Genomic DNA, 57,537 nt, shown 5'->3' on the forward strand with positions numbered 1-57,537 from the left:
CACACCGCACGCGCTACACACACCCCCACCGAACCGCAACAGGCCGCCGCAGGCATCCAGGGGCGCGGGGAACTGCGCACAACACCAGCCCCCACCGACCCGCAGACAACCAACAACCGAACCCCGCCCAACCGCCGGAGGCAACCCGCAGGCACCTCAGGGGCGCGGGGAACTGCGCAAAAACACCAGCCCCCACCGGCCCGCACCCAAAAGCCAACCCCACCCCGATGTGACAGAATCTGCCATCCGGTGGGGCACCCCGTGGTTCAGGTACGGGGTGACCCACCGTTCCGGTTTCCCGGGGCGGAAAAAGAGCCGGACCCCGGCGCCCGGGGGGAGGGGCGCCGAAGTCCGGCTTCGGAGAGTCCCGGCGCCGGGGGGGTGTGCGTCGGGACGTGGTTCAGGTGGGCCTGGAGGCAAGACCTCCGGGGCCCGAACACCTGGACCCTGAAGTCTTGTTCCCAGGGTCCAGGGGGTTGAAGCGACTTAGTACAGCCATGTTTACGCGGTCTTTCGCCACCCGGCGTACGCGGGCACACCCCGCCTACGCGGCCGCGTCGAACCCGGTGTCCCGCGCGAGCTTCTTCAGCTCCAGCAGGGCGTGCTTCTCTATCTGGCGGATCCGCTCGCGGGTGAGGCCGTGCTCCTTGCCGACCTCGGTCAGCGTGCGCTCGCGGCCGTCCTCGATGCCGTACCGCATCTTGATGATGGAGGCCGTGCGCTGGTCCAGCCTGCCGATGAGGTCGTCCAGTTCCTCACTGCGCAGGAGGGTCAGGACGGACTGCTCCGGGGAGACCGCCGAGGTGTCCTCCAGCAGGTCGCCGAACTGGGTGTCGCCGTCGTCGTCCACCGACATGTTCAGGGAGACCGGGTCGCGGGCCCAGTCCAGGACGTCGATCACGCGCTCCGCGTTGGAGCCGAGCTCGGCGGCGATCTCCGCGGGCTCCGGGTCGCGGCCGTGCTCGCGGTTGAACTCGCGCTGCACACGGCGGATACGGCCCAGCTCCTCCACGAGGTGGACGGGCAGCCGGATGGTGCGGGACTGGTCGGCGATGGAGCGGGTGATGGCCTGACGGATCCACCAGGTCGCGTACGTCGAGAACTTGAAGCCCTTGCGGTAGTCGAACTTCTCGACCGCGCGGACCAGTCCGGCGTTGCCCTCCTGGATCAGGTCCAGGAGCGGCAGACCGCTGCGCGGGTAGCGGCGGGCCACGGCGACGACCAGGCGGAGGTTGGAGCGGATGAACACGTCCTTGGCGCGCTCGCTCTCCTCCACCAGGGCCTCCAGCTCCTCGCGGGTGGCGTCAGCCTTGGCCTCCTCGAACCCGTCGAGGACCTGTCGGGCGAACACACCCGCCTCGATGATCTGGGACAGCTCGACTTCCTTGGCGGCGTCGAGCAGGGGTGTCCGCGCGATCTCGTCGAGATACATGCCGACCAGGTCGCGGTCGGCGATCTCGCCGCCATGGACGCGAACACTGCGTGCCGCGTCGGTAGACCCGCCGGTGGCGGACTTACGACGGGCGACGGCACGGGTTGCCATGCGTGCTCCCTTGCGATGTTTGGGTCAGCGGGTGGTCCTTCGGACGCTGGTACCCGGTTCCGGCTACTTCCGGACTCTCCTCGGGTGCCCTGCATCCGATGGAAACAACGACTGGAAACCGGACAGAATTCCCAACCCGCACCGCTATTTTTCTGATCTTGCAGTACCCTGTCCCGCCACAGGAGGAGGTCTGATGTCGTCGGAACGTACAGAGGTGCAGGTCAGGCCGGGAGCCGAGGGGGACCTCGCAGCCCTCACCGACCTCTACAACCACTACGTACGTGAGACGCCCATCACATTCGATACCGCTGTCTTCACTCCGGAAGAGCGCCGCCCTTGGCTGCTCTCCCACCCTGAAGACGGCCCGTACCGTCTGATGGTTGCCACCGACACGGACCCGACAGGAACCTCACAGCGGATCCTCGGGTACGCCACATCCAGCCCCTTCCGTGCGAAGCCCGCGTACGCGACCTCGGCGGAGGTCACGATCTACCTCGCCCCGGACGCGGGCGGCCGGGGCATCGGCACCCTTCTCTACAAGGCCCTCTTCGAGGCCCTGGCCGACGAGGACCTGCATCGCGCCTACGCCGGTATCGCCCAGCCGAACGAAGCGTCCACGCGGCTGCATGAACGCTTCGGGTTCCGGCACGTCGGCACATACCGGGAAGTGGGCCGGAAGTTCGGCCGCTACTGGGATGTCGCCTGGTACGAGAAGGACCTGTAGCCCCCCGCGAGACAGATCAGCCGAACTGCACCGACCGCTTGGCCATACCCAGCCAGAACCCGTCGATGACGGACTTCTGCGCGTCCAGCTCACCGGTCACGTCCGCCGCGCCCATGGTGACGAAGAGAGGTGCGAAGTGCTCGGTGCGCGGGTGGGCGTAGCGGCCGGCGGGGGCCTTGTTCAGGAAGTCGAGGAGGGAGTCCACATCGCGCGCCTCCAGGGCCCGGCGTCCCCAGTCGTCGAACTCCGAGGACCAGGTGGGCACTCCGGAGCCGGTGTGGCGCAGCGCGGCGAGGTTGTGGGTGAAGAAGCCGGAGCCGACGATCAGGACACCCTCGTCGCGCAGCGGGGCGAGCTTGCGGCCGATCTCCATGAGCTTGACGGGGTCGAGGGTCGGCATGGAGACCTGCAGGACCGGGATGTCGGCCTCGGGGAACATCTCGACGAGCGGGACGTAGGCGCCGTGGTCCAGCCCGCGGTCCGGGACGTCCTGCACGGGGATGCCGGGGGCGCGCAGCAACTTGCGTACGGACTCGGCGAGTTCGGGGGCGCCGGGAGCGTCGTACGTCACCTTGTAGTAGTGCTCGGGGAAACCCCAGAAGTCGTAGACGAGCGGGACGGGTTCCACCGCGCCGAGGGCGAGGGGGGCCTCCTCCCAGTGGGCGGAGACCATGAGGATCGCCTTGGGGCGGGGCAGGCCGGCGGACCAGGCGGCGAGTTCACCGGGCCAGATCGGGTCGTCGGCGAGCGGCGGGGCACCGTGGCTCAGATAGAGGGCGGGCATGCGCTCCAGCGTGTCGGCGGACATGGCGGGGACTCCTCCGGTACTTCCAATGCGTCCAGTGCTTCAAATTTAAAGCTTCTTCAGACATGACTGTACGCCTCATTTGTTTAAGCTTCAAGGAGAGAGCTCGTAGAGTGGAGTCCATGAACACGGCATCCGTCCCCGATGAGGAGCCCCAGTGGCTCAACGACGACGAGCAGCGCGTCTGGCGCTCCTACGTACACGCCACGACCCTTCTCGAGGATCACCTCGACCGCCAGCTCCAGCGGGACGCCGGCATGCCGCACGTGTACTACGGACTGCTCGTCGGACTCGCCGAGGCCCCGCGCCGGCGGCTGCGGATGACCGAGCTGGCCATGAAGGCGAAGATCACCCGGTCCCGGCTCTCGCACGCGATCGCCCGCCTGGAACGCAACGGCTGGGTGCGCCGGGAGGACTGCCCCGACGACAAGCGCGGACAGTTCGCGGTGCTCACCGACCCGGGCCTGGAGATGCTCCAGGGCGCCGCGCCGGGCCATGTGCGGGCCGTACGCAAGGCCGTCTTCGACCGGCTCACCCCGGAACAGCAGAAGTCCCTCGGCGAGATCATGGAGATCGTCGCCGAGGGGCTTCAGCCGAACGAGGCGGGCGCGGATCTGCCCTGGCTCCGCTGAGCCGCTCACTCAGCGGGGGCCAGGGCAGTTCCTGGGGTCGTGCGTACGGGGCGTCCCCTTCCCCGCACGCACGTGGTTCTCGAAGGGGTATCGCGGTGCGGTCGTCGTCAGTGGGCGATGACCGGCACCGCCAGCTCCTCCTCGGCGCCCTCGCCGGACCCGGTCACGGCGGCCATGTCCGGGCGGCCGGCGTTGACGAGGGTCACGACGATCACCGCGGCGAGCACCAGCATGCCGACGGCGAACCAGATCGCGTTGGTGTAGCCGTGCACCTGGCCCTCCAGCGCCACCAGCTGGGCCTGCGACTTGGAGGTCGCGGAGCCGATGTGGTCGGCGATGTAGGAGGTCGTGGCCGACGCGGCGATCGTGTTCAGCAGGGCCGTACCGATCGCACCGCCGACCTGCTGCGAGGTGTTGACCATCGCGGAGGCGACACCGGCGTCCCGGGGCTCGACACCCAGGGTGGCCAGGGACATGGCGGGCATGAAGGCCGTACCCATGCCGAGACCGAGCAGCAGCATGGCGGGCAGGATGATCGAGGCGTACGACGAGCCGATCTCCAGCTGCGTCATCAGCAGCATGCCGACCGCGGCGACCAGGAAGCCGGGACCCATCAGCATGCGGGCCGGCAGGCGGGTCATCAGACGGGTGCCGATCTGGGTCGAGCCGACCATCATGCCGACGATCATCGGCATGAAGGCGAAGCCGGTCTTGATCGGCGTGAAGCCCTTCACGATCTGCAGGTAGTAGGTGAGGAACAGGAAGGTGCCGAACATCGCGATGATCGCGATGCCGAGCGAGAGGTAGACGCCGCCGCGGTTGCGGTCGGTCACCACGCGCAGCGGCAGCAGCGGGGCCTTGACCTTCGCCTCGGTGACGACGAAGGCGATCAGCAGGACCGCGGAGGCGACGAACATGCCGACGGTCACGGAGTCGCCCCAGCCGTCGGACTCGGCGCGGGTGAAGCCGTAGACCAGCGCGACCAGGCCCAGCGTGGACAGCAGGACGCCGGGGATGTCGAGCGGGTTGCGGTTGCGGCCGCCCTCGGGCTCACGGATCACGAAGTACGCGCCGAGCGCGGCGACGATCGCGAACGGGATGTTCACGAAGAACGTCCAGCGCCAGTCCATGTACTCGGTCAGCACACCGCCGAGGATGAAGCCCACGGCGCCGCCACCACCGGCGATCGCACCGTAGATGCCGAAGGCCTTGGCACGCTCCTTGGCGTCCGTGAACATCACGGCGAGCAGGGAGAGCGCGGCGGGCGCGAGCAGCGCGCCGAAGACACCCTGGAGGGCGCGGGCGCCGAACATCATGGCCTCGTTGGTGGCGGCGCCACCGAGCGCGGAGGCACCGGCGAAGCCGATCAGGCCGACGACGAAGGCGTTCTTACGGCCCCACAGGTCGGCGATACGGCCGCCGAAGAGCAGGAGTCCACCGAAGGCGAGGGCGTAGGCCGTCACGACCCACTGGCGGTTGCCGTCGGATATGCCCAGGTCGGTCTGGGCGGAGGGCAGGGCGATGTTCACGATGGTCGCGTCGAGGACGACCATCAGCTGGGCGAGCGCGATGAAGACGAGCGCTTTCCAGCGGTTGGCGTCACCGGACGGGGCCGGTGCGCCGGGAGCCTTTGCGGCTGTTTCAGACATGGGGATACCCACTTCGGGACTTCGGAACGGAAAAAGAGTGTCGAAAGGGGACAGTCCGTCAGCACTGACGGCTGGTGGAAGTCGTATCTAGAGACTGCGGTCGTGCTCTGAACTCATCGGTCAGGCCTGGCGGAGGTCCTCCATGGTCAGTGCCGCGCCCGGCAGGTCGGAGCGGGCCGGCGCCCGCAGTCCGTCCAGGAACAGCTGAAGCATGCGGTGTACGAACCCGTCGAGGGTGAGGCAGCCGACGCCGGCCGGGGGCCGGGACAGCTGGGCCACGGCGATCATCAGGTCACCGACGCTCACGTCCGCGCGGAGCTGACCGGCCGTCCTGGCCCGGTCCATGAGCTGCTCGACGAGCTGCTCGATCCGTTCGCGCGAGGCCACCAGGTCGGGGTGGTACTGGTCGAAGGCGCCCTGGACCATCGGGCACAGCGCGGTGATCCGCTCGTCGGCGGAGGCGTGCACGAACCGCTCCAGTGCGCCGAAGGCGTCCCCGGTCTGTGCGAGTGCGAGCTCGGCCGCCTCGGCCGTCCGGTCCATGACGGAGCAGACGACCTCGCGGACCAGCGCGTCACGGTCGGGGAAGTTGCGGTACACCGTGGCGTTGCCGACGCCGGCCCGGCGGGCGATCTCGTCGAGCGGCACGTCGGGGCCGAACTCGGTGAACATCTCGCGGGCGGCGGTGACGATCCGCTCCCGGTTGCGCAGGGCGTCGGCGCGGGGCCGGGGCGCCTTGCGCTGCGCGGTCGTCGTGGCGGTCACGGTGTGCTCCTTGAGGTCTGTTTCTGCGATCCGGGGAAGTAGTCCCCGTTTCGCTCGGACACAGGTCTAAACGGGGAGACGCTCCCCGGTTATTTCGGGTTGAGGGGAAATTATGTTGTGACCTGAGTCACAGGTTTGGCGATACCCACGTTCGGTCTCCTCCAGCGCGCGTCCGCCCCTCCCGCGCCAGAGGGTGATCGAAAAGGTGCAGCCTTCCGACCAGCGGCTGCCGCGCTCCGAAGGGTGCCCGCATGCCGTGGACCAGACGTCACATACGCCCGCGCCGCATGGCCGCCCTCGCCTCCGTGACCGCCCTGACCCTCGCGGTCAGCACCTCGGCCGGCACCGGACGCCTCGCCCCGCGGACCCCCACCGCGGCCGGCCCGGTCTCCCTGGCCCGCTCCGACACCCACGACGCCTGTCTGATCAGCGGCGGCCCGACCGTCCAGATGTCCGAGGGCCTGCCCACCCCCGGCGGCTACTCCCGCTCCACCGGCACCGTCCGCGCCCTGACCCTGATGGTCGACTTCTCCGACGCGCCCGGCTCCGGGACCGCCCGGGGCCGGTTCCGTGAGTTCTTCCCGCAGACCCGGGAATGGTTCCGCACCAGTTCCTACGGCCGTCTCGACTACCGCCCCGAGACCCCGATCACCGACTGGCTGCGCATGCCGAGGTCGTTCCGGTCCTACGGCATAGAGCGCGGCGCCCCCTTCGATCCGGGCTACCGCCGACTGGTCCAGGACATCGTGGCCGCCGCCGACCCCAGGGTGGACTTCCGGTCGTACGACTTCCTCAATGTGCTGATCACCCCGAACGCCGGGCCCTCCGCCCTCGACACGGTCCTGTCGGTGACCTTCGCCGGCAACACCGACGCCCCGGTCGCCGACGGCGTGCCCGTGGCCAACGCGTCCTTCGTCTACTCCCGCCAGGACGACGGCTCCGGCTCCTACGCGCGGACCGGCTACCGGGTGCTGCCCCATGAGAACGGCCACGTCTTCGGGCTGCCCGACCTGTACACCCAGGCGGGCGGGGGCGCGGTCGGGCACTGGGACATCATGAGCGAGGACTGGGGCGCCGACAACGACCTCCTCGGCTGGCACAAGTGGAAGCTGGGCTGGCTGGACACGGCGCAGGTCGGCTGTGTGACGGCCCGCGGCACGTCGGAGTACACGCTGACCCCGCTGGCCCGCCCCGGCCTCGGCACCAAACTGCTCTTCGTCCCGCTGGGCATCCGCAGCGGCTACGCGATCGAGCTGCGCACCCGCGCGGGCAACGACGAGGCGGTGTGCCGGCCGGGGGTCCTCGTCTACAGGGTCGACGCGAACGTGGACACCGGTCGGGGGCCGGTCACGGTGTACGACGCACAGCGCGACAGCGGAGGCTGCACACGCAGCCCCAACGTCCACGCGGAACTCTCGGACGCGCCGTTCACGGCCGGGGAGGAGTTCCGGGACCTGGGCAGGGGCGTGCGGGTGCGGGTGATCGGGGCGGACTCGGAGGGCAACTGGCGGGTGTCGGTGACGCGGAGGTAGGGCGGGCCTGTCCGACGGGGGGTATCCGTTCTCACACCGGCGGCTCGGCTCTTTGCGCACCGTCGGCGGCTACAGCTCCCCAGGGGCGCGGGGCGGTGCTGAATCTGCGGCTACCGCCGCACGGGCGCGACCAGCCCCCACCGGCCCGCACCCGCCCGACCACCTGCCCCGGCACCCCCGCGACCACCCGACCGGCATGGGCATGGCGTCGCCGCGGCCGCCGTTCGGACTACCGTAGGCGTGCCGCAACCGCCGTACCGGAGAACCGATGCCCGCTGAGACGACCACCTTCCCGGTGGTGCCCAAGCCCGTCGTGCCGGACGAGGCGGTCGCGCCGCTGATCCGGGGGGTCAGGGTGCTGCGGGAACTGACCGAGGCGGGCGGGACGCTGAGCCTGAGCGGTCTGGAGCGGGCGACGGGCCTGGCGCGTTCCACGGTCGACCGCATCACCTCGACACTGGCACGCATGGGATACGTCCGTTTCGACGGCCGGGACGCGGTCATGACCCCCCGGCTCATGGAACTCGGCAACGCCTATCTCGCCGCCCTGCGGCTGCCCGCGCTGCTGTCCGGGCGGGCCGACGCCCTCGCCGACGCACTGGACGAGTCGGTTTCGCTGGCCGTCGCCGACCGTGACGGCATCCGCTTCATCCACCAGGCCACCCGCCGCCGCGCGATGTCCCTCAGCTTCCGCATCGGCGACCTGCTCCCCGCCGAACGCACCGCCCCTGGGCCCCTGTTCGCGTCCGAGTGGACCGACGAGGACTGGCGGACCTGGCGCGAGCGCCGGGCGGCGGACCCTGGGGACCGGGGCTTTCCGGCCATACCTCCTCGGGAACTCCCTTTCCCGGACGAGGAGTTCGAGCGGCAGGCGGAGCGGGCGGGCCGGGACGGCTGGGCGCTGGACGACCAGTTGATCGAGCCGGGCCTTGTCGCGGTCTCGGTGCCCGTACGGGATCCGCGCACCGGCCGGATCGCCTGTGTGGCGAACGTCGTGAGCCACACCAGCCGCCACACGGCCACGGATCTGCGCGACACCCTGCTGCCCCGGCTGCGGGCGACGGTGGCCGAGATGGAACGCGCGCTGGTGTCCGCCCCTGAGCCGGACCCGGGGCCTCCCGCCACGGACCTCGCCTCCTGGATCGGCGCCTCCAAGAGCGAACTGGGCCGCGACTTCATCGAGTCCCTGGCCCGCGGCCTCACCGTGCTGACGGCGTTCGGGGAGGGCCGGGCCGCGCTCACCCTGACGGACGTGGCGCGGGCGACGGGCCTCGCGCGGGCGACGGCCCGCCGGGCCCTGATCACCTACGAACACCTGGGCCTGGTCCGCCAGCAGCCGGAGTCCCGGACCTTCACCCTGACCCCGAGGGTGCTGTCCCTGGGCTTCCCGCCCCTCTCCCGTACCTCCCTCCCCCGCATCGCCACCCCGCACCTGACCGACCTGTCGGCGCGGGTGGGCGAGTCGACGGCACTGGCGGTCCTGGTGTCCTCGGGGCCGACCGCGGAGATCCAGTACACGGCACGGGCGATGTCCCCGCGGATCATGAGCGTGGACATCAGGGTGGGGACCCGGCTGCCGGCCGCGGCGACCTCACTGGGCCGGGTCCTGCTGTCGGACACCGAGGCGTACGCCCTGCTCGACGAGGACTGGGAGGACGGCCTGCGCACCCTGGCGGTGCCCCTCCACGACCGCACGGGCCGGGTGGTCGCCGCCGTGAACGTGGCCCTGCACGCGGCGGGCCGCACGCCCGAGGAATGCGTCGCCGAACTACTCCCCGAACTGCGCCTGACGGCGAGCCGCATCGAGACGGAACTCCGGGCGGCGGGCCACTTCACGAAGGTCGCGCTTCTCTGACCCCGGCGGCGTTCCTTTCCCTTTTTTCAGTGCCCGTGACGGGCTACTGACCAATTCCCCGCGGCCCGAGACTCGGTTCCGGCCGTCGGCATTCCCCCTAGTCGACGTGCCCGGGAACCATCCACCGACCCACGGGGAAGCGAGACCTCACCTTGCTGAACAAGCACAGCCGTACCGGCAGAAGTGCCGCGTACGGAATACCGGCCCTGCTCGCGGTCGCCGCGCTCACCGCCGGTGTCACCGTCACCCCCCCCACCGCCGACCCGTCCGACGCGGCACGGAGCGGTTCGCTCCGGGCCACCTCCCATGTGACGCTGCTGACCGGTGACACCGTCGGCGTCGACAGCCAGGGACACCTCACCGGCGTACGACCGGGCAGGGGCCGCGGCGGCATCGGCTACTCGGTGCGGAGCTTCGCCGGCCACACCTACGTCGTCCCCCTGGACGCGGTCCGGCTGCTGGCCCGCGGGAAGCTGGACCGCCGGCTGTTCGACGTCACGGAGCTGATCAAGGACAAGTACGACGACGCGCACCAAAAGCAGCTGCCGCTGATCGTCTCCTACAAGGGCAGCGGCACCACCCGGGCCGCCGCCCGGAGCGCTCTCGCGGCCGACACCGACTCCGTGCTCAGGCTGCCGGCCGTCCACGGTGAGGCGGTCACCGCCGCCAAGCCGGACACCGCGAAGGTGTGGCAGGCCCTGACCGAGCCCGCGGACCGGCGCGGTGCGGTGACGACCGCGCCCGGCATCGACCACGTCTGGCTGGACGGGCGGGTCCGTATGACCGCGGGGACCGCCGCCGGCGCCCCCGATCCCAAGGGCGGGGTCACTCAGATCGGCGCCCCCACCGCCTGGAAGGCCGGTTACGACGGCAAGGGCGTGAAGGTCGCCGTCCTGGACACCGGTGTCGACGCCACGCACCCGGACCTCAAGGGCCGCATCCTCAAGGCGAAGGACTTCTCCGACTCCGGCTCCACCGACGACAGGGTGGGACACGGCACCCACGTCGCCTCCACCATCGTCGGCTCGGGCGCGAAGAGCGGCGGCAAGTACGAGGGCGTGGCACCGGGCGCGCGGCTGCTCGTCGGCAAGGTCCTCGACGACACCGGCGCCGGAGGCGACTCGGCGATCATCGCCGGAATGCAGTGGGCCGTCGCGCAGGGCGCCAAGGTCGTCAACATGAGCCTTGGCTCCACCGACACCACCGGGACGGACCCGATGGAGAAGGCCGTGAACGACCTGTCGGCCTCCTCCCACGCCCTCTTCGTGATCGCCGCCGGGAACGAGGGCCCGTCCGACTCGACCCTCGGCTCCCCCGGCTCGGCCGCCGCCGCCCTGACCGTCGCCGCCGTGGACGGCGACGACAGGCTCGCCGACTTCTCCAGCCGCGGCCCTACCGCGAACGGCGCCCTGAAGCCGGACATCGCCGCGCCCGGCGTCGACACCGTCGCCGCGGCGGCCCTCCACGGCACCCTCGGCGAGGAGGTCGCCCCCGGGTACGTGACGATGTCGGGCACCTCCATGGCCACCCCGCACACCGCGGGCGCCGCCGCGATCCTCGCCCAGGAGCATCCCGACTGGACCGGTGACCGCATCAAGGCCGCGCTGACGGCCTCCGCGAAGCCGCTGACCGGCACCACCGCCTACGAGACCGGCGCGGGCCGCGTCGACCTGCCCCGGGCGACGGGTGCCGAGGTCACCACCGAGCCGTCCTCCGTCGACTTCGGCACGGCCGCCTGGCCGCACACCGACGACAAGCCGGTGCCCCGGACGCTCACCTACCGCAACACGGGTACCGAGCCCGTCACCCTCGACCTGACCACCGCGGCCACGGGGCCCGGCGGAAAGACCGCCCCCACCGGCATGTTCACCGTCTCACCGGCCCGGCTCACCGTCCCGGCCGGCGGCACCGCGCAGGCCACGGCCACCGCCGACCCACGGCTCGGCGGCGCCGACGGCGGCTGGTCCGGCGCGGTCACCGCGAGCGGGGACGGCCAGATCGCGCGGACCGCGCTGGGTGTCGTCCGTGCCGGGGAGTCGTACAAGCTGAAGCTGACGGTCACCCGGCGCGACGGCAAGCGCGACGACACGCCCGATGTCACGGTGGCGAACCTGGACACCGGCAAGCAGTACACGCCGTTCGACGACGGCAAGAACCACCCCGACGGCACGGCCACCGTGCGGCTGCCCAAGGGCCACTACGTGATCGACGCCCAGAGCAGCGACGACCAGGGGCGGACCGCCCTGATGGTGGCGCCCCGCCTGGTGCTCGACCACGACACCGACCTCGCCCTCGACGGGCGCAGGACCAAGCCGGTGAAGATCACCGCCCCCGACCGCGGGGCGAAGCTGCGCGACGCGCAGGTCCTCTTCGCGGCCCGTGGCGCCAAGTCGGCCTACGACTACGCGGGCGGCACCACCGTCGACAGCTCCACCTACCTCGGCCAGATCGGCTCCGCTGCCCCGGCCGGTTCCTTTGTCGCCCAGCTCGGCGGGATCTGGCAGCGCACCGCCACCTCACCGGCGTACGACCTGGTCACCACCCGCAAGGGCGGCTACTTCAACGGGCTGACCCGCAGGTTCGCCTCCACGAAGGGAATGGCCCGGGTGACCGCCTCCGTCGCCACCGCCCTTTCCCGGGCCGAGACCGCTCCCCAGGCGGACTGGTCCTACGCGGGCTGGCCGCAGCTGAGCCGGGCGTCCTTCGGGGTGGCGGGCGTGCTGCGTACGGCGCCGACCGCGTCGCTCGTGCAGTATCTGAGCGCCGATCCCGGTCTGAGCTGGTACCTGGGTGCCCGGGTGGTCAACGGCATGCACAACGAGGACGCGGTCTCCGCGCTCACCGCCCGCCGCTTCGCACCGAACCGCGCCTACCGGGTCACGTTCAACGGCGGTGTCGGCGGACCGGCCGTCGGGTCGGGCACCGGCGGCATACGGACCGGCGGCTACTACAACGTGTGCGTGCCGATGTTCGCGGACGGCGCGGGGAACTTCGGCTACTTCCCCAGGACCGCGATCACCACCAGGCTGACCACCGGCTCCCGGGTCATCGGCTCCTTCACCGAGGACACCTGCCCGCAGGTGTACGGCCGGCTGCTCGCCCAGAAGACCCGCTACCGGCTGTCCGTCAGCGCCGACCGCGGCTCGGACGTCAAGGTCAGCGACCGGGTCGACGCAGTGTGGACCTTCGTCTCCGTCGACGCGGGCGACAGCACGGCCGTCGCGTTCCCGCTCTCCGTGGTCCGCTTCCACCCGAAGCTGAGCCTGACCGCCACCGCGAAGGCGGGCGCCCGCTTCACCGTGCCGCTGTCCCTCCAGGGCCCGGCCGCGGCCAAGGGACACCTGAAGTCGCTGACCGTGAGCGTGTCGTACGACGGCGGCCGCACCTGGAAGCCGACGGCCGTGCACTCGGACCGCACCGGCAAGCGGTACCTGACTCTCACCCACCCGAAGAAGGCCGGCACGGTCACCCTCCGGTCGTCCCTGACCGACACGGACGGCAACACCTACACCGGCACCATCCACAACGCGTACCGCACGGTGCGCTGACCTCGCTGTCCGGAAAGTGAGCCGGAATTGCCTCGGATAGGAGGATAAACGTACGTTGGGCGCCCGTTCGATGGTGTGTGAGGGTCGAGAGGTACGCCCGGTGGGACGACGCGAGAAACCGGTGGACCCCGATGCCGGACCGGTGCAGCGGCTGGCGCACGACCTGCGCCTGCTGCGCGAGAAGGCGGGGAAGCCGCCCTACCGGGAGATGGCCGAGAAGGCGGGCTACTCGACGACCGCGCTCTCCCAGGCGGCCGCCGGCGACCAGCTGCCCTCGCTCGCCGTCGTCCGGGCCTATGCCGAGGTGCTCGGCGCCGACCCGGAGGAGTGGGAGGGGCGCTGGCGCGAGGCGGACGCGGAGGTCCGGGTGCCGTCCGCCGGAGAGCGGGCGCCCTACCCGGGCCTCGCGCGGTTCGAGCCCGGCGACAGCGACCTCTTCTTCGGCCGGGACAAGCAGGTCGGCGAGCTGCTGGGGCTGGTGCGCACGCACCGGTTCGCGGCCGTGTTCGGGGCGTCCGGCAGCGGCAAGTCGTCGTTGCTGCGGGCGGGGCTGATCCCGGCGCTGCGGACGGCGGAAGGGGGCGACCGCCCGGCGGTGATCCGTGTCCTCACCCCGGGCGACCGGCCCGCGCACACCCACGAGAACGCGCTCACGCCGCTGGACGGCGAACTGGACACCTGGGTGGTCGTCGACCAGTTCGAGGAGGTGTTCACCCTCTGCCACGACCGCGAGGAACGCGACCGCTTCCTCGACCTGCTGCTGTGCGCCCGCGACAAGTCGAGCCGACTGCGTGTGGCCATCGCCGTCCGCGGCGACTTCTACGGCCACTGCGCCGGCCATCCCGGGCTCGCCGAGGCGGTCAGCGGGGCGAACCTGCTGGTCGGACCGATGAGCCGGGACGAGCTGCGGGAGGCGATCACCGGTCCCGCGAGCGCCGAGGGGCTGAACGTCGAGCGGGTGCTGACCGCCCGGGTCATCGAGGAGGTCGCCGAGCAGCCGGGCGCCCTGCCGATGCTGTCGCACGCCCTCCTCGAGACCTGGCGCCGGCGCCGCGGCCGTACCCTCACCCTGGCCGCGTACGAGGAGACGGGCGGGGTGCGCGGGGCGATCGCCGCGAGCGCCGAACAGGTCTACGGCGCTCTCGCCCCGGAGCAGGCCCGCACCGCCCGTCGCATCCTGCTCAGACTGATCGCCCCCGGCGACGGCGCCGCCGACACCCGCCGCCCCGCGTCCCGGGCCGAACTGGGACCCGGCGCGCAGGACGTCCTGGAACGCCTCGCCGCCGCCCGCCTGGTCACCCTCGACGGCGACACCGTCGAGCTGGCCCACGAGGTCCTGATCACCGGCTGGCCCCGGCTGGCGGAGTGGATCGAGGCCGACCGGGAGCGGCTGCGCGCCCAACGCCACCTCGGCGAGTCGGCCCGCGCCTGGGAGGAACTGAACCGGGACGCGGGCGCGCTGTACCGGGGGACGCGGCTGGCGCGGGCGGAGGAGCTGTTCGGCGGGGAGACGCCGTCCGGACCCCGCGCTCACGAGGACGACCTCGCCCCGCTGGAGCGTTCCTTCCTCGTCGCCTCCCTCGCCGGCCGGGACGCCGAGCAGGTGGCCGGGGCGCGGGCCGCTCGGCGTACCCGGAATCTCAGCGTGGGGCTCGCGGTGTTCCTCGTGCTCGCGCTGGCCGCGGGGCTGCTCGCCTGGCAGCGGAACCAGGTGAGCGAGGAGGAGGCGGCGAAGGCGGCCGCCCGGCGCCTGGCCACGGTGTCCGAGAGCCTGCGGTCCACGGACCCCCGTACGGCCGCCCTGCTCTCCGTCGCCGCGTGGCGCCTGGCCCCGCTGACGGAGTCCCGTTCGGCCCTGCTGGAATCCCTGGCCCGGCCGGAACGGGACGCCTACACCGATCCCCGGACCGGCGAGAACGCCCGCCGTTTCCTCACCGGCCAGGGTCGCACCCTCGTCACCGTCACGGGCTCCCGGGTCACCGTGCGGAACACGGCCGACCACCGGGTCACCGCCACGTACCACCTGCCCAGCGCCTCGGAGGCCTCGCAGATGGGCCCCGACTCCCGCTTCCTCGTCCTCACCGGCGAGGGCGGCGACACCCTGTGGGACTTCACCGCCGGAGAGTCCGCCGCCGACCTGGCCGAGACGAGCTACTGGGGGGCGGCGGCCGACGGCAGCGCCTATGTCACCGGCCCCTCGGACGGGCCGGGCCCGCTACGGGTGCGCCGGACCGGCGACGGCAAGGTCCTGTTCACCAAGGACACGAGCGGCCTGACCGACGTCTCGGCCGGTCCGGGCGGCCGCCTCCTCGCCCTGTGCACGGCCGGAGGCGCACCGCAGGTGTGGGACACCGTCCACGGCAGGCGGCTGCCGGGCGCCTGGGAGAAGGCGGACGGCACGGTGTGCGGCACCGGTTCGGGCGCGGACGACGGCTCCCGGCTGCTGCGGCTGAGCGCGGACGGCCGGCGCCTGGCCTCCGTCCACGGCACCACGGCGACCGTCTGGGACATCTCCGCCGGACGGACCGTCGCCGACTTCACCAGCGGCGACGCCACCGGCTTCAGCGACGCCGTGCTCTCCCCGGACGGGCAGTTCCTGGCCACGGCGGACGGCCAGGAGGTCGCCGTATGGCAGATGGCGAACGGCGGCGGACTGGTCTTCCGCACGCCGACGGCCGGGGCCGAGGTGCGGGAGCTGACCTGGGACCCGGACCCGAGCAGCAGGACCCTGCACTATCTCGACGGCGCCACCGTCCACACGGACAACCTGAGCGACCGTCTGAACACCACCTGGCGGAGCACCCCGACGGACGCGACCGCCCTCAGCCCGGACGGCATGGTCCTGGCGACGGTCACCGATGCCGGCTCCGGTAGGGGCTTCCGTCTCGACCTGCGCGCCACCCGCAGTGGGGCGCTCCTCGCGCATGCCGCGCTCGGTCCGCTGCCCGGCGACGACGGCGACGGTGACAGCGACGGGATCCCGAAGCTCGCCTTCAGCCCGGACGGCAAGGCACTCGCCGTCGCCGACACGGTGTCCGCACACGGCTCCCTGCGGCAGCGCTTCACCGTCTGGGATCTCGGCGCCCACCGCGTCCGTACGAGGTTCGAGACGTCCGGCGCGGCCGACCGTGCCGTCTCCGGGCTGGCCCTCGGCCCCGGCGGCCGGACCCTGCTGGCCGTGCGCGGCACGAACGACAGCGGCACGGCCGAACTGTGGGACACCGCCGCCCACCGCCGTACGGCCGGCCCGAAGGGCGTCCTGTATCCGGGCACGCTCGCCCTGCGGCCCGACGGCGGGCTGCTCGCCGGCTCCTCCGACCAGTACGCCGAGCTGCCCTCCGGCCGGGTCACCGGGCGCTCGCTGGCCGACGGACGGCAGATCACCGCGCTGGCCTTCAGCCCCGACGGCACCCGGCTCGCCGTCGGCGACAGCACCGGGCACGTCACCCTGTGGGACGGCGAGCTGCGCACCCGCCTCGGCATCCTGACCGGCACCTCCGACACCGCCACCCAGGGCGACGCCGAGGCGGTGAACGCGCTCACCTTCTCCGCCGACGGCGCCACCCTGGCCGTCGGCGGCCAGAACGGCACCCTGCGGCTGTGGGACACCGCCGGGCAGCAGCAGCTCGGCACCGACCTGCCGACCGCGGGCGACGAGATCGGCGCCCTCGCCTTCACCCACGACGACTCGGTCCTCTACGCGAGCGGCCCGAACGTGCTGCTCCAACGGCACCCGGTGGCCCCGGCCGACGTCGTCCGCGTCCTGTGCGAGCGGTTCGGCGGCGGCCTCACCGAGGCGCAGTGGCGGACCTATGTGTCCGACGCGCCGTACCGGCGGGTGTGCCCGTGAGGTTTTTTGTTCAGGGTGACGCCGACAGTCGCTGAAAAAAGCCCCTGACCTGCACGATCGGGTTTCGGAAAACCCCTTCGACCCCAGGTTGCGGACCCATGCGCACTCATCGTCTTCTCCCCTCCCTCCTGCTCCTCGGCTCGCTCGCCCTGGCGACGGCCTGCTCGTCCGGATCCTCCGCAACGGCGAGCGGGACCGACACCGCGCGGCCCGGAGCGTCCGCCACCACCGCCCCGGCCCGGACGGTCGACCCCGCGAAGATCAAGGGTCTGCGGATCGTCAGCGACAACAGCGAGTCCACCTCGTGCGCCTGGGCGACCAGCTACCCGGACGTGCCCGGCGCGACCGCGATGACGGCCGCGATGAAGAAGGACGTCCAGGCGCGTCTGTCGACCTTCCGCGAGTCGTGCGACGACGGCTCCGCGATCGACGGCGGCGACGGCGGCGGCGAGCTCAACATCAGCCACCAGTTCCTGGTCGCCTCAGGGGACGTCCTCGGCGTCCGTCTCACCACCCTCGGCGGCGCCGGGGCGGGCAGCGGACTGGGCCGGCGCACCTACTGGTACGACGGCGGGGAGGGCGTGTCCCGCACCGCGCTGGACCTCGTCGACAGCGGCTCCCGGGACGCCCTCATCGCCGCGTTGAAGAGCGGGCTCGAGGGCCGCGAAGGCACCGACCCGGACACGCTGGCCCAGGCGTTCGACGACCGGTCGACCGGCGAGCTCGACGACATGGTCTTCACCGCGAACGGCGGACTGCGGGTGACCTTCGACCCCGGCGAGGTCGGTGCCGGGGCCGCCGGGTCCTACGTCGTGACCCTGTCCAAGGCCACGGTCACGCCCTGGCTGTCCGCGTTCGGCAAGCGCGTCCAGGAGCAGAGCGTCAACCCGTCCGGCTCGCTCGACCTCGGCGCGACGGCCACGCCCACGCCCGTGGTGCCCACCCACACCGCCTCCGGCGACGACGACACCGACTGCGCGAAGGTCAAGTGCGTCGCCCTGACCTTCGACGACGGCCCGTCGGCCACGTACACCGCGACCCTCCTCACCTATCTCGCCCGGTACGACGCCCGGGCCACCTTCTTCACGGTCGGCCAGAACGTCGTCGCGCACCCCGAGCTGGTGCGCGCCGAGGCCCGCGCGGGCAACGAGGTCGGCAACCACTCCTGGAGCCACCCCGACCTCACCAAGCTCACCGCCCAGGAGGTCGCCTACCAGCTGAACCGCACGAGCGCCGCGATCAAGGCGGCCACCGGCCAGGCGCCCACCCTGTTCCGCCCGCCCTACGGCGCCGTCAACAGCACCGTCCGCGGGGCCACCCGGCTCTCCGCGGTGATGTGGACCCTGGACACCGAGGACTGGAAGTACCCCGACGCCACGAAGGTCGCCCAGTCGGTCATCTCCAAGGTGAAGCGCAACGACGTCGTCCTCCTGCACGACATCCACCCCACGTCGGTCGCCGCCGTGCCACAGATCCTGCGCACCCTCTCGGCCCAGGGCTACCACTTCGTCACGGTCAGCCATCTGCGGGCGACGATGTGAGTACGGCCACCGGATTGCGGTCGGCCCGGTGACGGGGTGATGGGGTGATGGGACTGCGCGGGCGGCGGCACCCAGACCTTCACGCCACGCACACCTCGCGCGGAGGGCTGGTCGTCCACGGCGACACGTGCCTCGACGCCGACGGGGCCGACACCGCCACCAGCCAGAAGTGGCCCCGCAACCCCGACGGCACCGTCACCACAACCCCTCGCCTGCACCTGGACGATCACCTGCCCCAGCTCCCAACCGGGAAGAACACCGACGCCTCGATCGGCTACCCTGTCTGACGTCGGCTCGCCTTCGTAGCTCAGGGGATAGAGCACCGCTCTCCTAAAGCGGGTGTCGCAGGTTCGAATCCTGCCGGGGGCACAATGCATTACGGCGCCGACCTGGGTTTTTTCCAGGTCGGCGATCCATTCGGCCTCGGACTCCTCATCCGGGGCCGCTTGCGTGAGCGGCCTGATCGCCAAGCTTTGGCGCTTCAGAGTGTGCGGAGGGTCCAATCGATGCGCCGGGCGCGCGCCAGGGGTGCATACCAGATCGATGAGCGCCCATGCAGCAGCCTCGACCGCTGCGCCGATGCCGACGGACGGGGAGGGGCGTGAGCGGGACGAGCATGCCGGACGGATGGCGGACAGTACGCTGAGTCCAGCGGGATCGGGCCCGCAGCCCAGTGTCCGGGAGGTGCTTCATGACGGCCGAGATGGTGGCCCCGGCGTGGATGCACGAGCAGATCACGGCGGAGGAGTACGAGTCCTGGTCCGAGGAGCAGTGCGCCGGCATTGAGATCGTGGACGGGATGGTCGTCGTAAGTCCGAGTGCGTCCAAGCGGCCCAACCGGCTGGCGCGGATTCTGGCGAACGCCCTGGATGCCGCCGCGGGCCCGGAGTGGAACGCCGACACTGGCTTCGACGTCCGGCTTCAGGACGTCCCGCTCACCAATCGCCGCCCGGACGTCGTCGTGTACCGCGCAGACACGATCGACATCACCCCCACCCGCCCTGAGCACGTGCTGCTGGTCGCGGAGGTGGTGTCGCCGGGCTCGGAGACCACTGACCGGATCGTGAAGGCCGACCAGTACGCCAAGGCAGGCATCGGCTTCTACTGGCGGATCGAGCAGGCCGCGACAGGCGTCCCCCTCGTGTACACCTACGTTCTCGACCCCGCGACGAAGACCTACCGGGACGGCGACGTGTTCACCGGCGTCCTCAAGGTAGTGGCGCCCTTCCCGGTGGAGATCGACCTCGGGCAGGTCTGACCACGCGCTGCTCAGCAGTCGGCAGCGCGTGAGCGATGCGTGAGCGGACAGCCCGATACAGGGCCCGCATGAGCCGGATCAAGCGGCTCGCCGCGCGGTTCTGACCGGGGGAAACAGCACCGCTCGGCAGCGCCAGGCACCACCCGGCAAGGATTCGATCGCACTCCTGAAGCGGGTGTCGCAACCTTGACATCAACGAGGGCGATCACTCACGATCCGGGCGCCTCTTGAGCAACCGATCCATGTGACTGATGGCCTCCTGCTGGGTGTCCTGCACGACGTGCGTGTACACGTCGATGGTGATGCTGATCCGACTGTGGCCGAGGATCTCCATCACGACGCGGGGAGCCACCCCGGCAGCGGTGAGCAGCGTGGCGCGCCCGTGCCGAGATCGTGCCGGATCAGGCGGAGGCCGGCGGACTCGGCGACCCGCGTGAAAGAGCGGTACACGTTGCGCGGCTCGATCGGACAGCCGTTGCGGGTGACGAAGACGTAGCCACCGTCATCCCACGACTCCCCCGCACGCTGCTTGGCAGCCACCTGCTGCATCCGGTGCCGACGCAGCGGAGCGATGCACGGGACGCGCTTGTCCAGGTCCGCGTCGGTCCAGCGCAACCCAACGAGTTCACCGTGCCGCGGTCCGATGGCGATGGCGATGGCGATGGCGATGGCGATGGCGATGGCGAGAACGAACGCCGCGTACAACGGGTCCTTCCGGGAGGCGGCGAGGAAGTCCAGGGCTCAGCTCACGCGACGAGGCCCGGGGCGGCTCGAAACCACTGCGTCAAGCATCAACCGAGACAGGACAAGCTCCAGCAGACCGACTGAGTTAAGCCCCGCGCCTGCCTTCGGCGCGCTCTGCGCCGACGCGCGCCCATATGTGGATATTGGCTGGAGACCATGAGTCGATCACCGCAGAGCGCGGCCCACGGCCAGGTGCAATGCCTCCGGGGGATCGGCCGGCACCGGGTGGAGGGGGCGCCATTCCCGACCGCGGGGCCGTTGGGGCGTGCGCGGGGGTGGGAGCTGGGGAGGGTTGCTGTTGAGAAAGTGGGCGGCTAGGGCGTGCCGTTGCTCTCTCGATTACCGCCCGCGAGCTGGCCCACCGCCATTACGATGATGCCGACCACCAGAATCACGCTGCCGGTCAGGGTGCCCCAGAGCCGCGTATCCGAGTCGCTGATCACCAGCCCGAAGGCCGCCTGCCAGCACAGCGCGAAGGCCACCACCAGCTGGCCCCAGCCATAGACGTGAGGGCCGCGGACGTGGCGCCGGTTCATGGGGAGCACCCAGCCACGGGCAATCGCCGCCACGCCGGAGACGGCGACGAGCAACGCCAGCAGAACAAGAGGTATGGCGAGGTAGAGCTTCATGATCCCTCTCCTGCGCGCCAGGCCCACGCCGGACGCTAGCGTGATCATGGCACCCGCCGCGCCGCCCGTCCATAGGTCTCCCGCGCCCCTCATGACCGACCGGACAAGTCCCAGTACGCTGTGTTGGATTTGTCAAGAGCAGCCCTCTTCGCTGACACCATCTGATACCTCGACCGTGCCCCTCCCGCGCCAGAACGCACAGGGACTCACGGGGAACCGGGGTTCGCCAGGGCGATACCCAGTCCGCTCACCGAGTCCACACCCGCTGGAACTCCTCGGCCTGGATGGTCTCCAGCGGGTCCTCTTCAGGGTCGATCGCTTGGTCTGTCAGGCCGCCGTGCTCGTCCTCCAAGTGCTCCCAGCCATACCGGTGGAGTTGGCCGGCGGAGGTCAGCTCGGCTTGCTTGATGACGACCAAATCGCCGCGGTCGGGTACGGCCTCGATGTACCACAGACCACCCTCCTCGTCGGCGTGGCGGAAATGGTGTCGCAGGATGGCGTTCTCATCGAGCGCTCGGAAGTACGCCACGCTCTCTGCTTTGATGCGCTCCAGGTCAACCACGCGACCATCGTGCCCGCGAGCGAACGCACGCGGTGTCCCTGTTCTGACATCCACGAGTGACATCAACGACGCCGAGCGCCAGCGCTCCTGAGCGATCAGGCACGGCCAACGCGGCCAGACGGCTCCCCGGCAGCGCCTAGCAGCGATCGAACTCCTGAAGCAGGTGTCGCAGGTTCGAATCCTGCCGGGGGGCACAGGCTCAGGGATGCCGCATGGCGCGGACTCGCAGACCCCAGCGCTGACGGCGGGGCCGTAGCCCGGGAATCAGCTCGGATTCGGCTCCGGGTCCTTGCCGTTCCACGAATAGAGGTGCTCCGGGCGGCCGGCGGCGCCGTAACGCAGTTCGATGCGGATCGTGCCGTCCGCGGCCAGGTCGGCCAGGTAACGCTGGGCCGTGGGCCGGGAGATGCCCAGGCGTTCGGCGAGGGCGCTGGCGGTGATCGGGCCGTCGAGGGAGGCGACGGTCTCCGCCACGAGCTTTCCGGTGGGGGTGAGGCGCGGTCGGCGGGCGCGGCCGGAACGGCCCGTGCCGTGCAGGGCGCGCAGCGCGCGGTCCACCTGGTCCTGGGCGAGGGCGCTGCCGGTGGCCAGCTGGGCGCGGAAGCGGGCGTACGCGGTCAGGCGGTTTCTGAGCTCGCGCTCGTCGAACGGCTTGATCAGATAGCCGACGGCACCGCGACCCAGCGCCACCCGTACCTGCGCGGCCTCCGCGGCAGCCGTCACCATCAGCACGTCGCCGACCAGGAAGGGCAGCACCTCGGTGCCCGCGCGGTCAGGCAGATACAGGTCGAGCAGGATCAGGTCGGGCCGCATGGTACGGCTCAGCTCCACCGCCCTCGCCGCGGAGTGGGCGGTGCCCGCCACCGTGAAGCCGTCGACGGCGTTCACGTAGCGGGCGTGCAGTTCGGCGACGCGGTAGTCGTCGTCCACGACCAAGACCCGGATCACTGTTCACCTCCGTGTGTTCCAGCCCGTTCAGCCTCCGAGAAGGCCGGAGCGCACCGCTCCAGGACGCCGGGGAACCGTGCCAGGAAGACGGCGCCGTGCCCGTCACCGCCGGGCTGGCCCAGGCGTAGCTCGCCACCGTGCTTGGTCGCGAGCTGGCGGGCGAGCGAGAGACCGATACCGTGGCCCGACCGCTCCTCGGGACGCCGCGTGGTGAATCCCCGGCGGAACAGCCGCTCGGCGTCCTCGGCCCGGACCCCGTCCCCACTGTCGGCCACGGCCAGATGCAGCGTATCCCCCTCGGCCAGCACGCTCAGCTCCGCCCAGGCGGGACGCCGTCGTCCGCTCCGGGCCGCCTGGACCGCGTTGTCCAGCAGGTTGCCGACCACGCTGACCACGTCCAGCGGCTCGGTGAGCCTGCCTGGCAGATGGGAGTCCTCGTCAAGGCGCAGCTCCACGCCGTGTTCGGAGGCGGTCGCCGTCTTGGCGGCCAGCAGTCCGCGCAGGTAGGGGTCGCCGATACGGGCTCCGTCCCGGCCTTCGGTGGCCAGCGGGGCGGCGGCCAGTTCGCGGAGGTAGTCCTGTGCCTCCGCGACGCCGCCGGTGGCGAGCATGCCGGAGAGCGTGTGCAGCCGGTTGGTGTACTCGTGCGACTGGGCGCGCAGGGCGTCCGAGAGAGCGCGCAGCGCGGCTCGCTCGCGCTCCAGCTCGTCCACCTCGGTACGGTCCCGCAGCGTGACGACGTGGCCGAGGTCCTGCTCGCCGCGGCGGACCGCCTGCGCGCTCACCACGAGCAGCCGTCGGCCCACCACCGCCACGCTCTGCCACAGTTCCTGCCGTTCCGCCAGGGCGCGGTGCACCGGCCGGGGCAGGCCGGCGTCACCGAGCGGGGTGCCCGGCGGTACCGGGCCGTCGAGCAACCGGGCCGCCTCCTCGTTGCACACCGTGATCCGGTTCGCGGGGTCCACGGCGAGGACGCCGTCCCCTACGCCGTGCAGCACGGCCTGCTGTTCGCGCAGCAGGTCGGCGAGTTCGGCCGGTTCCAGGCCGAGGGTCTGCCGCTTGAGGCGGCGGGTCAGCACGGCCGCCGCGCCGATGCCGACGAGCAGGGCACCGGCCGAGAACGCACCCTGCTCACGGACCAGCGGCACGGCGGCCTCCAATGCCGTCGTGACCCGGGCACCCGTGCTGACCTCGCCGATCACCTTGCCGTCCGCGGAGCGCAGCGGGACCTTGGCGCGGGCGGAGACCCCGAGCGTGCCGCGCTGGACGGACACCGACTCGCGGCCGTCCAACGCGGTGGGCGGCGTACTGACCTCCTCGCCGACCTCGGCGGGGTCCGGGTGCGACCAGCGGATTCCGCGCCGGTCCGTCACGACCACGAAGAGCATGCCCGTGCGCCGCCGTACCGCCTCCGCGAGGTGTTCCACCTCGCCACCTGGATCCGAGCCGGCGCCGATCCGCCGGACCACGACCGGATTTTCGGCAACGGTGCGAGCCACTGCGAGCGCCCGCTGCTCGTACTGCTCCTCGGAGGAGTTCCGCAGCAGGGTCACGGTCAGCGTGAATCCGGCACCGAGGACGACGACGAGCGCCAAAACCTGGGCGAGCAGAGCCTGGGTGGCGATACGGGGGCCGCGGAACATGACGTCAGGGTATCCGGGCGAATGGCCGGTTCAGCCGCGCGCACAAAACGAACAGAATGCACGGAAAAATTTCCGGCTCCATCAATTAACGCAACCGTTACGCCTCTGGTGATGCGGCGCTGCCTGCGCATACGGTGCCCGGCAAGCACCAGCCGAAGAACACGTGAACAACGTGAGCTTCGGGAACTGGAAACCTCCGGCGATGACGGAACCCCGGATATTCCGATACGGGAGCTCCCGGAAATTAGGAAGCTGAATGCGCATGATGGCAGCGTTGGCATCACAGTCCGCGAAAGCGGCCCCCGTGGCCATGACCTGGTCCGGTCACGACACCTGGCTACTGGCTCTGGTGGGCATCTCCATCGCGGTGGTCGTCCTCCTCATCAGCTGGGCGAAGCTGCACGCCTTCCTGGCTCTGATGGTGGGCGCCCTCACCGTCTCGATACTGTCGGGGGCGGGCGTCGGAAAGGCGGCGGATTCCTTCACCACCGGCCTTGGCAACATCATGGGAAAGGTCGGCATCCTCATCGTCCTGGGTGCCGTACTCGGCCGTCTGATGGCGGATTCCGGCGGCATCGACCAGATCGTGTCGACGCTCAGCCGCGTCGCCGGGCCGGAACGGCTGCCGTGGGCCGTCACCGCGATCGCCTGCATCGTCGGCCTGCCGATGTTCTTCGAGGTCGGCTTCGTCATGCTGGTGCCGTTGGTCCTGCAGATCGCCAAGCGCGCGGACTACCCGGTGCTGCGGGTCGGCATCCCCGCCATGGCGGGCCTGGCCACGGTGCACGCACTGGTACCGCCGCACCCCGGGGTGCTGGTGGCGGTCAACGCGGTGCACGCCGACATCGGCCTCACCCTGGTCTACGGCCTGATCGTCGCGATCCCCTGCGCCATCGTCGTCGGACCGCTGTTCACCGCGTACATCTGGCCGCGGGTCCCGGCCCGCGTCCCCGAATCGGCGCTGGCGGCGTTCACCACCGTGGCCCCGCCGAGCGCCGCGGTCACCGCCGCGATCGATCACGCCCGGTCGCACACGCGGGCCGGTGCCCGCGTACCCGTACCCGCGTCGGCAGCCTCGGCGAGCGTCACCGTGACCGACCCTCCCCAGCCGCCGGTCGACAAACCGTCGGTCGACATCGTCCGCGGGGAGGGCGAGCCGCAGGACGGGCGGCGGATGCCGCGGTTCTCCGTGACGATCGGGACCATCCTGCTGCCGATCGTGCTGATGATGCTCAAGGCCGGCTGCGACACCTTCAACTGGGCACACGGCGTCCTCCTGACCACCATCGAGTTCCTCGGCACCCCGGTGATCTCCCTGCTCGCAGCGGTTCTGGTGGCGCTGTTCACCTTCGGCTGGGCCGTCGGCCACTCACGCCGTGAGGTGCAGGAGGCGCTGTCCCGGTCCTTCCCGCCCATCGCCGGCGTTCTGGTGATCGTCGGGGCCGGCGGCGGCTACTCCATGGCGCTGCAGGACTCCGGCATCAACGCCGCGATCGGCCAGGCCGCCCAGCATCTGCACATTCCGCTGATCCTGCTGGCCTGGCTGGTGGCCGCCCTCATGCGCACGGCGACCGGCTCCGGCACGGTGGCCACGGTGGCGGCGGCCGGCATCATCGGCCCGATGGCTCAGGGCCTGGACTCCCCGCACGCGGCCCTGCTCGCCCTGGCGCTCGGCTCCGGCGCGGCCTTCCTCGGGCATGTCAACGACGCCTCGTTCTGGATGTTCAAGGAGTACTTCGGGCTCTCCGTGGGCGGAACGCTCCGCACCTGGACCGTCTCCCACACGCTGCTGTCCCTGACGTCGCTGGGCGCCATCCTGCTGCTCCACGCCGTCGTGTGACGGGCCGCACGCAGGGCCCCGGCCGGGACCGTGCCGGTACGCGGGGGCGCGCTGCCGGACGGGGCGGCGTGCGAGGCCCGGCGTCGGCACCCGTAAGCACTGCGCGGTCTCCAGGAGGTCTGTCGGCGCCGGGTTACGCCGATCCGTTGGCGTCATGGCAACCGCGCGCGTAGGCAGTCGGCCACGGACGGAGGTCGCCCGTCACGCTGACGAGCCTGACGGGCGTGCGCTGATGACGGTCGGTGTCAGCGGCTGTCCCGCCCACGGGACGGATTCAGCACACATCAGGCCGGGAAACCCACGTGAACACCCCGTCACCATCGACCCGGGCAGAGGCGCCGTGGCCAGGCGGGTGGGCCGGCCCCCGGCCGCGGCACGCCGCGCCGATGCCACGCCGCGGCTCAGGGTCACGACCGCCCACCCCCGGAGTCAACCTCTGCTCGGCCCACTGATCAACACCGGTCAGCGGGTCACCTGCACCGGGTGAGGTCCAAAGGAGCGCGGAGGCGGACGATCGCAGGGAAGGGCGCCGTCCGCCTGTCCGAAGCGGTCCACGGAAGGACAGTTCGTGCGCTACGAGATCCGCATCGAGGGACACCTCTCGGAAACGCTGGCCAAAGCCTTTCCGGAGCTGGGCCACGTGGCGATGTCCGGCCAGACCATCCTGTTCGGCCCCGTCGTGGACGAAGCACACCTCTACGGACTGCTGGCACGCTGCCAGTCACTGGGACTGCGGGTCCTGGAGATGCGCCAACTGCCGGAGTGACGGGACACCGGCCGTGCGGTTGCGGAGGATGGTTCCCGAAGCGGCGCACTCGGCGCGCAGCACCCGGTCCTGTTCGTGTTCGCCAGGACCCGTCTTCGTGTTCCTGTCCTGGTGGATCGCCGTGTTCCCCGGCCATCGGCCGGTACGTCGCCTCCCCCGACCGGTACCGGACAGCCGCCGGCCCGCGGGTTCACCCGCGTCGGGTGAGGCGCCCGGCCCCGGCCGTGCCCACGCTGAAGACAGCACACAAGGGCGGTCGGGCGAGCGCCGGAACGGAGAAGAGACATGAGCGCACAGGCGTACCTGGCGTACACCTACCCCATGCTGGGGGCGTGTCCGGCTACGTGATCGCCCGCGTCAGGGAAGCCGCGGACGGCATGGGCCGGCCCAGCAGCGTCGACGAGCTCGCCCGGCTGTCCGGCATCCGCTCCCGCGGCGACAACACGGACGAGGAGGCGAAGTCCACCGCCCGCACCCCCGGTCGCTGAGCATCCACACACCACGAATCGAGGCGCAAGATGACCGCCACACACACTCGTCCGGAACACAAGGTGAGGCAGGAATGGGCGACAGGCCTGACCTCCTTCGCGGCCGTGATGCTCTTCCTCGTCGGCGTGCTCGACATCTTCCGGGGCATCATGGCCATCGCCGAGGACGACATCTTCGTCACGACGCGCCAGTACGTGTTCGAGTTCGACCTGACCAGCTGGGGCTGGATCCACCTCGCGCTGGGCGCGGTCGCCGTGCTCGTCAGCGTCGGACTGCTCATGACCTCGACCTGGGCGCGCGTCACCGGTGTGGCCATCGCCGGACTCGTCATCATCGCCAACTTCCTCTCCCTGCCGTACTACCCGGTGTGGTCGGTCGTGATGATCGCGCTCTCGGGCTTCATCATCTGGGCCCTGTGCGTGGTCGACCGCGGCAACCTGTTCGACCTGTCCGAGGAACGCCCGACGTACGAGGAGCGCCGCCCCTACGAACGGAGCACACAGCGCCCACCGGCCTAGAGCCCATCGCCCTCCGGCCGCTGTGCCGCCCGCTCGGCGTCAGCGGTGGCGCGGCCGGTGGCGGCGAGGAGGGCGAGCAGTGCGAGTACGGCAAGCAGGACGATGACCAGCAGCAGGATGGTCAGGGCCGTCGGATGGTTCCAGAGCGCGAAGAGCAGGGCCACGACGAGCAGGGCGGCCAAGGCGATCCACCGGCGGTGGGCCCGGGTCCAGGTCCCCACCCGGCCGGTGCGGACCTGGTGAGCGTAGGCCCACTGCGCTGCGGAGCCGGCAGCTCGCTCGGACGTGCCTCGGATCGCGCGCGGCAGCCGTCCGGGGCCGATCAGGTAGGCGCCGAGCGCGATGACCACACCGAGCACGATCGCCGTGCGCAAGCTGAGCCTGAGGAAGCGCAGCAGGGTGTCGAAGACGGCTGCCGCGGCGGCGTCCGACTGGACCTGGGGCGGGAGGTGGTCCAGGTAGTAGCGGCGGGCGACGACCAGGACGACGGCCACGACCAGGCAGGCGAAGGCCGCGCCGAGAGCCGTACGCGCCAGGGCGCGGCGGCGCCGGTGCGCCAGCAGCACCCCGGCCGCGCCGATCACCACCACGAGCACGGGAAGCCAGGTCCCGATGACGTCCAACAAGTGAGCGCCCTCGCGGATCTTCTCCAACTGGTCCGACTGGAGGAGGACCATCTGCTGGTCGACCTCGGGGATCTTGGCAGCCGGGGGACGGCTCGTGCGGGCTGGTCATGGATGCTCCAGGGCTCCTGGGGGATTACCTGCTTCCATTTCCACCGCTTCGCCGGCAGACAGCCCACCCAGGTGAGCCATACGGACGAGACGCGGTCGCCCCCGGAGCGGCGGCTCCGACCCCGGCGAGGTCGGCCGCGCCGACCAGGGCGTGGTGGTCGGCGCGAGTCCGCACGACTCAGCGCGTCTTGGCGGCGGACCGCTTCGCGCCCTTGGTCCTGCCGGTGGCCGTGCCGTTCCGAGCGGGCTTTGCGGCCGCGCTCTTGCGCCCCGGGGCCTTCTCCGTGCCCGTCACCGACCGCGACGGCGCTGCCGGGGTCGTTGCGGTCGGCCACTTGAACTCGATCTCCAGCTCGATCTCGCCGTCACCGATCTCGACCTCCACCTCACTGCGAAGGTCGTCGGGAATCCGCAGGCTCAGCGTTCCCGGGCCGAGTTCCAGTTCGGCTTCCCCGCCCTCCCGCAACGCGGCTGCGAGTGCCGTGAGCTGGTCAGCCGCCTCACGGCGGGAGAGCGAGCGCTTCTGCTCGAACTTGAGGTCCTTCATAGACTTCTCCGATCCGGCAAAAAGGGTAGATAGCGCCCATTTTGAAGGCATGCGCGGGATCGGACATCCTCACGACCGGCCGAAGGTGCCTGACCGCCAAACGGGTTCTACGGTTGAGGAGAACCCCCGAGCTCGCGGAACTCGGTTCCTTCCTCCTCGTACCTCCCGCGGGCCGGAAACTCACCAGGAGGACATGCGACATGTCCACTACACCCGAAACCCCTGTCCTGGACACCCTCGCCGCTATGACGGTCGACTCGATCGAACGGTGCGGGCTGCCCCCGGACATGCTCATCCTCACGCGCATCGCGGCACTCGCCGCCTCGGACGCCCCGCCCATCTCCTATGTGGCACATATCGACCCCGCCCTCAAGACCGGTCTGACCGCCGAGCAGTTGCAGGACGTCCTGGTCGCCATCGCCCCCATCGTGGGCACCGCCCGTGTCATGACGGCAGCGGGCAACATCGCCACGGCACTCGGCATCGCCATCGCCGTCGCCGACACCGAGATCGGGTCCCAGGGCTGAGAGCGGGCGCCCACCCGGCTTGGACGGTTCGCGCGGCCAGGTCCGTCAAAGGCCATGCCAGGCAGGAGGGTCTCCGATGTCCGAGACCGCGACCACGGCGATGCGCGCTGCGCCTCACACCAAGCCCGAGGAGCGTGCCGCGCTCGGCAAGGCGGCGCGCCGCCGCTCACCGCGGTCTGCCCACGCCGTGTACAAGCCGTCTCCTGACCGGCCGGATCCGCTGTCGATTCTGGAGGCGCAGTCCGCGTCGAGGGTGCCCGAACTCGTCCCGATCCGCTACAGCCGGATGACGGAGTCGCCCTTCCGGTTCTACCGGGGCGCCGCCGCGATCATGGCGTCCGACCTGGCCGGCAGCCCCCGCTCGGGGCTCACGGCCCAACTGTGCGGGGACGCGCACCTGCTGAACTTCCGTCTGCTCGCCTCGCCGGAACGGCAGTTGGTGTTCGACATCAACGACTTCGACGAGACGCTGCCGGGTCCCTGGGAGTGGGACGTCAAGCGGCTGTCGGCGAGTCTCGTCATCGCGGGCCGGGCGAACGGCTTCGACGACGCCGAGCGCGCCCGCATCGTGAGCGCCACGGTTCGTTCGTACCGCGAGGCGATGATCCGCTTCGCGAAGACGGGCAACCTCGACGTCTGGTACGCGAAGATCGGCGCGGACCTCCTCGAGTCCCTGGCCGCGGGCAAGCTCCACAAGCGTGGTCAGAAGAACCTGGCCCGTGCCCTGGCGAAGGCCCGTACCCGCGACAGCCTGGAGGCCTTCGACAAGCTCACAGAGACGGTCGACGGCCGGCCCCGGATCGCGGCCGACCCCCCGCTGCTCATCCCGGCCGGCGACCTGCTGCCGGACATCGAACGCGGTGCCCTCGAGCGCCAGTTCCGCGGCCTGATCGAGCGGTACGGCAGCACTCTGACTTCCGAGCGGCGCACGCTCCTGGCGGATTATGTGCTGGTCGACGTCGCCCGCAAGGTGGTCGGCGTCGGCAGTGTCGGCACGCGATGCTGGATCTTCCTCCTGCTCGGCCGGGACAGCCAGGATCCGCTCTTCCTCCAGGCCAAGGAAGCCGACACCTCCGTACTCGCCGCACACGTCGGCACCAGCCGCTACCGCAACCAGGGCGAGCGGGTGGTCTCGGGCCAGCGGCTGATGCAGGCCACGAGTGACATCTTCCTCGGCTGGGAACGGGTGGACGGGATCGACGGCAAACAGCGCGATTTCTACGTCCGCCAGTTGCGCGACTGGAAGGGCATCGCCATGCCGGAGAGGATGCGGCCGAAGGACATGCGGGTGTTCGGCGAACTGTGCGGGGTCACGCTGGCCCGTGCGCACGCGCGGTCCGGCGACCGCATCGCGATCGCCGCGTACCTGGGGAGCGGCGACTCGTTCGACCGGGCACTCACCATCTTCGCGGAGGCATACGCCGACCAGAACGAGCGTGACCACCAGGCCCTGGTCGACGCGGTACGCGCGGGCCGACTCCCCGCGGAGGATCTGCCTGCGGCCTGATCGGGCCGACGCGCACACGCTGCCACTCCTCGTCGGGGCGGTGCGCCGCGCGCCTGGGCAGGAGCACTGACATGCTGGGGCAAGAGAGGGCCGCCCATGACGTGGCCCTGACGGACAGGGTGGTGAGCGCCGTGGCCGAGATCTACGGGGACGCTCAAGGACCGGCCATGCCGGTCATTCCGGCGGTTCCGGGCTCCGATCCCCTGGGAGATCCGTTTCTGCGCACCAGGTTCGCCCTCCCGGCGAGGCCCGTCACGTTCCTGCGGCGGCAACGGCTCCTGGACCATCTCGACCAGGCTCCTGGGACACCGTTGACGCTGCTCAACGGCGCGGCCGGGGCCGGCAAGACCCTGCTGGCGGCCGACTGGGCCGACGGACGGCAGCCGCCGGTCGCCTGGCTCACCGTTGAAGTGGGGGACCGGCGTCCCGGGGTGTTCTGGGCGTACGTCGTTCAGGCCCTGCGCGTCAGCGGTGCGCTGCCGGCCGGCCCGGTCGGGTTCCCGGCGGACGCCTCCCGGGTGGACGGCAGGCTTCTGGCAGTGCTCGCCGCCGAGCTGAACGACCGCGGTCGGCCCGTGGTCCTCGTCCTTGACGAGTTCGACCGTGTGACCGCTCCGGAGATCGCCGAGCAACTGGAGTTCGTTCTCCACCACGCCGGTCGGAATCTGCACCTCGTCCTCGTCACCCGCACCGAACCGCTGCTTCCGTTGCACCGTTATCGCGCGGCCGACGAGCTGACGGAGATCCGCGCCGCCGAGCTGGCCTTCACCCCCGAGGAGGCCGTCGCGCTGCTGGAGCTGCATGGTCTGAGCCTTCCGGTCCACGCCGCCCGCGCCCTGGTGGACCGCACCCGGGGCTGGGCCGCGGGCCTGCGCCTCTCCGCCCTGGCCGCTCGGGAGAGCGCCGACCCGGAGGGCTATCTGAAGGAGTTCGAGGCGGACCGGAGCACGATCGCGGACTACCTGCTGGCCGAGGTCCTCAACGGGCAGACGGAGGAGAGGCAGGACCTCCTGCTGCGTGTCAGCGTCCTGGAGCGCTTCTGTCCGGAGTTGGCCGACGCGTTGACCGGCCGGACCGATGCCGAGCCCCTTCTCGTCGGGCTGCACCACGCGAACGCGTTCGTCGAGCGCCTCGGGCACTCGTGGTACCGCCTCCACCCGTTGTTCGCTGAGATACTCCGGGCCCATCTGCGTGTACGCCTGCCCGGGCTGGAGCCGGAACTCCATCGGCGGGCCGCGCGGTGGCTGCGTCGTTCCGGGTTCCTGCCGGAGACACTCGCCCACGGCGCCGCCGCGGGCGACTGGGATTTCACCGCCGGTGCACTCATAGACGACCTGGCGATCGGCCAGCTCTTCACGGGCCTGCGCTCGGGCGACCTGACCCCGTTGTTCTCCCGCATGGGGCCCGAAGCCGGCAGCCCCGCCACGGACCTCGTACGTGCGGCCCGCGACCTGGCCCGGTGCGACGTCGACCGTGGTCTGGCTCGACTGCGCCACGCCGAGGAGCGGCTGGCCCCCGGAGCGTCCGAAACGGCGCCCGGCGTGGCGCCCGACCGGGCGGCCGCCCAGCTGAGCTGCGCGCTGCTCGAGGCCCTGGCCGCCCGGCTGACGGGATGTTCCCCACGGGCCGAGAAGGCCGCTCGAGCTGCCGATGAGCTGTGGAACGAAGTCCCGGCGCAACTCCTGGCGGAGCATCCCGAACTCTCCGCCCTGCTGTTGACCCATGTGGGCTCGGCGCGTCTGTGGGCGGGGCGTTTCGAGGAGGCGCGCGCTGCTCTCACCACCGTGGCCGGCACTCCCGGCGGTGACTCCACCCTGCTGCCCCGGGAGGAGTCGATGGGGCACCTCGCCCTGCTCGACTATCTGAACGGCTGGCTCGGCCGGGCAGAGCGCAAGGCCCTGGCGGCGGTCTCCGAGACGGAGCGGGTCGGCCTGCCCCAGCCGGCCGGCTCCGGCCTCGGACGGCTGGTCCTGGCCGCGGTGGCCGTCGACCGTCATGAGCTGGACCGGGCTCAGACCCTCCTCGACGAGACGACCCAGCTTCCGTCGGGCGGGCGGGATCCGGTGCCGTCGGCAGGACGAGCCCTCGCCACAGCTCGCCTCCTGCTGGTCAGAGGCAAGACACAAGCCGCCGTCGAGGCGGCGGACCCGGCCGTCCGCGCCGCGATGGCCTCACCTTGGGCAACAAGCCATGCGGCGCTCGTCGCCTCCGCCGCCCACCTGGCCGCGGGACGGCCGGACGAAGCCGCCGAAATACTCCAGGACATGTCGGGCGACCAGCCGGCGTGTGCGGTGGAGGCCGCGGCGATCCAGCTCGCCGCAGGTCGTCCCCAGGCGGCCATGGACCTGCTCGACAGCATCCACACCCGGGGCAGTACGGGTCCGGCGGTGACCGTGAGGGCGGCGCTGGTGAGGGCTCAGGCCGCGGAGCGGACGGGGGACACCGCCGCCGCCCGCAGACTCGTGGCACAGGCGCTCCTCGACGCCCGGCGCGAGCGGCTGCGGCGGCCGTTCCTCGATGCCGGAACGTGGCTCCGGCCGCTCCTGGCCACGGCTCCGCTGCACGAACTGGCAGCGGGCTGGCTCACGCCCGGCCCGCCTCGACGCGGGGAGCGGTCCGGCCCGGAACCCCCGCCCTCGCTGCCCGTCGCCGTGGAGCTCAGCGGACGCGAGCTCGAGGTCCTGGAGCGGCTGGCCCGGATGATGTCGACGCAGGAGATCGCCGCCGACCTCTACGTGTCCGTGAACACGGTGAAGACCCACCTCAAGAGCATGTACCGGAAGCTGGCGGTGAACCGGCGCAGCGACGCGGTGCGCCGCGCGCGCGACCTCGGGCTGTGGTGAACGCACGTCGGTGAGGGCGGTCGGCGCCCCATCGGCGGGACATCGCAGGCCCCGGCTCTTCCCCCGTGGCGGGTGAGGCGGGAAAGGCGTGCTCGGGATGCGATGGGAGGAGCGGCGGGCGGGTGCCTGCCGCCGCCCGGCCGGCTCCGTCGGCGTACCGGGCCGACCGAGCGAGGTGGACGGTGTGAAGCACTGGCGGGCTCTGGTCGTCCTCGGCACCGCCCAGTTCCTGATGGTTCTGGACACCGCCGTCATGAACGTGTCCATCAGCCAGCTGGTCGAGGACTTCGACACCGAGGTCACCGCCATCCAGGCCGTCATCACCCTGTACGCACTGGTCATGGCGGCCTTCATGATCATCGGCGGCAGGTTCGGGGACATCCTGGGGCGGCGCCGCATGTTCCTGCTGGGGCTGGTCGTCTACGGCGTGGGATCGGCCCTGACCGCCGTGGCGCCCACGCTGTGGGTCCTCACGCTGGGCTGGTCCGTCATCGAGGGGCTCGGAGCCGCCATGGTGCTGCCGGCCATGGCCGCCCTCGTCGCCGAGTCGTACCGCGGGAAGGACCGGGCCGTCGCCTACGCGGTCATCGGCGGGCTCGCCGGCGCCGGGATCGCCGTCGGCCCGCTGCTGGGCGGCTGGGTGACGACGTACCTCACCTGGCGGCTGGTCTTCGCAGGCGAGGTCGTGATCGTCGTTGCCGTCCTGCTGTGCCGCCGCGTGATCGCGACACCCGCCCCGACCGGTCCGCGTCCCCGGCTGGACTGGGTCGGCGCGGTACTCTCCGCGGCCGGACTGGGGCTGGGTGTGCTCGGAGTGCTGCAGAGCAGCACCTGGGGATGGGTACAGCCCCGCAACCCTCCCTTCACCGTCCTCGGCTTCGCCCCGACACTGTTCGTCGTCGGCGCCGGGGCGGCCGTCCTGGCCCTCTTCCGGCACTGGGAGCGGCGGCGCGACGACCAGGGCGCCGACCCCCTCGTACATCTGTCCCTGCTGGGCAGGCCCGTGCTGCGGTCCGGCCTGCTGACGCTGCTGAGCCAGAACCTCATCCTGCTGGGGCTGTTCTTCACCATCCCGCTGTACCTCCAGGTGGTTCAGGGATTCGACGCCTTCGAAACGGGTCTGCGCCTGCTCCCGGTGTCCGCCACGATGCTGGTGACCTCCCTGTCCGCGTCGTCGCTGGGACGGGTGTGGGGGCCGCGCCGGGTGGTCCGGCTGGCCCTGGCGACCCTGGCGGCGGCCATCGTGTGGCTGCTGGCCACCATCGACCCCGTCATCGACGACGCGCAGTTCGCCGGAGCCATGGCCCTGCTGGGCGTGGGCGTCGGCCTGCTCGCCTCGCAGCTGGGCAACGTGGTCCAGTCCAGCGTCGGCGCGGAGGAACGCAGTGAGGCCGGAGGGCTCCAGTTCACGGCACAGAATCTGGGCTCCGCGCTCGGCACCGCGCTCATCGGGTCCATTCTGATCAGTGCGCTGGCCCACGCCTTCACCACGCAGGTGGACGACAGTCCGCAGCTGTCCGAACAGACCCGTGAACAGGTCGGTGTCGCCCTCCAGGCCGGGATCACCTTCGTCCCCACCGATCAGGTGCGCTCGGCGGCCGAGCGGGCCGGCCTGCCACCGTCCGAGGTCGACGCCGTCGCGGACTCGTACGCCTCCGCGCAACTCGACGGCCTCAAAGCCGCGATCCTGGCCACCGGCGGCATCGCCCTCGCCAGTTTCCTGGTCACACCGCACCTGCCGACCGCCCGGGCCGGCCGGCTACGGAAGCCGGACGACGCTCCTGCCGGAGCGACGCACTGAGTTCAGAGGGAGTCACCCGTGCCCAGGACCAGAACCGGAACGAGAGCCGGCCCGGCCACGGCCCGCGGGGCGCGACGTGCCGAGCGCCGGGCCCGCACGGACTACACGGGCGGTGTCTACGGATCCTTGGTCGCGGCCTCCGTGGTGATCGGCGCCGGCTCCCCGGGCTCGTTCCCCCGAGCCCAGCTCGTGGTGCTGCTGTTGCTCACCGGCGTGGTGTTCTGGATCGCCCATGTGCACGCCCAGCTGTTCGGGGCGCGCCTGGCGCAACGGGCTCCGGACCGCCGGGTCGTGGTCGACGTGTGCCGTGACGAGTGGCCGATCGTCAAGGCCACCGCCCCGCCGGCCGCCGCGGTGGCCGCCAGCCCGCTCCTGGGGCTCGACCTACGAGGCGCCCTCTGGCTGGCTCTGTGCGTCGCCGTGGCCGGGCAGGTGGGCTGGTCCGTGGCCGCGGCACGCCGTGCCGGTGCCACACAGCGGCTCATGGCCGTCACCGCCACCGTCAACCTGCTGCTCGGCCTCCTGATCATCTCCTTCAAGATCTTCCTGAAGCACTGATCCGTGACGTCCGGTCGGAAGGACAGCTCGTGCGCTACGAGATCCGCATCGAGGGACACCTCTCGGAAACGCTGGCCAAAGCCTTTCCGGAGCTGGGCCACGTGGCGATGTCCGGCCAGACCATCCTGTTCGGCCCCGTCGTGGACGAAGCACACCTCTACGGACTGCTGGCACGCTGCCAGTCACTGGGACTGCGGGTCCTGGAGATGCGCCAACTGCCGGAGTGACGGGACACCGGGCGCGGTCCGTCCGGGCGGGCGTCGATGGATCACCCGTGGTGGGTGAGCCGGTCGCCGAGCGCCAGGCGTGACCCTGGTCCGGTCAAGTGCTCGTACACCAGGAGGAGCCATGACCATGTCGCCCGCGGACCCGCTAGCGCGGCTCGGCCGTTCATGGACCTGGCTCCTGGGGGCGGCCGTCGCGACCCTGGTGCCGGGCGTCCTGGTCCTGGTCTGGCCGGAGGCGACGCTGCACGTCCTGGCGGTCCTCATCGGGCTGCACCTGTTGGTGACCGGCGCATTCCGGTTCGTGGACGTCTTCGCACGCGAGGGACACGAACGGCTCCCGGGGCTGCTCCTGGCCGTGCTGTACGTCCTCGCCGGCGTGCTGTGCCTGCGGAACCCGCTACAGACGATCGCCGCGCTCTCACTGATCACCGGGGTCGTGTGGCTCGTGTCCGGCATCCTCACCCTCTACACGACCGTCGCCGCCGAGGACCTGCCCCACCGTGGCGTCCTCGTGGGCGTCGCGGTGCTCGCCATCGTCGCGGGGATCGTGGTGCTCGCCCTGCCGGCCGAGTCGGCCCGCGCCCTGACCCGGCTGCTCGGATTGTGGCTCGTCCTGCTCGGCCTGGCCGAGGCGGTGGTCGCCGTCGCATGGCGGGCCGCACTTCGCGAGACGCGCCCCACAGGGTCGCCCTCCACCGCCCCGACGGACTGACACCGCGGCGGCGCACGCGAAGAGGAGATTCCATGTACCCGGCCCCGCCCGCGGATCCGCCGGACTCCGGCGAAGACGTCAACCGGCAGCACGTCATGACCGCCGAGGAACGAGCCGAAGAGGAGCGAGCGGAACCTGAGCGGCTGCGCCGTCACGCGGTGGTACGCCGGGCCGGCTCCGCGGTTTTCCTCCCGTCGGCCCTGTCGCTCGCGCCCTTGGCCGTCGTCGCGGCCCGGGTCCAGGAGGCGGTCTGCGACACCGACGGGTACGGGAAGACCGGCGCGCCGCCGACGTCCGAGTCGCCCGTGCTCCTCGCGGCGGCGGACCAGGCCACGGGACGGGTGGCTCCGTGAGTCATGGTCGGCAAACCCGGCCTCGGCCACGCGTCCCGCGGGCACACGGCCGCGCGGGTGGCGGCGGGTCTGCGGTCCGGGGGCGCGGCCCGGCTGCTGTCCCGCCTGTCGGCGCTCAACGTCGTGGAGGGCTCCGTACGGCTGGCCGCGCAGGCGTTCCTCACCGCGCTCCCGCTGCTGATGACCGTCGCGGCGTTCGCCCCGGGGTGGATGCAGGACCTGCTTGCCGACTCTCTCCGGGCGGTTCTGGGGATACGGGGTGACACCCTCGACGAGATGCGCGAGGTCTTCTCCGCGACCGGCACGACACGGAACACCACCGGAGCCGTGGGCGTGGTGGTGACACTGGTGTCGGCCACGGCGTTCAGCCGGGCTCTTCAGGCGGTGTGCGAGCGGTGCTGGCACCTGCCGCGTGCCCCGGTGCGGACCGCGGTCTCCCGCTGGCTGCTGTGGCTGATCGTCTGGATGGCCTTCCTCCTGCTCCAGGCACCGCTGCGGAGCGGGTTCGGCGCCGGCGCGGTGACCGGGCTGGTGCTGTCCCTGCTCTCGGCGACGCTGCTGTGGTGGTGGTCCCAGCGTCTGCTGCTGGGCGGCCGGATCGGCTGGCGGAGCCTGCTGCCGGGAGCGCTGCTGGCCGGTGCCGGTACGGACCTGCTGAGCGGGGCCGCCCGCGTGCTGATGCCCGCGGCCATGGAACGCAGCCTGGATGAGTTCGGTCCCCTGGGCCCCGTCTTCACGTTCCTCTCCTGGCTGATCGTCGTCTTCCTGGTGCCCGTCTCGGGCCTGGCCCTCGGCGAGTACGTCGCCTCCACCTCCTGGTACCGGACGGCCGCAGCTCCCCGCAGCCGCGCTCTCCGCAGCCGCGGGGAGCGCGCCCCCTCCTGATCCGACGGGAGGAGCGCGTCGGCCGATGGTGTGCCACTGCCGCGCACACTCACCCGCGTCGGGTGAGGCGCCCGGCGCTTGCCGTGGGCACGCTGATGACGGCACACACCCGCGACCGGGCGAACGCTCGGGACGGAGGACGGACATGAGCGCACAGACCTACCTGGCGTACGACTATCCGCTGCTGAGCGCCTTCTGGACCATGCTCCTGTTTTTCCTGTGGATCATGTGGTTCGTCCTGCTCTTCCGGATCATCACCGACATATTCCGCGACGACACCATGAACGGCTGGGCGAAAGCCGGCTGGCTGGTGTTCTGCATCGTCCTGCCCTTCCTGGGCGTGTTCGTGTATGTGATCGCCCGCGGCAAGAACATGGGCCGCCGGGAGATCAAGCAGGCGCGTGCGCAGCAGGAGGAGTTCAACGCCTACATCAGGCAGACCGCGGCCGGCGGCGGGACCAACAGCGTCGACGAGCTCGCCAGGCTGTCCGAGATCCGCTCCCGCGGCGACATCACGGACGAGGAGTTCCGCAGGGCGAAGGAGCTGGTCCTGGCCGGACACGGTCCGGCGGAGCACGCGGGCTCCACCTCGCACACCTCCGGTCGCTGACACCGGGCGCGGTCGCCGTGAGATCACACGGCGGTGGCACGAGGGGATCGCGGAATGCAGGAGCCCCGACGGCACTCGAGGGCAGGGCCGGATGGGCCCGTCTCGCCGTGCTCGCCCTGCTGGGAAGCATCCTGGTGCCGCTCGTCGCCGCCGGTCTGCGGAGCGTGCTGTGGGCGCTGGCCGGCGTCGCCGGACTGGCGCTCGCCGCCGTCGGTGTCTGGTGGACCCTGGCACACACCGGCGTGCTGCGCGCCCTCGGGGCGGTTCTGTCGGTGACCGCGCCGGTCGCTGTCCTCGCCCTCTATGCCGCGTCCGGCATGCTGGGGCCGGCCTTGCTGTCCCTGGCCTTGTGGCTGCTGGCCGTCACGGCGGCACGCACGGCCCTGAGTCCCGGTGCCGGGCCCACCCCCTCCGAACAGTCCGAACACGCTGTCTCAGAGGCACCCCACAGTCCCTGGATCCTCATGAATCCGCGCTCCGGCGGCGGCAAGGTGGGCCGATTCCACCTGGTGGAGAAAGCCCAGGCGGCCGGCTGCCGGGTGGTTCTGCTCGAAGGAGGCCGGGATGTCGCCGACCTGGCCAGGCAGGCCGTCACCGAGGGGGCGGACCTCCTCGCGGTGGCCGGCGGCGACGGCACCCAGGCGCTGGTGGCCGAGATCGCGGCACACCACGACCTCCCCTTCGTGGTGATTCCCGCCGGTACCCGCAACCACTTCGCCCTCGATCTCGGCCTCGACCGCAACGATCCGGCGGCCGCCCTGGAGGCCCTGACCCACGGCGTCGAACTCCGCGTCGACCTCGGGTACGCCGCGGACCGCGTCTTCGTCAACAACGCCTCGTTCGGCATGTACGCGTCCGTCGTCACCGACCCCGCATACCGGGACGCCAAAACCCGCACGACCCTGCGCACCCTCCCCGGCCTCCTCACCGGCGAGGACGCGCCCGGACTGCGTGCGCGTGCCGACGGAACACACATCGAGGGGCTCCAGGCACTCCTCGTCAGCAACAATCCCTACGGACGCGCCGTCGACGCAGCCCGTCCAGGGCGCAGGGAACGGCTGGACTCGGGCCTCCTCGGCGTGGTGTGCGTGCGGGTCGGCAACACCGCTCAGGCGGCCCGCCTCGTGCGCGGCCCGCGCTCCGGGCAGCTCATACGGCTGAACGCCGGGGAAGTCGTCGTCGAAAGCGACACGGGCACCATCCCGGTCGGCATCGACGGAGAGCACGTCGTTCTGCCGTCGCCCGTCGTGTGCCGCAGCGCGCCCGGGGCACTGCGGGTCCGCGTGCCACGCCGTCGCCCCGGCACACCGCGGGCAACTGGGGCCGACTGGCCGCGCACGGCACAGCTGGCGCTGGGCCGCCTGTTCCCACACAGATGACAGCACGCACCTTCCGGCCCAGGCCTGGCCACAGCGGCCGCGACAGCTGACTCGGGCAGGCCACAGGGCAGGGTGACGTAGACGGCCGTGCCGACGCCGACGCCGACGCCGACGCCGACGCCGACGATGGTGCGGGGGCGGGCCGCCGTACACGACCCACCGCCACCGCACGGCCCGACAGCCGTGACTACCCCGTGGTCACGGGTGCCGAGTGGAGTTGGCGGATGAGTTGTGGGGTGAGCAGTTCGCCGGCGCGGTCGGCGAGGACGGACATCTCGTAGCCGACCAGGCCGACATCGCATCCCTCGGCGGCGAGGACGCCCAGGCAGCTGCCGTCGCGGATGCGGCCGACCATGAGGAAACCCCCGAACATCTCGATCATGACGAGCTTCATGCCGTGGAAGCCGTGTGCCGTCGCCGCGTTCTGGGCGAGGCTGGTGATGCCGGAGACCACGGCGGCCAGGTGGTCGGCCCGATCTCGGCCGAGGCTGTCCGAGGCGGCCATGAGCAGGCCGTCGGAGGAGACGGCGACGGCGTCGGTGACGCCGTCGGTGGCGCGTACGAACTCCGAGATGAGCCAGCCGAAACTCTGGACGGCGGTGGTCACGATGACACTCCTTGGGTGCTTCTGGCCTCGGCACGGGCGACACCTGCACGGAAACCGTTGAGGAGGGCGGAGACCGCGGGTCTGGTGGGCGGGGGTGTGGCGGGGAGGGCCTGCGCGGGAGCGAGCACGCGCCCGGGGAGGACGAGGAGCGCGGACAGGCCGCCGCCGGTGGTGTCGAAGAGGTGGACCTGGGCGCCTTCACCGAGGCGGTCGACCAGGCGGCCGACGACGAGATGACCGAGGAACCGGGTCGGCGCGGCGAGGACGGCTTCCTCGCCGGCCCCGGAGAGAAGCGCGTTGGCGTGTTCCTTGTCGGCGTCCGACATGCCGACGCCGTGGTCGACGACGGCGAAGCTGTACGTGTCGTCGTCGGCGTCGTACCAGCCATGCACCTCGACCGGTTCGGTCGGCGGCGAGAAGTTCAGCCCGTTCTCGATGAGTTCGGCGAGGAGGTGGGCGACATCGGCGACCGCGTGCCCGCGCACCCGCACCGGCTCCACGGTCGCGATCAGCACCCTGCGGTACTGCTCCACCTCGGCGACGGCGGCCTGGACGACCTCCATGCCCTCGGAGGGTGCCGCCGTGGGCCGTGGCGGATTCTGCCCGGCGAGGACCAGCAGGCTCTCGGCGTTGCGCCGCATCCGAGTGGCGAGGTGGTCGAGTTCGAAGAGTTCGGCGAGGGCGTCCGGGTCGAGTTCCTGCCGTTCCAGGCGGCTGATGAGGCCGAGCTGACGGCGTACGAGGTTCTGGTTGCGGCGGCCGAGGTTGGCGAGCGACTCGGTGGTGTTGCGGCGCAGGCCGGCCTGCTGGGCGGCCAGATGGAGGGCGGTGTGTTCCACCTGCCGCAGGGACGCGGCGACCTCGGCGATCTCCGCCGCCCCGCCGAACGGCCGCGCACCGGGGATGTCCGGCCCCTCCTGTGGAGGCAGGAGCTCCACCTGGTCCACCTGGCCCACCTCGCCCACCTGGTCCTGCGGAGACCGCTGGATACGGGCGACGGTCTCGGGCAGCCGGTGCCGTGCCACGTCGTGGGCGGCCGCGGCGAGTTCGCGCAGCGGGCGCGTGAGGGAACGGGACGCGAAGACGGCGACGCCCGCGACCAGGGCGGCCACCAGCACTCCCGCACCGAGCCAGGCGGCAAGGCCCAGTTCGGCGTCATGGCTCAGCCGGTCGGCCCGGCCGCGTACGTCGTCGCCGACCGACCGCTGGACGGTGTGCAGATCGTCGACGAGCACGGTCATCGTCTGCCACCATGTGCCGGGGTCGGCACGCACGGCGGAACCGTCGGGGGCGCCTTCCGCCTGGTTCTCGTAGCGGGCGGCGCGTTCGGCGTCCGCGGTGCCGAAGGCCTTGTCCAGGGCGGCGCGCTGGGGAGCGGTGGCGACCTGGCGGAAGCGGGCCAGGGCGGCGACGCGCGTGGCGCGCACCTCGGTGAAGGCGAGGTACTCGCGGCCGTGGAAGGCCCCCTCGGCGAACACGCCGTTGAGGAGACCGCGTTCCAGAGCGACGGACTCCTTGGCCGCGGCCAGTTCCCGCAACGCCGCCAGACCGTCGCTCAGCGGCCGGTCGGCGCGGGTCGCGGTCGCCGCCACCGGGTCGACGGCGTTGAGCGCGTCGATGGCGGCGGTGTAGAAGGCGAGTGAGGTGGTCCGGTCGGTGTCCTCGCCGCCGATGTGCCGGTCGGCCGGGGCGGGGACGGCGGTGTCCTTGTCGGCGGTGGCGCGGACGGCCGCGAGGCGCCGCAGATGCCGCTCGACGACCTCCTCCACGGCGGGTTCGGAGCGCATTCCACGCAGCTCGGTGTCCACGCGCCCACGGGTGGCGGCGAGTTGCGTGCGAAACCCCTGCTCGCCGCCCAACAGACCGCTCGTCAGCCCGCGTTCGCGTTGCAGCTGATGCACCAGCTCCTGGACCCGCAGACTGAGGCCCACCTCGGCACGGGTGGTCCGGGCGTCACCGAGTGCCTCGGCGCGGTCGTACACGGCCAGACCGGCGACCGCCAGCAGCAGGCAGATCGGGACCGTGATGACCACCGCCACCCGGCCTCTGATGCTGCGCCAGCCGGGCAGCGGGCGGCGGGCGGGTGCCGTTCGGTCACGGTGGAGGCGCCCTGAACCGCCCCTGCCCGCACCGTCGTTGCCGAGCGCACCGAGCCTGTCGAGCACCGGCCGAGATGGCGTCCACACCCTCATGTCACGAAGCTAGACCGACCGCCGTGACGGTCGGTTTCCGACCTGTTAGACCCCGTGGGAACTTCGGTTGCGCCGCGCTCACACAGCGGACCGGGAAACTGTGACGGGGTCGGGACGCCGGCGTCGGCCGGCCAGGCGTTCGGTGAGCAGGTAGTGGACGAGCAGCGACAGGAACCAGGTCACCGCGGCTCCGACCAGGAACAAGGCGAGGGTGCTGAGGCCGGGCTGGCCGCGGCGCAGGAGCCAGTACACGGGGAGGTGCAGCAGGAAGAGGCTGTACGACATCCGGCCGACCTCGGCGAGGAGGTCGGTGGAGAGCAGCCTCGCCAACGGGCCCTGGCCGCCGCAGAGTGCCGCCGTCAGGAGCGCCGCGGACAGTACGGCCGCGGCCAGGTACCGGCGCTCGCCCTGTCCACCGCCGTGGAGGACCGCCGACACCACCAAGGCCGCCGCCGCGGCGATGCCGGTCGCGGTCAGCAGTACGGCGACCCGGCGGGACGGCGCGCGTCCGCCGCGTTCGGCCAGGTGGACGAGGCAGGCGGCACCGGCGCCGGCCGGCACCGTGAGTGCCTGCAGGCCGGGGACGACATCGGTGCCGGGCAGCATGCCACGGGCCGCGGCCACCACCGCCGCCCCGGTGAGCAGGGACGCGGCCAGTGCCACGCCGGTGAGTCTGCGACGGGCCAGGAGGCAGAGGACCGCCAGGAGAAGGGACCACGCCAGGACGGAGCGTGCGGTGAGGTCGAACAGCCACAGGGGGGCGAGCGGCGCCGCCGTGGTGGGGACCGTGTCCAGGGGGCGTCCGTGGAGCCAGTCGGTCCAGCCGCCGTAGCCGAGCAGCGCCGACGGGAGTGGGCGTGCGAGGTCGCGGACGATCCGGGGCGAGCCGAGCGTCCAGAAGACCGTGAAGGTCAGGGCGAGCGACACCACGAGGGCGGGGAGGAGCCGCCTGGTCCTGCGGGCCAGGAAGCCCAGGACGCCGGTCCTGCCGGTTGCCGTCGCCCTGCGGAGCAGAGGCAGGGTGGTGAGGAACCCCGCGAGCACCAGCAGGACGTCGACGCCGGCGCCGCTCCAGGAGAACCACCGTCCGCCCACGCCGGTGTCGTGCAGCAGCACGGCCAGTACGGCCGCCCCCCGCAGCCCGTCCACGGCGGAGAACCGCCTTACGGCCGCCTCGCCCGCGGAATCCTGATCCGGCTCGGCGACGGCAGGGCGGATCATCAAGCGGAGCGTGTCGTGCTGTTCGTTCATCTCGGCCAGGTCCGGAAGCAGGTGGTGAGGGCGGACTCGGCGGGGCGGCCGAGGAAGGAGGTGAGGGAGTCCGAGGGGGCCTCGGGGTCGGCGTGGAAGTCGAGGTTCCACCAGTAGAGGCCGGCCACGTCGCGGGCCCGGGCGACCCGGCAGGCCGCCTCGAACCAGCGTTTCTGGACCGTGGGGTTGGGTTTCGCCCCGCCCTGTCCGACGCTCTTCCAGACGGCCGGGTGCCGGTAGGCGCCGTCCTCGGCGATGATGCCGACCTCGCTCAGCACGATCCGGGGCAGCTTCCCGGTGCTCTTGCGGTTGAGCCAGCGTTCCCAGCCCGCGGCGATCTGCGCCACGGTGGCGTCGTCACCGAGCCCGGCGAGCGGGAAGTAGGCGTCCACGCCGAGGTGTTCGACGGGGACGGGGACATGCCGGGAGACGTAGTCGTCCCAGTTGGCGTCGTAGGACAGCTCACCGGAGAAGGACTTGCGGGCCGTGGCGGTCACCGAGCGCCAGCGCGGGTCGTCCTCCAGGGAGGTGAGTTCCACCCCGAGGACGAAGGTGCTCGCGTGGTGCCGGGCGGCGAGGGTGAGATAGGGCGCGAGGAAGGCCTCGTAGGAGCGGAACCAGGCCGCCCGGTCGGCGGGGGCGAGGGAGCCGCGCCAGGCCAGGGGGTCCTGGGCCACCAGGTTCTTCTCGTCGAGCAGGGGGCGCACGGTGATGCGCAGACCGGCCGCCGCCGCGGTGTCCAGGAGCATCGCCAGGTGTCGTACGGAGGGTGTGTCGGCCGAGGCGGCGACCCGGCTCGCCGTGGGGCCGGCGGTCGCGAACGGGAAGGTCACCGAGATCGCGTTCATGTGCCTGCCGACCATGTAGTTCACCAGGCGCAGCGAGTTGGTGCGCACGGACGCGTCCGTCTCGCCGGGGTAGGTGTACCAGAGGACCTGCGCGCCGAGTTGGGGGTCGCCGGGGCGCCAGGGGGCGGCGACCTTCGCGGGAGCGGGGGCCCGGCTCGTGGTCGCTGACGCCGACGCGGATGCCCGGGTCGGCGAAGAAGTTCCCGGGGAGACACACCCCGCCGTCAGCAGGAGAACGAGCACGCCGAGGCCGTAGAGACGAACCGGCAGACGAACCGGCACGACATGGCCGTAGAAACGTTTCCGCATGCCTCAGGCCGGCTTCGCTATCACGACGAACTGGTTCTCCACGCCCCGCAGACAGCGCAGCAGTCCCCGGAAGGACCCGGCCGCCTCCCAGAGCGCGAAGAACGGCATCAGGGCGATCACCGCGATCGGCTCCCACCACAGGCGGCGGCCGCCCGCCGACACCGAGGCGTTGATCTTCAGGCCCTCCCAGTACATCCAGACCGCGTAGCCCATGGTCACCGCCCACAGGGGCAGGATCCACGGGGTGACGGGCGAGGTGTTGAGGTCGCCGAGCAGCGCGCCGACCGCGAGGACCACGCCGACGTGCTGGAAGGGGCCGAGGACCCACGTCGTCACGCTGTACATGAGCAGGGCCCGCGAGCGGCGCGGCAGGCTGCGGTTGAAAGCGAGTCCGACCAGGCCCCAGGACCAGCGCTCGCGCTGTTTGAGGAAGTCCCGCATGGTCGAGGGGGACGCGCCGTAGCTGCGGCCGGAGAACCAGTCGCTGCGGCCCTTGTAGCGGCTGGCGAAGACGAGGGCGAGGTGGGCGTCCTCGCAGATGGAGTCGGGGCCGAAGTCCCAGCCGATGGTGGCCTCGATCGACGCGCGCAGCAGCAGGAGTTCGCCGTGCAGTCCGGCGAGCGGGGTGCCGCCGCCGGTGAGGACGGCGAAGCGGGCGATGTCGTCGGCGGGGCGGATCGCGTCGGCCAGCCAGGTCAGCCGGTTGACGGCGTTCTCGCGCGGATAGGTCAGCATGCCCTGGGCGAGGTGCTTGCCGTCGGGGCCCGCGCGGCGCTGGGCGTTGATGAACCGGGCGAGCTGCTCGGCGGTGTCCGGGCCGACGCCGGTGTCGTCGTCCATGTGCAGCACCCATACGTCGTCCAGAGCCTCACCCTCGGCGATGCGCAGCTCGTGGGCGTAGTGGTTGGCGCGGGCCTTGAAGCGGGTGCCGTTGGCCGTGCGGTAGGCCTTCGGCACGGTGACCACGCGCATCAGGGGGCTGCGCGCGGCCAGGGCGTCGATGCGGTCGGCGGCCTCGCAGCCCTCCTCGGTCAGGATGTCGATGCGCAGGGCGGGGAACCAGCGCGGCAGGAACGCGCAGTACGACAGCACCGACCGCTCAAGTGCCGGGTAGGTGTCGTCGCGGCCGATGGTCGGGACGAGCACCACGAGCCGGTCGTGCAGCGCGGGTTCCGCGTCGGTCCAGCCGCGCTGGCGGGCGATCCGGCGGCGGGTCAGCGCGGCACCGGTGACGCCGACGAAGGAGCTGACGACGGGCAGCGTCCACAGCACGGTGACCACCCAGCCCATCAGCGTCACCTTGGGCGAGTACAGCGCCGAGGAGAAGGCGTAGGCGAGGGCCGCGGTGACCAGGAAGGGCAGGAAGCCCGGCTTCCAGGCCGCCTGCCGCTTCACCATCCGGGCGGTGCGGCGGGACGGGGGTCCGTCCATGCCGGGTGCGGAGGCGGTCATGATCACCCACTTGAGTACGCCAAAGGCCGACTTGCCACTCAGGGGTGGAAAGCACCCGAAGTGCTATGCCGAACCTTGCACGAAGAGTATGCGTTTCGTGAAGATGATTCCCGTCACAGGCGTCACACCCGTCCCTCGGGGCTGGTCAGGATCACCAGCCGCTGCGTCGCCCTGGTCATCGCCACGTAACGGTCCACCGCTCCCTCCACGCCCTCTCCGAAGTGCTGTGGGTCGACCAGGATCACCAGGTCGAATTCGAGCCCCTTCGCCAGGGACGGGGTCAGGGAGCGGACCCGGGGGGTCGGCTGGAACTCCGGGACGCCGATCACGCAGGCGATGCCCTCGGGGTGGTCCGCCAGCCAGGTGTCCAGCAGCGGGGTCAGCTCCGTCGCCTCGCCGTACGTCACCGGTGTGCCGGTGCTGCGGATCGACGTCGGGACGTTGGCGTCCGGGAGGGCGGCCCGGATGACCGGCTCGGCCTCCTTCATGATCTCTTCCGGGGTGCGGTAGTTGACGGTGAGGGACGCCAGGGTGACGCGGTCCAGGCCGACCCGTTCGAGCCGTTCCTGCCAGGACTCGGTGAAGCCGTGCCGGGCCTGGGCGCGGTCGCCGACGATGGTGAAGCTGCGGGACGGGCAGCGCAGGAGCAGCATCTGCCACTCCGCGTCGGTCAGTTCCTGCGCCTCGTCGACGACGACGTGCGCGAACGGGCCGGCCAGCAGGTCCGGGTCGATGCTCACCAGGGCCGTCTCGTCGACGAGGGCGTCGTGGAAGTCCTCACCGCGGAGCATGGTCACCAGGCCCATGCCGTACTCGTCGTCGGCGACCGCGCCGAGGCTCTCCACGACCGTGGCCATCTGCTCGCGCTGGGCGGCCACGGCGGCCTCCTGGCGGCGCTTGCGGAGCGAGGCCTTCGGGTCGCCGAGCCGCTGCCGTGCCGCGTCCAGGAGCGGCAGGTCGGACACCGTCCAGGCCTGGGGGTCCGCGCGCTGGAGCCGTCGTACGTCCTCGCGGTCGAGCCAGGGGGCGCACATCCGCAGATAGGCGGGGACCGTGAACAGGTCGCCGACCAGGTCGGCCGCCTCCAGCAGGGGCCAGGCGCGGTTGAAGGCGGTGAGCAACTCCCGGTTCTGGCGCAGGGACTTGCGGAGCAGGTTCTCCGGGGCGTCGCCGTCGTGCTTGTCCACCAGGATGGTGACGAGGGCCTGCCAGACCTGGTCGCGCGCGTCGTTGTGCGGGGCTCCTTCCGCCGCGTCGAAGGCCTCGGCCCAGTCGGCGGCGGTGAGCCGGATGTCGGACCAGTGGGTGGTGACGGTCATGCCCTCGGTGGGCGGCTCCTCGTAGAACCGGACGGCCTTCTCGATGCCCTTCACCAGGTCCGCGGAGGACTTCAGGCGGGCCACCTCCGGGTCCTGTTCGGCCACCGCCGTGGCTCCTTCGGCCACCAGGTCCCGCAGGACGCAGGTCTGCACGCCCTCCTCGCCGAGGCTGGGCAGGACGTCGGAGACGTAGGCCAGGTAGGGCCGGTGCGGGCCGACGAACAGCACTCCGCCGCGGCGGTGGCCGAGGCGCGGGTCGGAGTGCAGGAGGTAGGCGGAGCGGTGCAGGGCGACGACGGTCTTGCCGGTGCCGGGGCCGCCGTCGACGACGAGCGCGCCGCGTGAGCTCGCGCGGATGATGGCGTCCTGGTCGGCCTGGATGGTGCCGAGGACGTCCCGCATGCGTTCCGAGCGGTCGCTGCCGAGGCTGGCGATGAAGGCGGACTGGTCGTCGAGCGAGGCGTGGTGCCCGGCGAAGCCGTCGGGGGCGAACACCTCGTCCCAGTAGTCGCCGATCCGGCCGCCCTGCCAGCGGTAGCGGCGGCGGCTCGCCAGCCCCATCGGGTTGGCGTGGGTGGCCCCGAAGAACGGTTCCGCCGCGGGGGAACGCCAGTCGACGAGCAGCCGTCGGCCGGTGCTGTCGGTGAGGCCGAGCCGTCCGACGTACACGGGCTCGGGGTCGTCCGCGCCGACCATGTGCCCGAGGCACAGGTCGAGGCCGAAGCGGCGCAGGGTGCGCAGCCGGGCGCTCAGCCGGTGGATCTCCGTGTCCCGGTCCATGGCCTCCTGGCCGATGCCGCCAGGGGCACGACGGGTGGCGTCGAGGGTGGCGGACAGTTCGGCGATCGTCTGCTCCAGACACTCCGCGATGGCGGCGAAGTGCCGCTCGTCGGCGGCGATCAGCGTCGGGTCGGCCTTGGCGGAGAGACGGTCGGGAAGGTCGAACACGCTGGCGGGCAGGGAATTCAAGTCAACAGCTCCGATGTGAGGTCATCTTCTACGACCATGGGGGCCGTGCGGCCGGTACGACTATGAGGCCATGTCGAGCAGCAGCCTCGCGGCCGCCTCCGCCCCGTCCGTACGGATCGTGGCGGCCACGTCCGTCGGTGTCGGACCGTCGTGCGCCGCGCCGATGCCCAGCTCGGCCACCCGCCCGGCCCGGTACGGCTGGTCCGCGATCTGGGGTACGACCACCTGGGGTACGCCGGCCAGGGCGGACGTGGTCGTGGTGCCGGCGCCTCCGTGGTGGACGACGGCGGCCACGCGCCGGAAGAGCGCCTGGTGGTCGGCCTCGCCGACGTCGAAGCAGTCGTCCGCCCCGTCGATCAGGGCCAGGTCGGCCCGGCCGCGTCCGACGAGCACACTGCGGCCCTGTGCGCGGACCGCGCCGACGGCGACCTGTCCCGCGTTCCCGGCGCCGTGCATCGGCATGCTGGCGAAGCCGACGTACACCGGCGCCTCGCCAGCCTCCGGGAACGTCTCATGGCCGTCGGGGAGCGGGCGTTCGTCCGGCAGCGCCCATGCGCCGGTCCGTACGACGTCGAGGTCGGCCGGCGTCTGCCACGGGCCCAGCAGCGGGTCCGCGGCCGGCCAGGGGCGGTCGGTGAGGACGTGGGTGCGGAAGTCGGCGACCGGGGGCAGGCCGATCGACGCGTGCAGGGCGTCGAGGCCGGTGCCGAACGTCTCGTTCATGAACCGGGCGTCCAGGTCGTGCAGCACCCGGTTGTCGGTCACGCCCTCGGGTACCGCGAAGACGTACGGCAGACCCAGCTTCCCGGCCGCCGTCCGGGCGCCGTCGGCTGCCGGGAGCAGGCCGGTCGCCACCCCAGCGTCGGCGTCCTCGGCCGCCGCGACGACCGCTTCGAACTGCGCTGCGGTCATCGCGGCCGCGCGCTCGGCCAAGCCTGCACGCGAGGGCTGTCCCGCCCGGGTCGCCGCCGTGCGCACCGGCTGCCCGACGGGCACCAGCTCCACGCCGACGCCGGCCGGCCGTTTGGCGAACTCCTCGTCCGGGGGCGCGCACACCCGCGCCTCGGCGCCCGACTCCCGCAACGCCGCGGCGAGTCCCGCCATCGGTTCGACGTCCCCGCACGACCCGTACGTGGAGAGCACCACACACATTCGATCCATCCCCCGTTGTCGGCGACCTGTGACTCAGGCGGGTAAGTCTGCGCCGACACCGGGGCCTTGCCGCAAGCCCCCCGGTGCGCTATACGTTGAGAGTGGCAAGGAGTGGTGTGACCTCCTTGCCTTTGTTACGCCGCGAAGCGCTCGACGAGCGTCCTCGCCTTCGCCTCCGCGTCCTGGAGCGCGCGCTCGCGGGAGGCCTCGAAGACGGGGATGAACTCCGCGAGGGCCGGGTTGTGCGGGGCCATGGTCATCTCCGGGACGATGAAGTCGACGTCGAGGGAGAGACCGCCTTCCAGGAGCGCCGTCAGGTAGTTCTGGACGAACTCGAAGGACTCACGCGGGGTGCCGGGGGCGTAGGAGCCGCCGCGGCTGGCGACGACGGTGACCGGGGTGCCCTTGGCAGAGGGGTTGTCGCCGAGGGTGCGGCCGAAGAGGGCCACGTTGTCCAGCCAGGCCTTGAGGGTCGACGGGATCGAGAAGTTGTACATCGGGGCGCCGATGAGGATCGCGTCCGCGTGCTCCAGTTCCTCGATGAGCTCCAGGCGGGGGGCGAAGGCCGCGGCCTGCTCGGGCGTGTGCGTGGCCGGGTCGGCGAAGCCCGCGGTGTGGGCGTCGGCGGAGAGGTGCGGGACCGGGTCGACGGCCAGGTCGCGGTAGATCACCGTGCCGGTCGGATGCTGCTCCTGCCAGGTCTTGCGGAAGGCCTCGGTCACGGCACGGGAGGCGGAGGCCGCACCGGGGAGGACCGACGAGTCGATGTGCAGCAGGGTGGCCATGGGTTTCTCCATCACGTAATGAGCTAAGAATCCGTACCCAGCTATATCTAGCACAGGTACTTACTTTTTTTCACCACCGTACGCCAGAGAGGTACCCTGCACCCATGACGGCCGAGCAGATCCACGACCAGGAACCGTGCAAGCAGGTCGACGACGGCATCACCCGCGTCTTCCAGCTGCTCGGAAAGCGCTGGAACGGCCCGATCCTCGCCGTGCTGATGGGGCGGCCCACCTACTTCTCCGAACTGCGGCGGGCCATCCCCGGCCTCAGTGAACGCATGCTCGCCGACCGGCTCGTCGAGCTCGGCGCGGCCGGTCTCGTGCTCCGCGAGGTCGACGAGGGCCCCCCGCTGCGGGTCTGCTACCGGCTGACGGCGGCGGGAGCCGCGCTGGAGCCCGCCCTGAAGGAGCTCGCCGGCTGGGCGAGGGCCCACCTGCCGGACACGCCCTGCTACAACAAGGACCACTAGCGCAGCCTCGCTCCGGAAGACCTTCGAAACATTCGGAGTTCGGTTGGGCTTTTCGATCTCCCCTCCCCGCGATCTTCCGAAAGATTTCGCGGGTTTCCTCAGGTGAGAGCGATCTCGAAGCCTTCGAAACATCTGCCGAAACTGTTGACGCTTGACAGGGGCAGGCCAAAACTGTGGCCCATGACTGACACACCCGCACACCCCACGCGCCGCAGCGTCTGCGGCCTCCTGCTGGCCACCGGCGCCACCCTGGCCCTGCCCGGCACCGCCGAGGCGGCCACGGTCATCACCACCAACCAGACCGGGACCAACAACGGGTACTACTACTCGTTCTGGACGGACGCCCAGGGCACCGTCTCCATGACCCTCAACTCCGGCGGCAACTACAGCACTTCATGGCGCAACACCGGCAACTTCGTGGCCGGCAAGGGCTGGAGCAACGGCTCCCGCAGGACCGTGAGCTACTCCGGCAGCTTCAGCCCGTCCGGCAACGCCTACCTGTGCCTCTACGGCTGGACGGCGAGTCCGCTCGTCGAGTACTACGTCGTCGACAACTGGGGCACCTACCGGCCCACCGGAACGTACAAGGGCACCGTCACCAGCGACGGCGGCACGTACGACATCTACCAGACCACCCGCTACAACGCCCCGTCCGTGGAAGGCACCAAGACCTTCAACCAGTACTGGAGCGTCCGGCAGTCGAAGCGGACCGGCGGCACCATCACCACCGGCAACCACTTCGACGCGTGGGCCCGCGCCGGCATGCCGATGGGCAGCTTCAAGTACTACATGATCCTCGCGACCGAGGGTTACCAGAGCAGCGGCAGCTCCAACATCACGGTGGCCTGATGAGGACCCGGACGCACCTTCCGTTACTGGCCGCCGCCGCTCTGGCCGCCGCCGGCACCCTCACCGTCCCCCTCGCCGCGCAGGCCGCTCCCGCGCAGGCCGCCGCCTGCACCGGATACGTCGGACTCACCTTCGACGACGGCCCGGGCGGCAACACCACCACCCTGCTCAACCTGCTGAAGCAGAACGGTCTGCGGGCCACCATGTTCAACCAGGGCCAGTACGCCGCCGCCAACCCGGCCCTGGTCAGGGCACAGGTCAGCGCCGGTATGTGGGTCGGCAACCACAGCTACACCCACCCGCATCTGACCCAGCAGAGCCAGGCCACGATCGACTCGGAGATCTCCCGCACCCAGCAGGCCATCGCCAACGCGGGCGGCGGCACACCGAGACTGTTCCGGCCGCCGTACGGCGAGACCAACGCGACGGTGAGGGCCGTCGAGGCCAAGTACGGCCTGACCGAGGTCCTTTGGCAGGTCGACTCGCAGGACTGGAACAACGCCAGCACCGACGCGATCGTCGCGGCGGCCGGCCGGCTCACGAACGGCCAGGTCATCCTCATGCACGACTGGCCGGCCAACACCCGCGCGGCGATCCCCCGGATCGCGCAGACCCTGGCCGCGAAGGGCCTGTGCTCCGGCATGATCTCGCCCCAGACGGGGCGGGCCGTGGCGCCGGGCTGACCCACAGCCACGGCGACCCCGTCCCGGCGCGGCGGTCGTACTCCTTCCCCCCTTGGACCGCCGCGCCGAACGCGGATCCCCGGAGCGCTCCGGCCACGACTCCCTTCGGCTGTGAATGTCGCGATTTCGCCACAGGGCCACGACATCGGCGCATTCACGAGTCGCACGCGAGACGATCACGTCCCGGCAACACGCAGCCAGCGCAGCCTGCTTGACGTGCCGTCACACGCCTCACGGAGGGAACCGCAGTCATGGCCACTCCCCTGTCCGCCGCAAAAATGCTCGCCGCGCTGAAGGCCGAGGGCCTCACCGTGCACGAGCACGCAGGCTGGAAGACCCACAACCGCGACGCCGAGTCCGGGAAGTCGTTCGGTCCCGTCATCGGGGTGCTGATCCACCACACCGGCGGGCACGGCGACAAGGAGCTCTGCTTCAACGGCAGATCCGATCTGCCGGGGCCCCTCTGCCATGCCTGGCTCGGCAAGACCGCGGGGCTGTGGATGATCGGCAACGGCCGTACCAACCACGCCGGTTACGCCGACATCGATGTCCTGAACGCGCTCCGCGACGAGAAGCCGCTCCCCCACGACGACGTGGCCAAGGCCGACGGCAACGACTGTCTGTACGGCCTGGAGATCGAGAACCTCGGCAAGGGCAACGACGCCTACCCGCAGGCGCAGTACCGGCAGGCGGTGCTGTGGGCGGCGGCGATCTGCCGGGCGCACGGCTGGAGCGAGAAGTCCGTCGCCGGACACAAGGAGTGCCAGCCGGGCAAGATCGACCCGAGCTTCGACATGGACGACTTCCGGGCCGACGTGAAGAAGCAGCTGGCCGTCGAGCCGGGGAAGTCGAAGCCGACGAAGCCCGGAGCGACGAAGCCGACGAAGCCGACGCCCCGTCCGGCGAGCAAGCCCCGCGTGGACCTGTCCCGGCTGGCGACGGCCGCGAGGACGGACCCCAAGGCCAAGCAGGGCCACATCACCTACATGACCGGCGTGAACCTCACCGAGGCGGCCCTCGTCGAACTCGGCTACCTCCCCCGCACCTACGCGGGCGACGGCTCCTTCGGCACCACCACCGTCGCCGCCTACGCCAAGTGGCAGAAGCACCTGGGCTACACGGGCGCCGACGCCAACGGCATCCCCGGCAAGACCTCGCTGTCCAAACTGGGCGAGAAGACCGGGCTCTTCACGGTCGTGGCCTGACCCGCCCCCGGGCCGGCCCGTCACCGAGTTGCGGGCCGGCCCGGACCCTGAGGTACTGGCTGTATCTCCCGAACCGTCGCGGAGTCCTGTCTACAGGACCGCGGGGAGAGGAGGCACAGCATGGCCAGACATCTGGTGGTCTGCTGCGACGGGACCTGGAATCGCGCCGACCAGTCGCACAAGACCAATGTGGCCAAGGTGGCCCTCGCCGTACGGCGACGCACGGCCGTCGGCACGGAACAGCGGGTCTACTACCACAGCGGGGTCGGCGCCCAGCGGCCGGAACGGCTGCGCGGCGGCGCGTTCGGCCTGGGCCTGTCGCGGAACGTACTCGACGCCTACCGCTTCCTCATCCAGACCTACGAACCCGGCGACAGCCTGTACCTGTTCGGGTTCAGCCGGGGCGCGTACACCGCGCGCAGCCTGGCGGGCCTGGTGCGCAACTGCGGCATCCTGCGCCGGGAGCAGGCCGAGCGGATCGACGAGGCGTGGGCGCTGTACCGCAGCCGCACCAGGCAGCCGACCAGCGTGGCGGCCACCCTCTTCCGCCAGGCCTACGCCCACGAGACGGAGATCCGCTTCATCGGCGTCTGGGACACGGTCGGTTCCCTCGGCATCCCGGTCCCGGCCCCCTGGTTCCTGCGGCCGCTCGTCAACCGCTTCAACAAGCGCTGGGCCTTCCACGACACCGACCTCAGCAGCTGGGTCAACGGTGCCTTCCACGCCCTGGCCGTCGACGAACAGCGCTCCGCGTTCCCGCCGACGCTCTGGCACCAGCAGAAGGGCGCCGCCGAGCAGGGCCAGGAATTGCGGCAGGTCTGGTTCGCCGGGGTGCACACCGACGTCGGAGGCGGCGAGGCGGACTCCGGGCTGTCCGACCTCACCCTGCTGTGGATGGCCGGGCACGCCACCCGGTACGGCCTCGAGTTCGACACCCGGGTCCTCAGCGAGAAGGGGCCGGACGAGATGAAGCCGGACAAGAGCGCCGACTTCGCCGTACGGCCGGACCCGCTGGGCCCGCGGCACTATTCGCGGGTGAAGTTCTACAAGGTGTTCCGGGTTCTGGACCGGCCCATCGGTCAGGCGGAGGAACCGAGGGACCCGAAGAAGCCGAGAGCCCCCGAGGACCACGTCCTCGACGGGTCCGAGTACCTGGCCGACTCCGTCCTCGCGCGGTACGAGCACCAGAGCGACTACCGCCCGCCGGCGCTCAAGGAGTACTTCAGGATCTTCGGGGACGGCCGGCGCATCGAACACGCGCCGCTCCGGGTGGACGAACCCGCCCCTTCCAGTGCACCGGTGCCGACCGTGGAACCCTGCCCCGCCTGCGACGGGCCGTTGACGTCCGGCGGCATGCTCCTGGTGCACCGCGAGGACGACGGCCTGCGCGCCTGCCGCACGCTGTGGCGCTGCGCCGAGCGGCACCTGTGGTGGCGGTGGGCCGACCGCCCCGGAAAACCCCTGGAGGAGTGTCCGTATCCGCAGGTGTTCCGGGGCTGAGGAACGGGTTGCGCGAGCTGGCCGGGGAGGTGCGGAGTTAGCATCCGCTCATGACTACTTCCTCTCCCCTCGACGTCGAGATCGGTGCCCTCACGGGTGGTTCGGCCGACCTCGCCCAGTACGCCGGCAAGGCCGTCCTCGTCGTGAACGTGGCCTCCAAGTGCGGGCTGACCCCGCAGTACAACGGCCTGGAGAAGCTCCAGGAGCGGTACGCGGAGCGGGGCTTCACCGTGCTCGGCGTGCCCTGCAACCAGTTCCTCGGACAGGAGCCCGGCAGCGCCGAGGAGATCGCCGAGTTCTGCTCGGCCACGTACGGCGTGACCTTCCCGCTGACCGAGAAGGTCGAGGTGAACGGGGAGGGGCGGCATGCGCTGTACGAGCGGCTGGTCGACGTCGCCGACGCCGAGGGGCACAGCGGGGACATCCGCTGGAACTTCGAGAAGTTCCTGATCGGGCGGGACGGGGCGGTCGTGGCCCGCTTCTCGCCGCAGACCGAGCCGGAGTCGGACGAGGTCGTGGCTGCGGTGGAGGGTGCGCTGGCGTAGTAGGGCGGGTGCGGCCCGGTGGGGCGGCGCGACCAGGCCGCACCGAGCCGCACCCGACACACAACCCCACGGCTGAAGTGCCGCAGGCCCCCTCGGCAAGGACGGCGATCTGGTCGAGAGGGCTCTGTGGTGGTGCTTGTGCAGTTGTCATGTGCGGTTGTCACGTGCAGTTGTTATGCCTTGACGGAGGCCACGAAAGCACTCCACGCGTCGGCGGGGAAGGCCAGCTTGGGGCCCTCGGGGATCTTGGTGTCGCCGAGTTCGAGTGCTTCCTCTTCGGTCGACCTCACCATCAGGCACGCCCCGTTGGCGTTGGTGTAGGTGGAGGTCGTCCATGTGTCCAGGTCGCCCAGACGAATTGCCATATTCGCTCCGTAGCCAGTTGCGCAGTGTTCGGATTCCGCCAACCTTTATTGATCGTTGGCGTGATCGACGCTACTCGCCGACTTCCTCTTTCGGAGCAGCCATTCACTCTTCTGGTGGCATATTCCAGTGGAGTCTTCCAGCCGGGCGTGGCCGGGGTGTACTATCCGGCCCGCCTTGTCGGGAAGGGGCCCGGAAGGCCTCAGAAACGGTTCAACGGGCGTACTCCCGGGCGTACTCCTTGGCGAGGTCCTCGATCAGCTGACGCGACTGGTCGACGTTGAGCGCCTGGGCCCTCAAGTGCTCGTACATCACGGTGTACTTCTGCACGTCGTGCGCCTTCTCCAGGTACAGGTCGCTGGTGACGCCCTCGATGTAGACGACGCTGGAGTCGGCCGCGTCCGAGAACTCCAGGATGGAGTACTGGCCGCTGAGCCCGGGGTGGGCGCCGACGTCGAACGGCAGTACCTGCACGGTGATATGGGGCTGCTGGGACATCTCGACGAGGTACTCC

At 71.2% G+C, this 57,537-nt stretch carries 50 protein-coding genes, 1 tRNA gene and 1 pseudogene (1 of these 52 only partly in view); 31 read left to right on the top strand and 21 right to left on the bottom strand.

Features of this window, described 5'->3' with window-relative positions:
- Positions 1–544: 544 nt before the first annotated feature.
- The gene (locus AB0D34_RS43185; protein ID WP_362672661.1) at positions 545–1,543 is read right to left on the bottom strand and encodes a sigma-70 family RNA polymerase sigma factor; all 999 of its coding nucleotides are present in this window, start codon (positions 1,541–1,543) and stop codon (positions 545–547) included.
- 193 nt (positions 1,544–1,736) lie between these two features.
- On the opposite strand from AB0D34_RS43185, the gene AB0D34_RS43190 reads away from it, so the two are divergent.
- The gene (locus AB0D34_RS43190; RefSeq protein ID WP_362672664.1) at positions 1,737–2,267 is read left to right on the top strand and encodes an N-acetyltransferase family protein; all 531 of its coding nucleotides are present in this window, start codon (positions 1,737–1,739) and stop codon (positions 2,265–2,267) included.
- 16 nt (positions 2,268–2,283) lie between these two features.
- Here the strand turns inward: AB0D34_RS43190 and AB0D34_RS43195 are convergent, their stop codons facing one another.
- Complete coding sequence (locus AB0D34_RS43195; protein WP_362672667.1) at positions 2,284–3,075, bottom strand: class III extradiol ring-cleavage dioxygenase; 792 nt, start codon at positions 3,073–3,075, stop codon at positions 2,284–2,286.
- Positions 3,076–3,194: 119 nt separating this feature from the next.
- Between AB0D34_RS43195 and AB0D34_RS43200 the strand changes: the two genes are divergently transcribed.
- Entirely contained in the window at positions 3,195–3,704 is a 510-nt protein-coding gene (locus AB0D34_RS43200) for a MarR family transcriptional regulator (protein ID WP_362672670.1), read from the top strand.
- A 107-nt stretch (positions 3,705–3,811) separates the two neighbouring features.
- Here AB0D34_RS43200 and AB0D34_RS43205 read toward each other — a convergent pair whose 3' ends face one another.
- Both AB0D34_RS43205 and AB0D34_RS43210 read right to left on the bottom strand, forming a co-directional pair.
- Positions 3,812–5,353, bottom strand: a complete 1,542-nt coding sequence (locus AB0D34_RS43205; RefSeq protein WP_362672673.1) for an MFS transporter — start codon at positions 5,351–5,353, stop codon at positions 3,812–3,814.
- A 120-nt stretch (positions 5,354–5,473) separates the two neighbouring features.
- The gene (locus AB0D34_RS43210; RefSeq protein ID WP_362672675.1) at positions 5,474–6,118 is read right to left on the bottom strand and encodes a helix-turn-helix domain-containing protein; all 645 of its coding nucleotides are present in this window, start codon (positions 6,116–6,118) and stop codon (positions 5,474–5,476) included.
- 251 nt (positions 6,119–6,369) lie between these two features.
- Between AB0D34_RS43210 and AB0D34_RS43215 the strand changes: the two genes are divergently transcribed.
- The 8 genes from AB0D34_RS43215 to AB0D34_RS43250 all read left to right on the top strand — a co-directional run bounded on the left by AB0D34_RS43215 (position 6,370) and on the right by AB0D34_RS43250 (position 19,702).
- A complete protein-coding gene (locus tag AB0D34_RS43215; RefSeq protein ID WP_362672678.1) occupies positions 6,370–7,650 on the top strand; it encodes a M6 family metalloprotease domain-containing protein in 1,281 nt (426 codons plus the stop codon).
- A 268-nt stretch (positions 7,651–7,918) separates the two neighbouring features.
- On the top strand, positions 7,919–9,505 hold the full coding sequence (locus AB0D34_RS43220; RefSeq protein ID WP_362672680.1) for a helix-turn-helix domain-containing protein: 1,587 nt from the start codon (positions 7,919–7,921) through the stop codon (positions 9,503–9,505).
- Between the two features lie 152 nt (positions 9,506–9,657).
- Positions 9,658–13,053, top strand: coding sequence for a S8 family serine peptidase (locus tag AB0D34_RS43225; RefSeq protein WP_362672683.1), 3,396 nt, complete (start codon positions 9,658–9,660; stop codon positions 13,051–13,053).
- Between the two features lie 100 nt (positions 13,054–13,153).
- On the top strand, positions 13,154–16,903 hold the full coding sequence (locus tag AB0D34_RS43230; protein ID WP_362672686.1) for a helix-turn-helix domain-containing protein: 3,750 nt from the start codon (positions 13,154–13,156) through the stop codon (positions 16,901–16,903).
- A 98-nt stretch (positions 16,904–17,001) separates the two neighbouring features.
- The gene (locus tag AB0D34_RS43235; protein ID WP_362672689.1) at positions 17,002–18,444 is read left to right on the top strand and encodes a polysaccharide deacetylase family protein; all 1,443 of its coding nucleotides are present in this window, start codon (positions 17,002–17,004) and stop codon (positions 18,442–18,444) included.
- Between the two features lie 47 nt (positions 18,445–18,491).
- Positions 18,492–18,731, top strand: coding sequence for a hypothetical protein (locus tag AB0D34_RS43240; RefSeq protein ID WP_362672692.1), 240 nt, complete (start codon positions 18,492–18,494; stop codon positions 18,729–18,731).
- 9 nt (positions 18,732–18,740) lie between these two features.
- A tRNA-Arg gene (locus AB0D34_RS43245) sits at positions 18,741–18,813 on the top strand.
- A 322-nt stretch (positions 18,814–19,135) separates the two neighbouring features.
- Positions 19,136–19,702, top strand: coding sequence for a Uma2 family endonuclease (locus tag AB0D34_RS43250; RefSeq protein WP_362672695.1), 567 nt, complete (start codon positions 19,136–19,138; stop codon positions 19,700–19,702).
- 205 nt (positions 19,703–19,907) lie between these two features.
- On the opposite strand, the pseudogene AB0D34_RS43255 reads toward AB0D34_RS43250, so the two are convergent.
- The 5 genes and pseudogenes from AB0D34_RS43255 to AB0D34_RS43275 form a co-directional block, all read right to left on the bottom strand.
- A pseudogene (locus AB0D34_RS43255) lies at positions 19,908–20,440 on the bottom strand (tyrosine-type recombinase/integrase); the annotation flags it as partial.
- A 320-nt stretch (positions 20,441–20,760) separates the two neighbouring features.
- Positions 20,761–21,075 carry a hypothetical protein gene (locus AB0D34_RS43260; protein WP_362672698.1) on the bottom strand — a complete coding sequence of 105 codons (315 nt, stop codon included), beginning with the start codon at positions 21,073–21,075 and terminating at the stop codon, positions 20,761–20,763.
- Positions 21,076–21,322: 247 nt separating this feature from the next.
- Positions 21,323–21,637 carry a hypothetical protein gene (locus AB0D34_RS43265; protein ID WP_362672701.1) on the bottom strand — a complete coding sequence of 105 codons (315 nt, stop codon included), beginning with the start codon at positions 21,635–21,637 and terminating at the stop codon, positions 21,323–21,325.
- A gap of 264 nt (positions 21,638–21,901) precedes the next feature.
- Entirely contained in the window at positions 21,902–22,585 is a 684-nt protein-coding gene (locus AB0D34_RS43270; protein ID WP_362672704.1) for a response regulator, read from the bottom strand.
- Positions 22,582–24,228: a sensor histidine kinase gene (locus AB0D34_RS43275; RefSeq protein ID WP_362672707.1), complete on the bottom strand. Its 1,647-nt coding sequence runs from the start codon at positions 24,226–24,228 to the stop codon at positions 22,582–22,584. Before AB0D34_RS43275 ends, AB0D34_RS43270 begins: the two co-directional genes overlap by 4 nt.
- A gap of 274 nt (positions 24,229–24,502) precedes the next feature.
- Between AB0D34_RS43275 and AB0D34_RS43280 the strand changes: the two genes are divergently transcribed.
- The 4 genes from AB0D34_RS43280 (at position 24,503) to AB0D34_RS43295 (ending at position 27,841) form a co-directional block, all read left to right on the top strand.
- A complete protein-coding gene (locus tag AB0D34_RS43280; RefSeq protein WP_362672710.1) occupies positions 24,503–26,068 on the top strand; it encodes an SLC13 family permease in 1,566 nt (521 codons plus the stop codon).
- 568 nt (positions 26,069–26,636) lie between these two features.
- Positions 26,637–26,834, top strand: coding sequence for a hypothetical protein (locus tag AB0D34_RS43285; protein ID WP_362672713.1), 198 nt, complete (start codon positions 26,637–26,639; stop codon positions 26,832–26,834).
- A 332-nt stretch (positions 26,835–27,166) separates the two neighbouring features.
- The gene (locus tag AB0D34_RS43290) at positions 27,167–27,322 is read left to right on the top strand and encodes a hypothetical protein (RefSeq protein WP_362672716.1); all 156 of its coding nucleotides are present in this window, start codon (positions 27,167–27,169) and stop codon (positions 27,320–27,322) included.
- A 30-nt stretch (positions 27,323–27,352) separates the two neighbouring features.
- Positions 27,353–27,841 (top strand): hypothetical protein, encoded by a 489-nt coding sequence (locus AB0D34_RS43295; protein ID WP_362672719.1) that lies wholly within the window; start codon positions 27,353–27,355, stop codon positions 27,839–27,841.
- On the opposite strand, the gene AB0D34_RS43300 is transcribed toward AB0D34_RS43295, so the two are convergent.
- Positions 27,838–28,518 (bottom strand): hypothetical protein, encoded by a 681-nt coding sequence (locus tag AB0D34_RS43300; protein WP_362672721.1) that lies wholly within the window; start codon positions 28,516–28,518, stop codon positions 27,838–27,840. The two genes, AB0D34_RS43295 and AB0D34_RS43300, sit on opposite strands and share 4 nt — an antisense overlap.
- A gap of 235 nt (positions 28,519–28,753) precedes the next feature.
- Positions 28,754–29,122 (bottom strand): amphi-Trp domain-containing protein, encoded by a 369-nt coding sequence (locus AB0D34_RS43305; RefSeq protein ID WP_362672724.1) that lies wholly within the window; start codon positions 29,120–29,122, stop codon positions 28,754–28,756.
- A 200-nt stretch (positions 29,123–29,322) separates the two neighbouring features.
- Here AB0D34_RS43305 and AB0D34_RS43310 point away from each other — a divergent pair, with 200 nt between their 5' ends.
- The 11 genes from AB0D34_RS43310 to AB0D34_RS43360 all read left to right on the top strand — a co-directional run bounded on the left by AB0D34_RS43310 (position 29,323) and on the right by AB0D34_RS43360 (position 40,524).
- On the top strand, positions 29,323–29,649 hold the full coding sequence (locus tag AB0D34_RS43310; RefSeq protein WP_362672727.1) for a carboxymuconolactone decarboxylase family protein: 327 nt from the start codon (positions 29,323–29,325) through the stop codon (positions 29,647–29,649).
- Positions 29,650–29,725: 76 nt separating this feature from the next.
- A complete protein-coding gene (locus AB0D34_RS43315; RefSeq protein ID WP_362672730.1) occupies positions 29,726–31,156 on the top strand; it encodes a DUF2252 domain-containing protein in 1,431 nt (476 codons plus the stop codon).
- A 167-nt stretch (positions 31,157–31,323) separates the two neighbouring features.
- Complete coding sequence (locus tag AB0D34_RS43320) at positions 31,324–33,999, top strand: LuxR C-terminal-related transcriptional regulator (RefSeq protein WP_362672785.1); 2,676 nt, start codon at positions 31,324–31,326, stop codon at positions 33,997–33,999.
- Between the two features lie 184 nt (positions 34,000–34,183).
- Positions 34,184–35,800 (top strand): MFS transporter, encoded by a 1,617-nt coding sequence (locus tag AB0D34_RS43325; RefSeq protein WP_362672788.1) that lies wholly within the window; start codon positions 34,184–34,186, stop codon positions 35,798–35,800.
- A gap of 18 nt (positions 35,801–35,818) precedes the next feature.
- On the top strand, positions 35,819–36,358 hold the full coding sequence (locus AB0D34_RS43330) for a hypothetical protein (protein ID WP_362672732.1): 540 nt from the start codon (positions 35,819–35,821) through the stop codon (positions 36,356–36,358).
- Positions 36,359–36,387: 29 nt separating this feature from the next.
- Positions 36,388–36,585 carry a hypothetical protein gene (locus AB0D34_RS43335; protein WP_362672713.1) on the top strand — a complete coding sequence of 66 codons (198 nt, stop codon included), beginning with the start codon at positions 36,388–36,390 and terminating at the stop codon, positions 36,583–36,585.
- A 121-nt stretch (positions 36,586–36,706) separates the two neighbouring features.
- A complete protein-coding gene (locus tag AB0D34_RS43340) occupies positions 36,707–37,297 on the top strand; it encodes a DUF308 domain-containing protein (protein WP_362672735.1) in 591 nt (196 codons plus the stop codon).
- Between the two features lie 32 nt (positions 37,298–37,329).
- Entirely contained in the window at positions 37,330–37,650 is a 321-nt protein-coding gene (locus AB0D34_RS43345; protein WP_362672738.1) for a hypothetical protein, read from the top strand.
- Between the two features lie 3 nt (positions 37,651–37,653).
- Complete coding sequence (locus AB0D34_RS43350; RefSeq protein WP_362672741.1) at positions 37,654–38,535, top strand: YhjD/YihY/BrkB family envelope integrity protein; 882 nt, start codon at positions 37,654–37,656, stop codon at positions 38,533–38,535.
- Between the two features lie 145 nt (positions 38,536–38,680).
- On the top strand, positions 38,681–39,145 hold the full coding sequence (locus tag AB0D34_RS43355; protein WP_362672743.1) for an SHOCT domain-containing protein: 465 nt from the start codon (positions 38,681–38,683) through the stop codon (positions 39,143–39,145).
- 107 nt (positions 39,146–39,252) lie between these two features.
- Complete coding sequence (locus tag AB0D34_RS43360) at positions 39,253–40,524, top strand: diacylglycerol kinase family protein (RefSeq protein ID WP_362672746.1); 1,272 nt, start codon at positions 39,253–39,255, stop codon at positions 40,522–40,524.
- A gap of 187 nt (positions 40,525–40,711) precedes the next feature.
- Here AB0D34_RS43360 and AB0D34_RS43365 read toward each other — a convergent pair whose 3' ends face one another.
- The 8 genes from AB0D34_RS43365 to AB0D34_RS43400 all read right to left on the bottom strand — a co-directional run bounded on the left by AB0D34_RS43365 (position 40,712) and on the right by AB0D34_RS43400 (position 51,408).
- Positions 40,712–41,131 (bottom strand): roadblock/LC7 domain-containing protein, encoded by a 420-nt coding sequence (locus tag AB0D34_RS43365; protein ID WP_362672749.1) that lies wholly within the window; start codon positions 41,129–41,131, stop codon positions 40,712–40,714.
- Positions 41,128–43,323, bottom strand: coding sequence for a nitrate- and nitrite sensing domain-containing protein (locus tag AB0D34_RS43370; RefSeq protein ID WP_362672752.1), 2,196 nt, complete (start codon positions 43,321–43,323; stop codon positions 41,128–41,130). Before AB0D34_RS43370 ends, AB0D34_RS43365 begins: the two co-directional genes overlap by 4 nt.
- A gap of 78 nt (positions 43,324–43,401) precedes the next feature.
- Positions 43,402–44,544, bottom strand: a complete 1,143-nt coding sequence (locus AB0D34_RS43375) for an acyltransferase (RefSeq protein WP_362672753.1) — start codon at positions 44,542–44,544, stop codon at positions 43,402–43,404.
- A gap of 26 nt (positions 44,545–44,570) precedes the next feature.
- Positions 44,571–45,731, bottom strand: coding sequence for a hypothetical protein (locus tag AB0D34_RS43380; RefSeq protein WP_362672755.1), 1,161 nt, complete (start codon positions 45,729–45,731; stop codon positions 44,571–44,573).
- Between the two features lie 3 nt (positions 45,732–45,734).
- Positions 45,735–47,183 carry a glycosyltransferase family 2 protein gene (locus AB0D34_RS43385; RefSeq protein WP_362672757.1) on the bottom strand — a complete coding sequence of 483 codons (1,449 nt, stop codon included), beginning with the start codon at positions 47,181–47,183 and terminating at the stop codon, positions 45,735–45,737.
- Between the two features lie 122 nt (positions 47,184–47,305).
- Entirely contained in the window at positions 47,306–49,471 is a 2,166-nt protein-coding gene (gene helR, locus AB0D34_RS43390; RefSeq protein ID WP_362672760.1) for an RNA polymerase recycling motor ATPase HelR, read from the bottom strand.
- A gap of 60 nt (positions 49,472–49,531) precedes the next feature.
- The gene (locus AB0D34_RS43395; protein WP_362672762.1) at positions 49,532–50,623 is read right to left on the bottom strand and encodes a glycosyltransferase; all 1,092 of its coding nucleotides are present in this window, start codon (positions 50,621–50,623) and stop codon (positions 49,532–49,534) included.
- A 134-nt stretch (positions 50,624–50,757) separates the two neighbouring features.
- The gene (locus AB0D34_RS43400) at positions 50,758–51,408 is read right to left on the bottom strand and encodes an NAD(P)H-dependent oxidoreductase (protein ID WP_362672765.1); all 651 of its coding nucleotides are present in this window, start codon (positions 51,406–51,408) and stop codon (positions 50,758–50,760) included.
- A gap of 104 nt (positions 51,409–51,512) precedes the next feature.
- Between AB0D34_RS43400 and AB0D34_RS43405 the strand changes: the two genes are divergently transcribed.
- The 6 genes from AB0D34_RS43405 to AB0D34_RS43430 all read left to right on the top strand — a co-directional run bounded on the left by AB0D34_RS43405 (position 51,513) and on the right by AB0D34_RS43430 (position 56,660).
- Positions 51,513–51,878 carry a helix-turn-helix domain-containing protein gene (locus tag AB0D34_RS43405; protein ID WP_362672768.1) on the top strand — a complete coding sequence of 122 codons (366 nt, stop codon included), beginning with the start codon at positions 51,513–51,515 and terminating at the stop codon, positions 51,876–51,878.
- A 180-nt stretch (positions 51,879–52,058) separates the two neighbouring features.
- Positions 52,059–52,727 (top strand): glycoside hydrolase family 11 protein, encoded by a 669-nt coding sequence (locus tag AB0D34_RS43410; RefSeq protein ID WP_362672770.1) that lies wholly within the window; start codon positions 52,059–52,061, stop codon positions 52,725–52,727.
- Positions 52,727–53,410, top strand: a complete 684-nt coding sequence (locus tag AB0D34_RS43415) for a polysaccharide deacetylase family protein (protein ID WP_362672772.1) — start codon at positions 52,727–52,729, stop codon at positions 53,408–53,410. Before AB0D34_RS43410 ends, AB0D34_RS43415 begins: the two co-directional genes overlap by 1 nt.
- Positions 53,411–53,661: 251 nt before the next feature.
- Positions 53,662–54,615 carry an N-acetylmuramoyl-L-alanine amidase gene (locus AB0D34_RS43420; RefSeq protein WP_362672774.1) on the top strand — a complete coding sequence of 318 codons (954 nt, stop codon included), beginning with the start codon at positions 53,662–53,664 and terminating at the stop codon, positions 54,613–54,615.
- A 120-nt stretch (positions 54,616–54,735) separates the two neighbouring features.
- Complete coding sequence (locus AB0D34_RS43425) at positions 54,736–56,115, top strand: DUF2235 domain-containing protein (RefSeq protein ID WP_362672776.1); 1,380 nt, start codon at positions 54,736–54,738, stop codon at positions 56,113–56,115.
- 50 nt (positions 56,116–56,165) lie between these two features.
- Positions 56,166–56,660, top strand: a complete 495-nt coding sequence (locus tag AB0D34_RS43430) for a glutathione peroxidase (protein ID WP_362672779.1) — start codon at positions 56,166–56,168, stop codon at positions 56,658–56,660.
- 173 nt (positions 56,661–56,833) lie between these two features.
- Here AB0D34_RS43430 and AB0D34_RS43435 read toward each other — a convergent pair whose 3' ends face one another.
- Together AB0D34_RS43435 and AB0D34_RS43440 are read right to left on the bottom strand one after the other, a co-directional pair.
- Complete coding sequence (locus AB0D34_RS43435) at positions 56,834–57,025, bottom strand: DUF397 domain-containing protein (RefSeq protein ID WP_362672781.1); 192 nt, start codon at positions 57,023–57,025, stop codon at positions 56,834–56,836.
- Between the two features lie 211 nt (positions 57,026–57,236).
- Positions 57,237–57,537: the final stretch of a helix-turn-helix transcriptional regulator gene (locus tag AB0D34_RS43440; RefSeq protein WP_362672783.1), read on the bottom strand. 569 nt of this gene lie beyond the right edge of the window; 301 of the gene's 870 nt are visible here — the last part of the coding sequence; the start codon falls outside the window, past its right edge; it ends in the stop codon at positions 57,237–57,239.

The sequence above is a fragment of the Streptomyces sp. NPDC048420 genome (genome assembly GCF_040651535.1).
GTDB lineage: Bacteria > Actinomycetota > Actinomycetes > Streptomycetales > Streptomycetaceae > Streptomyces.

Coding starts and splice junctions, on each gene's coding strand:
- AB0D34_RS43185 (WP_362672661.1), bottom strand. CDS start 1,543: ATGGCAACCCGTGCCGTCGCCCGTCGTAAGTCCGCCACCGGCGGGTCT.
- AB0D34_RS43190 (WP_362672664.1), top strand. CDS start 1,737: ATGTCGTCGGAACGTACAGAGGTGCAGGTCAGGCCGGGAGCCGAGGGG.
- AB0D34_RS43195 (WP_362672667.1), bottom strand. CDS start 3,075: ATGTCCGCCGACACGCTGGAGCGCATGCCCGCCCTCTATCTGAGCCAC.
- AB0D34_RS43200 (WP_362672670.1), top strand. CDS start 3,195: ATGAACACGGCATCCGTCCCCGATGAGGAGCCCCAGTGGCTCAACGAC.
- AB0D34_RS43205 (WP_362672673.1), bottom strand. CDS start 5,353: ATGTCTGAAACAGCCGCAAAGGCTCCCGGCGCACCGGCCCCGTCCGGT.
- AB0D34_RS43215 (WP_362672678.1), top strand. CDS start 6,370: ATGCCGTGGACCAGACGTCACATACGCCCGCGCCGCATGGCCGCCCTC.
- AB0D34_RS43220 (WP_362672680.1), top strand. CDS start 7,919: ATGCCCGCTGAGACGACCACCTTCCCGGTGGTGCCCAAGCCCGTCGTG.
- AB0D34_RS43235 (WP_362672689.1), top strand. CDS start 17,002: ATGCGCACTCATCGTCTTCTCCCCTCCCTCCTGCTCCTCGGCTCGCTC.
- AB0D34_RS43240 (WP_362672692.1), top strand. CDS start 18,492: ATGGGACTGCGCGGGCGGCGGCACCCAGACCTTCACGCCACGCACACC.
- AB0D34_RS43250 (WP_362672695.1), top strand. CDS start 19,136: ATGACGGCCGAGATGGTGGCCCCGGCGTGGATGCACGAGCAGATCACG.
- AB0D34_RS43260 (WP_362672698.1), bottom strand. CDS start 21,075: ATGAAGCTCTACCTCGCCATACCTCTTGTTCTGCTGGCGTTGCTCGTC.
- AB0D34_RS43275 (WP_362672707.1), bottom strand. CDS start 24,228: ATGTTCCGCGGCCCCCGTATCGCCACCCAGGCTCTGCTCGCCCAGGTT.
- AB0D34_RS43295 (WP_362672719.1), top strand. CDS start 27,353: ATGACCGCCACACACACTCGTCCGGAACACAAGGTGAGGCAGGAATGG.
- AB0D34_RS43300 (WP_362672721.1), bottom strand. CDS start 28,518: ATGGTCCTCCTCCAGTCGGACCAGTTGGAGAAGATCCGCGAGGGCGCT.
- AB0D34_RS43305 (WP_362672724.1), bottom strand. CDS start 29,122: ATGAAGGACCTCAAGTTCGAGCAGAAGCGCTCGCTCTCCCGCCGTGAG.
- AB0D34_RS43310 (WP_362672727.1), top strand. CDS start 29,323: ATGTCCACTACACCCGAAACCCCTGTCCTGGACACCCTCGCCGCTATG.
- AB0D34_RS43315 (WP_362672730.1), top strand. CDS start 29,726: ATGTCCGAGACCGCGACCACGGCGATGCGCGCTGCGCCTCACACCAAG.
- AB0D34_RS43320 (WP_362672785.1), top strand. CDS start 31,324: ATGCCGGTCATTCCGGCGGTTCCGGGCTCCGATCCCCTGGGAGATCCG.
- AB0D34_RS43340 (WP_362672735.1), top strand. CDS start 36,707: ATGACCATGTCGCCCGCGGACCCGCTAGCGCGGCTCGGCCGTTCATGG.
- AB0D34_RS43345 (WP_362672738.1), top strand. CDS start 37,330: ATGTACCCGGCCCCGCCCGCGGATCCGCCGGACTCCGGCGAAGACGTC.
- AB0D34_RS43350 (WP_362672741.1), top strand. CDS start 37,654: ATGGTCGGCAAACCCGGCCTCGGCCACGCGTCCCGCGGGCACACGGCC.
- AB0D34_RS43355 (WP_362672743.1), top strand. CDS start 38,681: ATGAGCGCACAGACCTACCTGGCGTACGACTATCCGCTGCTGAGCGCC.
- AB0D34_RS43370 (WP_362672752.1), bottom strand. CDS start 43,323: ATGAGGGTGTGGACGCCATCTCGGCCGGTGCTCGACAGGCTCGGTGCG.
- AB0D34_RS43375 (WP_362672753.1), bottom strand. CDS start 44,544: ATGATCCGCCCTGCCGTCGCCGAGCCGGATCAGGATTCCGCGGGCGAG.
- AB0D34_RS43380 (WP_362672755.1), bottom strand. CDS start 45,731: ATGCGGAAACGTTTCTACGGCCATGTCGTGCCGGTTCGTCTGCCGGTT.
- AB0D34_RS43385 (WP_362672757.1), bottom strand. CDS start 47,183: ATGACCGCCTCCGCACCCGGCATGGACGGACCCCCGTCCCGCCGCACC.
- AB0D34_RS43395 (WP_362672762.1), bottom strand. CDS start 50,623: ATGTGTGTGGTGCTCTCCACGTACGGGTCGTGCGGGGACGTCGAACCG.
- AB0D34_RS43400 (WP_362672765.1), bottom strand. CDS start 51,408: ATGGCCACCCTGCTGCACATCGACTCGTCGGTCCTCCCCGGTGCGGCC.
- AB0D34_RS43405 (WP_362672768.1), top strand. CDS start 51,513: ATGACGGCCGAGCAGATCCACGACCAGGAACCGTGCAAGCAGGTCGAC.
- AB0D34_RS43410 (WP_362672770.1), top strand. CDS start 52,059: ATGACTGACACACCCGCACACCCCACGCGCCGCAGCGTCTGCGGCCTC.
- AB0D34_RS43415 (WP_362672772.1), top strand. CDS start 52,727: ATGAGGACCCGGACGCACCTTCCGTTACTGGCCGCCGCCGCTCTGGCC.
- AB0D34_RS43420 (WP_362672774.1), top strand. CDS start 53,662: ATGGCCACTCCCCTGTCCGCCGCAAAAATGCTCGCCGCGCTGAAGGCC.
- AB0D34_RS43425 (WP_362672776.1), top strand. CDS start 54,736: ATGGCCAGACATCTGGTGGTCTGCTGCGACGGGACCTGGAATCGCGCC.
- AB0D34_RS43430 (WP_362672779.1), top strand. CDS start 56,166: ATGACTACTTCCTCTCCCCTCGACGTCGAGATCGGTGCCCTCACGGGT.
- AB0D34_RS43435 (WP_362672781.1), bottom strand. CDS start 57,025: ATGGCAATTCGTCTGGGCGACCTGGACACATGGACGACCTCCACCTAC.